Source organism: Actinomadura napierensis, assembly GCF_039529375.1.
Lineage (GTDB): Bacteria > Actinomycetota > Actinomycetes > Streptosporangiales > Streptosporangiaceae > Spirillospora > Spirillospora napierensis.
In genome coordinates this window covers 1-55970 of the sequence record NZ_BAAAMR010000062.1, presented here as the reverse complement: position 1 = coordinate 55970, position 55970 = coordinate 1, and the positions used below count along the sequence as shown (strand labels likewise).

Here is a 55970-nt window from a genome sequence, read left to right as displayed (position 1 = left end):
GGTGTCGCCGGCGCGCGGTGTTCGACCGCCGCGGCCACCAGAGCGGCCTTGCCCCGATGGCGCCGGTAGACCGTCGGCTTGCCGACCCCCGCCCGGGCCGCGACCGCGTCGATCGTCAGCTGGTCGTATCCGACCTCGGTCAGCACCAGCAGCGTCGCCTCAAGGATCGCGATGTCACGTCCGGCGTCACGAGGCCTGCCGCGCACCGGCGCGGGCCCACGCCCATCCGACACCGCCCACCTCTCTCGGTTAACGAAACGAAACTGACACGTAATGTAATCCAGGAAGGGGCGGGCGTCCAGCCAGGTGCTGGAAGATCGACCTGCTGAACGAAGTGCTACGGCAGATCGCGGCACTGGGACGCATCAGCCTCGAGGCGGCCGACGAACTAGGCGCGCGCTCGCGGCGCGCCATGGGGGCAACCAGCATCAGAACGAAAGGTCCCGTTAGGCGGTCGCTCGGTTTGACGCCGGCGTGGCTTCTTCTTCGGATGCGTCTCGGGGCCGAGCCATCGCGCGCTGCTGGTGGTGTGCGTGGCGGTGCTGGCGCAGTGTGGCCGGCTACAGCCGTAGCCAACGACCACCGCCCACGTCGTTGGGACCGTGGAGGCGCGGGAGGCCTGCCAGTCTTACGACGCCTGTCGCTGACTTCAGTCCCAAGTCAGGTAGCGGTAGTGCCGGTCGATGATTCCTGCCGTAGCACGACTGAGTCCGGCGATTTGCGAGGGGCAGGCCGTCAGTCGGTGGGCTCGGGCTTGGTTCGGATCATGACCGACTCCCAGCCGGAGAATTCCTGGAACCCGTGTCGGCCGTAGAGCTGTTGGGCATCGGCGGTCAGCAACATGATGGCGGCGACGTCTGCGACGTCGGGATGGGCCAGCGCAATCCCGATCAACCAGTCGCCGAGGCCTTGGCCGCGGTAGGCCGAGATGATGAAGACGTCGTCCAACCAGGCATAGGTGACGGTGTCGCTCACCACCCGGGCGAAGCCGACCATCGCCTCGTCGTCGGTGTAGACGCCCAGGCACAGTGATGCGGCCATTGCCCGTTGCACCACTTCGCGGGTCACGCCTGGCCGCCAGTACGACTCGCGGGTGAGAAAGCCGTGGACGACGTCGACCTGGATCAGGTCCGGGTCATCGCTGATGACGAAGCCCTCGCGCCGGGCCAGTATCCGGGACACCTTCCCCAGCATCCCCCACCGGCCACCGCGAAGCAGCGTGTTCGGGTGCATGCCAGGGCGGGACGCGCGGCTGGCCGTGCGTAATTACCAGCGGCGAGACCATCTTGCGCCACTTCCTGATGATCGGGATTCCGTGTATCGCGGGCGTATCGAAAACCGCATACGCCACCGCAACAGCTTTCCGCCTTCAGTGGAGGCATGGACCACAGCGCATCACTGTCAACGCCGGCTCGTCGTACAGGCGGGGTCGTGCTCGTCGGTGTGACGATCCTCGGTGTAGCAATCGCCGCGTTCGTGCAGTGGCCGCTCGTCGCGTCCGCTCCCTCGGATTCGTCGGCCGAAGTCGACCTGTCGAGCAGTAGACAGACCACCCTGGACGAGGGTGACGGTGTCATTCCCGGCGGGGCGGCGGTGTCGGTGTTCGACGAGGAGATTCCGGCGGTGGGCAAGCTCGACAGGGACCTCCTCGATGCCTTGCGTCGGGCGGCGATGGACGCAGAAGCCGACGGCGTCCGGTTTCGGGTCAACAGCGGTTGGCGGTCGCCCGAGTATCAGCAGCGATTGTTGCAGGACGCTGTCGTCAAGTACGGCTCGCAGAAAGAGGCCGCGCGGTGGGTGGCCACTCCGGAGACATCTGCCCATGTGTCGGGTGAGGCGGTCGACATCGGCCCGCCCCATGCCGCGGCTTGGCTTTCTGAGCACGGTGTCGCATACGGGCTGTGTCAGATCTATCGCAATGAGCCATGGCATTACGAACTGCGTCCAAATGCCGTCGACGACGGTTGCCCGCCGATGTATACGGATCCGACCGAGGACCCGAGGATGCGGCCGTGAACCGGGCCCCGGTCGCGCTTCAGCGCCGACCAAGCACCTTTCGTCCGCCGACCTTGGAGACGCTCCCGGTGGCGGTGGCTGCGAACGTGGTCGAAATTCGTGCACGGACCCGGAGCACGATCATGGCCGTGGTCAAAGCCGACGGTTACGGCCACGGCGCGGTCACGGTCGCCGAGGCCGCCGTTGCCGCCGGTGCCGGGTGGCTTGGGACGACGAGCGTCACGGAGGCTTCTGCGCTGCGCACCGCGGGGTTGGCGGTGCCGATTCTCACCTGGCTGCACCCCTTCGGGATCGACGCCGAGGCGGCGGCGGCCAACAGGGTCGATGTCGCGGTCGGGTCGGTGGACGAGATCGGCGCGCTTCTCAGCCCGCGTCGACGGTGCGGATTCATCTCCATGTCGACACCGGGATGTCCCGCGGCGGCTGCCCCCGCGGGCAGTGGGACGAACTGATCGGCATCGCTCAGCGTGGTCAACGGGCTCGGAGGATTCGCGTCGTGGGTGTCATGGGGCATCTTCCGCTGGTCGACCGGGCCGAGCCCGCGGCGAACGCGCCGGCGGTCGCTCGTATGCGCGAGGCGCGGCAGGCGGTCCGGGACGCGGGGCTCGGTTCGCCGCTTGCTCATCTTGCGGCCACGTCGGGGACGCTGACCGACCCGGCGACACATTTCGATATGGTCCGCGTCGGGGCGGGACTGGTCGGCATCGATCCCTCCGGAACCGTGAAGATGCACGGCGCGTCCCGTCTGACCGCACCGATCGTGCACACAGCGGCGGTTGAGGCCCGCACGCCGGTCGGTTACGACGGCACTTATGTCACCGATCGCGCCACCCATCTGAGCGTCCTTCCTATCGGTTATGCCGACGGGATCCCGCGAGAGTTCTCGTCCCAGGCCGGCGTCGAGATCTGCGGGCGCCGTTTCCCGGTCGTCGGACGGGTCTCGATGGACCAGATCGTGATCGATACCGGTGCCGAGTCGTTCTCCGTTGGCACGTCCGCGACCGTTTTCGGCCCGGACGGGGGTGCGGTCCCGGCCGTCCAGGACTGGGCTCGTTGGGCCGGGACCATTCCGCACACCATCGTTACCGGCATCGGGCCGCGCGTGAAAAGGAGCACCGCATGACACAGCGAATCGTTGTGATCGGCGGCGGGGAAAACGCCGAGTACGACGTCTCTCTGGCCACGGCCACAGCGGTCGCAAAGGCGCTGCGTTCCAGCGGATTCGACGTGGACGAGCTGACCATCGACCGCGACGGGATATGGAGGAGAGGAGCGGACGCGCTCGGGTCACAGGCCATCGGTTCCTTGGCCGCGGCACTGGGCGTCATTGAACGTGCCGACGTCGTCTTTCCCGCAGTACACGGCCCGTCCGGCGAGGATGGGACCCTCGCGGCCTTGTGCGCCCTCACCCACACGCCGATGGTCGGCTCAGGACTGCGCGCCGGAGCGCTCGGCATGGACAAATGGGCGACCAAGCTCGTGGCGGAGGCCCTCGGGATCCGCACCGCTCCCGGCCGGTTGGTGGCGGCGTCAGAGATCGCCGATGTCGAATTCGAGAAGGTTGCGGTGGTGAAGCCGGTCTCGGCCGGGTCGAGTTTCGGTGTTGCCCTGGCACGCGACGCCTCCGAGCTACACGACGCGCTGCGCAGTGCGGCGCGATTCGACGACCGGATCCTGGTCGAGGACGTCGTCCCGGGCCGGGAGATCGATGTGGCCGTCCTGCGGGAGGCCGACGGCCGTCGATGGGCGTCGCCACCACTGGAGATCCACACCACCGGCCTGTTCGACACTCGGTCGAAGTACGACGGTTCAGCACGGTTCGGCGTGCCCGCCGACATCGGCGACAGAGACCGGTCAGCCCTCACCGGGGCGGCGCTGCGGATGTTCGACGCGCTCGGCTGCGCCGGTGTCGCCCGCATCGACTTCTTCCTCACCGACCACGGGCCCGTCCTCAACGAGGTCAACACCATGCCGGGGATGACGGCCGAGTCCCAGGTGCCGAGAATGTTCGCCGCAGCCGGCCTGTCCTACGAGCAACTGGTCGCGCGCCTGGTCGATGCTGCCACCGTGCCCGGACCCACACCCAGGGCTCTGAGCGTGTGAAGCCATGACCCCGATCGGGCCGCCAGGTCTGCCCTTGCGAACACCTCGCCCGGCACGCCGACGAAGGAAAGCGCATGAACAACGTCAGCCACACCGCCGCTCCGTCCGCAACCACGATCTCGCGTCACGCCGTCCCGCTGTGGCGCACCGGCGGGCTCGCCGCCGCCCTGGCCACCACCGCCATCGCCGCCATCGCCCGAAGCGCGGGGTGTCCCTGGAGATCGACGGCGAACCGATCCCGCTGCTCGGCTTCACCCAACTGACGCTGGCGTGCGCCGCGATCGGCATCGTGCTGGCCGCAGCGCTGCGACGCTGGGCCGCGTCCCCCAGGCGCGTTCGTGGCGGTGACCGCCGCTCTCACGGTGCTGTCCGCCGTGCCTGACCTCGTCATCTCTGCGGCGCCGTCGACCAGGGCCGTCCTCATGGGCGCCCACCTCGTGGCCGCGGCGATCGTCGTACCGCTCGTACCCGTCTGCACCCGCTGACACCGCAGCCGTCAGCGGACGTGACTCGGCCTCAGGGCTCGCGGGCGCGAAGGTACGCGTCCAGGTCGGCGGCGCCCTTCAGCATGGCGCGGCCTCGGGCGGACAGGCGGCCCTGCCAGTCGCGCAGGGTCGACTCCAGCGGGGCGACGCCTCCGGCGGAGCGGACCTGGGCGATCAGCGGGGCGATCTGTTCCAGCAGGTAGCCGCCCCGCCTGAGCTGGTGAGCGAGCCGGACGTCCCGCACGTCGGCTGCGCTGTAGACCCGGTAGCCCGTCTGCGGGTCGCGGCGCGGCCGCACCAGCCCGGCGCTCTCCCACTTGCGCAGGGTGGCAGGGCGGATGCCGAGCCGCTTGGCCAGCGGGCCGATGAACGTGTCGCCGCGCTCCTGCGGCACGGGCGCCAGATCGCGGAGCGCGGCTTCGACGGCCTGGAGGGTGCGGCGGTCGTCGAGGAGCTGGCCGTGGCTCTCGTCGATGAGCCGCAGCGCGTCCTCGGTGGCACCGCGGTTGACCGCCTGCATGATCGACGTGGCCGTCCGGTGGCCGTGCCCGGGCACGAGTGCGAGGAACGCGCGCAGGGCCAGCGCGTGCAGCGCCGTGTAGGTGCGGTAGCCGTGGACGGTGCGTTCGGCGGCGGGCAGGATGCCGGCGTCCTCGTAGTTCCTGATCGCCTGGGTCGACAGACGGTGCTCGCGCGCCAGGTCCACTGGCCTCATGGATGCATCACCGATTGAAGGTCCATCGCGCTGAGAGAGAGGATTTCCGCGAAAAGTTTACACCGAGGGTTCAACGATAGCGTTTAAGGTATGGAAATCATGGACACGGCCCGCGCGCTCAATGGCGCGGGCGTCTCGGCGTTCCTCCGGTCGCTTCCCGCCAAGCCCCTTCTGCTCGGTTTGGGCGAGGCCCGGCACTTCGTCGGGGAGCTCGGTGAATTGCGCAACGAGATGTTCCGGCATCTGGTCGAGCACGAGGGTTACCGGTCGTTCGCCATCGAGAGCGACTGCCTCAGGGGCCTGGTGGTGGACGACTACATCGCGACGGGCACGGGCTCACTCGATGACGTCATGGAACGCGGCTTCAGCCACAACTTCGGCACCTTCCCGGCCAACCGCGAACTCGTGCGCTGGATACGCGCGTACAACGAGGAGCATCACGAAAGGCTCCGGTTCTACGGGTTCGACGGCCCGCTGGAGTATTGGGCCGAGAGCCCGCGCCAGGCGCTCACCGCCCTCTACGCCCTTCTCGACGGCCCGCTCCCCCGCACTGTCGTCACCAGCGAAACCTTGGACACGCTGCTCGGCCCGGACGGCCGCTGGTCGAACGAGGCCACGGCCATGGACCCGTCCCAGTCGATCGGCCGGTCCCCCGCCGCGCAGCGGCTGCGACTGATCGCCGACGACCTGGTGGCACTGCTCGACATGCAGGTGCCGCAACTGAGTGCGGAGGACGCGGAGCGGGCGGCACTGTACGGGCGCACGGCCGTCGGCCTGCTCCGCTACCACTACTGGATGGCCGACACGTCCCCGGCACGGTGGACCCGGCTGTCGGCCCTGCGCGACGCGATGATGGCCGACAACCTGCAGGCCATCGCCGAGCAGGGCCCCGCCCTGGTCTTCGCCTCCAATCTCCACCTGCAGCGGAACAAGAGCGTCATGCCGTTCGGCGACCAGCAGCTGGAGTGGTGGAGCGCGGGCGCGATCGCCGGAAAGTACCTGGGCGACCGGTACGCTTTCCTTGCCTCAGCTTTCGGCACGGCCGGCGACGACGTCCCTCCCCCGGACACCGTCGAGGGCGTCCTGTCCACGCTCCCGTGGGACCGCTCACTCATCGACGCCCGCCGCCTGGCCGAGGCCATCACGAAGCCCGTCCCGCGCACCTCCCGCGATTTCGCCTATTTCCCGCTGGACCCGGCCCACCTCGACACGATCGACGGCGTCGTCTTCCTCAAGCAGGCCGTCAGACTGGGAAAGCTGGGTTGACCGGCGGGTGCGCGTCAGGCTGGGCGTGACACGCACCCGCTGCCGGAGCCGAAGTGGCGGGACGGCACGCAGACTGCTGTGCCGCACCGTCAGCTCGTTGCCGCCCAGACTGTGATCACGTTGTGAGGCCGAGGACAGCCAGGGAACACACCCGGGGCGCCCGCCGCCCGCCTGCTTCTACGGGAGGTCTACTCGGGCTGTCGGGTGAGGCTGTCGAGCATCAGGTTGAGGGTGAAGTCGAACCGCTGGTGCTCGGTTCCGGAGGTCAGTTCGGCGGCGTGGCTTCTGGTGTGGGGGAACTGGTCAGCGGGCAGGGTGCCGAGGCGGTGCAGGAGTTCGTCACGGCTGAGGACCCACTCCTGATCCCGGTCGGTCTTTCGCGCGTGGACCAGGGAGATCTCCAGGGTGTAGGCGGCGACGTAGAGGGACAGGGCGTCCAGCGCCCAGGCCGCGGTCTGGGGTTCCACTCCGCCGGCGAGCAGGATCGCCAGGATCGCCTCGCTCACCCGCAGGGTCTCCAGGTTGGTGGGGACGGTGGCCAGCGCCGCGCGGGAGATGCCGGGGTAGCGCAGGTACTGGTCGCGGATCTGGCCGTACACCTGCAGGATCTGTTCGCGCCACCGGTCCGGGTCGGGTTCGGGGAGCACGAGCTCGGAGCTGAGCCGTCCGATGATCAGGTCGTCGATGTCGGCCTTGTTGACCACGTGCGCGTACAGCGAGGACGGGCTGGTGCCCAGCTCGCCGGTGATCGCGCGGATCGTCAGCGCGTCATAGCCCTGGGTCGCGACCACGTGCAGCGCCGCGTCGATGATGCGGTCGACGGTGAGCGGTGCACGGCGCGGCTGGGCCGGGGCGGTGCCGGGCTGCAGGTGCCGGGCCGCCCGGCGTGCTTTCGGATCTCGGGGCATGCCCTCATCCTACGCTTTGACATGAACTAAGTTCGCCACATAGAACTAAGTTCATGTCAACTGAACAAAGTTCTCCAGCGCGGTCTCCCGCCGCAGAGTCCCTTGTCCTGCCGCTGCGCCGAGCCTGGCTCGTCCTCGCGGTCGTGGTCATCGCCGACATCATGGACGTGCTGGACTCGACCATCGCCAACCTCGCCGGGCCCTCGATCCGCGCCGATCTGGGCGGCGCCGACACTACGGTGCAGTGGGTGCTGGCCGCCTACACCGCGGCCTTCGCCCTCGGCCTGGTGACCTCAGGCCGGCTGGGCGACCTGGTCGGCCGCCGCCGCCTGTTCCTGGCCGGCATGGCCGGGTTCACCATCGCTTCGCTGGCGTGCGGCCTCGCGCCCGGTGTCGGGTTCCTGATCGGCGCCCGCGCCCTGCAGGGCCTGTGCGGAGCGGTGATGATCCCGCAGGGATTCGCCCTGGTGAAGATCGTCTTCCCGCCCGAGCACCTGCGCCGGGCCCTCATCCCGTTCGGCCCGATCATGGGCCTGGCCACGGTGGCCGGGCCGATCCTGGCCGGCTGGCTGCTGCACCTGGACCTGTTCGGCGGCCAGTGGCGCTCGATCTTCCTGATCAACGTCCCGATCGGCGTCGCCGCCGCGGCCCTGGGCGCGTGCTTCCTGCCCCGCAATGCCGGCGAGGACGCCTCCACCCGTCTGGACCTGCGCGGCGTCGGCCTCCTCACCCTGGCCTCAGCGCTGCTGATCATCCCCCTGGTGCAGGGCCGCGAACTCGGCTGGCCGCTCTGGACCTACGCCATGATGGCCGCCTCGGTCCCGGTGCTCGCTCTGTTCGCGGTCTCCGAACGCCGCGGCGCCCACCCAGTGATCACCCCGTCGCTGCTGCGCAAGCGCAGCTTCGTCGTCGGCCTGGTCATCGTCTGCGGCTTCTACTCCGCGCTCACCGGATTCCAACTCGCCCTCAACCTGATGCTCCAACTCGGCGCGCACTGGACGCCCCTGCACACCGGCCTCACCCTGATTCCCTGGGCCCTGGGCAGCGCCATCGCCGTCGGCCTCGCCGGGGCCTTCCTCGCCGAGCGACTCGGACGCGCCACCCTGCACCTCGGCCTCGGCATCGCCGCCGCCGGCCTGACCGCACTCGGCTGGACCATCGCCCACGCCCAGGACTCGCTGACCTCCTGGACCCTCGCGCCCGCCCTGCTGATCACCGGCTTCGGCTCCGGCCTGGTCTTCATCCCCGTCTTCGACTACGTCCTCGGCGACGCCGCCACCGAGGAGGTCGGAACCGGATCAGGCATGCTCAACGCCGTCCAGCAGTTCGCCAACGCCACCGGCGCCGCCGCTCTCGGCACCGTCTTCTTCGCCCAGGCCGGGCATGGCGGCTTCTATGACGCCGGTGAACTCATCACCGCGCTCGCCGCCGCCCTCTACGTGGTCACCTTCCTCCTGGTCGGCCTCCTGCCCAAACACGCCCAGCAGGCAAACGCCTGAGAGGCCGGTGTCCTCCGGGATTCGCCGGGAACGGCGCCTAAGAGACGGCTTCCAGCGGCAGGTCGTTGCCGCGCCACGTTGCCGCCAGCTTCTCGACCGGCACGTTGAGTGCCTCGCCGAGGCAGACGATCGTGCCGAATCCGGGGGACGGCAGTCGTCCGGTCTCGATCTTGCGCAGGGTCTCCGGCGAGATTCCGGCCGCGTGCGCGACCTCCGCCGGGTCGCGTCCCGCCCGCGCTTGGCGCAGCAGGGAACCGAGACGTCTGCCGGCTTCGATCTGCTCAGGTGTGAGCGGTTGGCGGACCATGCCCCCAGGATAGGGTTGGTATTACTATACCGGCAAGTGCTAGAGTCCAGGTATAGTTATACCAACCCCCTGTGACGCGAGGTATTCGTGATCGAGCTGAAGACGCCTGCGGAGATCGAACGCATGCATGTGACCGGGCGTTTCGTCGCCGAGGTGCTCTCGGAGGTCGGCCGGCTCGCCGACGTGGGCGTCAACCTGCTGGACCTGGAGCACCACGTCCGCGGCATGATCAAACGGCGCGGGGCGGAGTCGTGCTACTGGGACTACGCGCCGTCCTTCGGACACGGCCCGTTCCGCAACGTCATCTGCCTGTCCGTCAACGACGCCGTCCTGCACGGCCTCCCCCACGACTACACGCTGCGCGACGGAGACGTGCTCAGCGCGGACCTCGCGGTCAGCATCGATGGCTGGGTGGCCGATTCGGCGCGGACGGTCGTCGTCGGCACCGCCGCCGAGGAGGACCTGCGGATCATCCGCGCCACCGAGGAGGCGTTGGAAGCGGCGATCGAGATGGCACGTCCGGGCAACCGCCTGGGTGACATCTCGGCGGCCATCTGGGCGGTGGCCCGCGACTACGGCTATCCGGTCAACACCGAGTTCGGCGGCCACGGCATCGGCCGCACCATGCACGAGGACCTCCACGTTCCCAACAAGGGCCGGGCGGGCCGCGGCCTGAAGCTCCTGCCGGGGCTGACCCTCGCGCTCGAACCCTGGTTCGCGCGTACGACCGACCGGATCGTCTACGACGCCGACGGCTGGACCATCCGGTCGGCCGACGGCTCGCGCACGGCCCACTCCGAGCACACGGTCGCCATCACCGAGGACGCCCCCATGGTGCTCACCCGGCGTGAAGCCGAGACCCTAGCGACGCAGGCGCCGTAAAGATCAACGCAGCAGGGGCCAAGAGGTGCGGTGCGGCGGCCGCGGCGGTGGAGAGGCCGAGCGGCGTCGCCACCCGGAAATCCTGAGCGTCACGCCGGCGGCCGGGCGAGTTTGGCGGCCACGGCGTCCAGGACCCAGTCCAGGCCGGTCGTGAACGACGTCTCGGCGTCCACCTCCGTGCCGTCGTACACGAACTTGGCCAGCGCCGGGAAGCGGCCCGTGTCCAGCATCCTGCTCAGATGCGGGCCGGAGGCGCGCTGCCAGTCGCGCTTGGACAGGCCGGTGGCGCGCTCGGCCCGCAGGTTCGCGATCTCGCGCCTGACCGCGCCGGTGAGGTAGGCGCTGACGGTCTCCACGGCGCGCTGGACGGTGTCGAGATCGGCGAGGCCGTCGAGGGCGGCCAGCGTGGACTCGGCCACCGCGAGGGCGTTCGGGCCCAGCGTCGGACGGCCGCCGAGCAGGTCGGCCAGCCATGGGTGACGGAGGGCGGCCTGCCTGGTGCGGTGGGCGCGAATCTGCAGCGCCTCCCGCCAGTCACCCGGCTGCTCCTCGGGAAGGATCTCGGCATACACCTCGTCCACCATGAGGTCGAACAGCTCCTCCTTGGTGGAGATGTATCCGTACAGCCGCATCGGGCCGACGTCCAGCCGGGCGGCGACCTTGCGCAACGACACCGCCTCCAGCCCGCCCTCGTCGGCCAGCGCGATGGCTGCGGCCACGATTCGCGCCCGGTCGAGCGGAGCGGGGCGCGTCGGCGGCTCCGGTCGGTCCCACACAGTCATGGTCACACCGTACTGTTGCGATACACCGTAATAGCAAAATACAGTGTATCGACATGAGACACCGTATCGCCGTGGTCGGGAGCGGCCCCGCCGGCCTGACGTTCGCCCGCGTCCTGCACCGCCACGATCACCCCGTCACCATCCTCGAACGCGATCCCTCCCCCGACGCCCGTCCCCCGGGCGGCACGCTGGACCTGCGCGAAGGGCTGGGCCAGCTCGCGCTGAGGAAGGCGGGGCTGCTGGCGGAGTTCCAGGCGCTGTCGCGTCCCGAGGGGCAGGCCATGCGCATCCTGGACGCGGACGGGACCGTCCTGCGCGACTGGCCGCCCCGTCCGGACGACCGGGCCAATCCCGAGATCGACCGCGGGCAGCTCCGTGACCTGCTGCGCGGCCCCCTGGACGTTCAGTGGGGGCGGGCCGTGACCAAGGTGGTGCCGGGGACACGGGACGGCGTGCTGGTCCATTTCGCGGACGGGCGACAGGAGACGTTCGACCTCGTGATCGGCGCGGACGGTGCCTGGTCCCGGGTCCGCCCGGCGGTCTCGTCCGCGACGCCGGACTACACCGGCGTCACCGCGGTCGAGACCTCCCTGGACGACGTCGACACCCGCCACCCCGACCTCGCCCGGCTGGTCGGCGACGGTTCCGTGGCGGTGTACGGCGTGAACCGCGCCCTCGTCGCCCAGCGCAACAGCGGCGGACACGTCAAGGTGTACGCCCAGTTCCGCGCGCCACTGGACTGGCACGCCAACCTGGACCTGGACGACGTCGAGGCCGTGCGATCAAGCCTGCTGGCCCTGTTCGACGGCTGGGCCGCTCCCGTCCTCGACCTTCTCCGCCACGGCACCGCCTTCATCCACCGCCCCCTCTACGTCCTGCCCGTGGCCCACACCTGGGCGCACGTCCCCGGGGTGACGCTATTGGGCGACGCCGCCCACCTGATGCCCCCCTTGGGAGCGGGCGCGAACCTCGCGATGCTGGAAGGCGCCGAACTCGCCGAGTCCATCGCCGCCGTCACCGGCCCCGAAGATCTGGACAAGGCCGTCCGCGCCTTCGAGGAACAGATGTGGACACGGGCCGGCAGGTGGGCGAAGATCACGACGGCCGGCCTGGAACGCCTCGTGAGCTCGGACCCCGCCGAAGCCCTCGCCCTCTTCGACGACGTCCAGCCATCCTGACGGTCGAGCAGCACTAACGGCCCGCAACGGCTTAGCGGGACAGCCCAGACGTAACGCGAACTGGACCGCCGCCACCGCTCACGGACCCGGCGCGGCGGCGACGCCGCGACTCTGAAACAGATCGATGGAGCGGGGCCACAGAGCGGGCCGGCTTCACCTCGGAACGCCGTCGCTGACCTCGCCTCGGGCGGCGGGCGCCGCGCCCTTCCGCCGGCCGCCGGCAGGCCTGGCACCGCGCAGGCCGAAGGCCGAGATCGCCGCCCCCAGCAGCACCATGACCACCGGGATGACGAGCGCGGTGCGATAGGCGTCCAGTACCGCGTCCGGTGAGCCATCGGCGCCCGCCGCGGCCATTCCGTACACCGCGGTCACCGCGGAGATCCCGACCGCCGAGCCGAACTGGGTGAACGTGTACAGCAGCCCGCCGGCCAAGCCCTGCTCCTCCTTGGCCACGCTGCCGGTCGCCGCGATGGTGAGCGGGCCGTAGGCGAGGGCGAAGGCCGTGCCCGTAATGATCAAGGTCGGGAACATCGCCGCGTACGACCAGTCCATCCCGACCGGCAGGAAGAGCACGAAGGCCACGATCGCCAGCAGGAAGCCGCCGAAGATCACCCGGCCGTTGCCGTAGCGGCTCACCAGGCGCGGAGCGAGGGTGGGCGCCAGCACGGCGTCGCAGCCCATGACGATCAGCGCGATCGCCGTCTGCAGGGAGGACCAGCCGCGCAGCTCCTGCAGGTACAGCGTGACGATGAACTGGAAGCCGAAGAACGCGCCCAGAAACAGCAACGCGCCGAGGTGGGCCCGCACCATCGCGGCCTTGCGGAAGATCCCCAGCCGGACGAGCGGCGCTTCGGCGCGCCGTTCGATCACCACGAACACCGCCACCAGCGCCAGCCCGCCGGCGAGCGCGCCGGCGGTCAGCCCGAGCCCGTCGCCGCCGTGCTCGAGCCGGACGATGCCGTAGGCGAACAGCAGCATCGCGGCGGCGGCGCTGGCCGCGCCGACCAGGTCGTAGCCGCGCCGTGCGGGCTCAGGGCGGGCCTCGGCCGGCACCAGCCTGAGCGCCGCGAGCAGGATGGCGCCGGTCAGGAACACCGGGGCGAAGAACACCCAGCGCCAGCCGAGTTCCGTCAGCAGGCCGCCGATGACGAGACCCATCGAGAAGCCCCCGGCGCCCACGCCGGCGAAGACCAGCAGAGCCTTGTCCCGCTGCGGCCCCTCCGGATACGAGGTCGTGATGATCGACATCGCGGCGGGGGTCATGAAGGCGGACGCCACACCGGTCACGAACCGGGCCACGACCAGCATCCAGCCGTCGACCGCGAAGCCGCCCAGCATGGAGAAGACCAGGAAGACGCCCAGCCAGGTGAGGAACATCCGCCGCCTGCCCAGCAGATCGGCGGCGCGACCGCCGAGCAGGGTGAAACCGGCGTACCCGAGCACGTACCCGCTCATCACCCACGCCGCGGTGCCGGTGTTCAAGCCGAGGTCGGCGCGGATGGTGGGGACGGCCACGGCCAGCATGGCGACGTCGCTGCCCTCAAGGAAGATCGTCCCGCACAGGACGAGCAGCAGGGCCCAGCCTCGTCCGCTCTTGGGGGCCGCGGGAATGGTGGACACGGATGCGCCCCTCACCCGTAGAGTCGCTCGGTCACTTCCGGTTCATCGGTAACGGACGCCGTCCGCCGCGCGAGCTGCACCAGCGCGGCCACGCCGCCCATGCCCGCACGTCGAACCGTCCATCCCGGAGTCTCCACAAGCGCCATGGCCGCGACCGTACCGAGCAGCAAGCAACCGCGGCCACACGTTTTGCCCGTACCCGAAGGGCCGGGCGGACGGCCAGCGCTTCTCCAGTTCGCTGAGTTTTGGTGCCCCGCTCGTGGCGCCGGCTAGGACGGAACCGCCTCCGGGACACGCTTGCGGACGACGTAGTGCCGCGCGGCGACGGTCATGACTGCGGCCACGGTGAGCCAGAGGGCCGCGACCATCCAGAGGTTCTCGCCCCCGATCAACGGAGAGAACAGTCCGGCGAAGAACATCCCGAGCGCCACCCGCAGGGTGGCGACCATCCCGGGCGTCGGGGCGCGCCGCACCAGCCGCCAGCCGCTCGCGATCGCCGTGAGCAGGCCGCTGGGCACCATCATCAACGCGAGGATCAGGACCCGCGTGCGCATGTCGGCCGGAGCGGCCTGTGTCCTCTGGGAGGCGCCGTTCGCCGAGATCTCGGTCAGCCGCCCACGCCACACGGTGCCGGTGACGTGGTCGCCCTTCTTCAGGTCGGTGAGGACCGGCTTGCGGTTGGCGTACTCCGTCTCCCACCTGCTCCCGTGCCCGTCGGTCAGGAACGCGCGGTCCACATCGCTCCGGCTGCTGGTCAGCCTGATATCCGACACGGTGAACGTCTGCGTCCACCGGCATTCAGCAGCCCCGGACGGAGGCGCCGCACACCGCGGCGCCGCCTGGTAGGCATGCAGATCGCGAACACCACCGGGCGCGATCCGCAGGCTGAGAAAGACCCCGAGTACCACCAGCGCGACCCCGACCACGAGCATGACCCCGGCGCCGGCCCTGCTGCGCAAGATCCCCCGGGTAGAGAGATACGACATGCCCGCATTGTCGTTGGGTGATCGCGTCGTGCGCGGACCGGGTCCCCTGTGAACAGGAGAATGAAGAGGGCCCCGCCTTCCTCGGTGGTGGAGCTTGTGGCTTTGTCATACACGGGTGCTGTCTCTGCGAACGATGGACCAAGGTGCGGTCTGGGAGTTCGGTTCGTGCCCGAGCGCGGCAAGCGCGCATGCCGCGCCCTGGTCGCGCAGTGATTGCGCGACCGTTGTCAGCCCGAGTTGTCGCGCCACTGCCGCGTCATCCCACCCGGTTACCGCCACGTCATCAGGGATGACACGGCCGGCGGCACGGGCCGCGCGGACGACTCCGGCCGCTTGCTGGTCGCTCATCGCGGCGATCGCATCGGGCGGCTCATCGAAGGCGAGCAGGGTCGCTGCGATTCGCTCGGCTTCGGCCGCGTCATTGCGTGCGCACACGGCGACGATCACGTCGTGCCAGGCGGTGCCGGTGTCCTCGGCCGCTTGCCGGTAGCCCTCCAGCCGCTCACGCGTCACCGGAAACCGAACAGCCGTGATGTCCGCACCGCCCTCGATCGTGCTGGTCCGATCTCGGGAAAGCGGAAAGCTCACCACCGCCGGACGTTGGGCGCCTGCGAACGCGAGAGAACCCACCGCGCGTGCCGCTGCGCGGTTGTCGATGCTCACCAGTCCCATCCCGTTGACCGCCGGCCCTCCGTGGACCACCGCAGGGCGCTTCATCGCCTGGACGGCCGCCAAGATCGGATCATCGTCGGACGTAGTCCAGACGATGAACCCGTCGACGGCGGCGTCGGTGACCCGCGGGACGTCAGCGGAACCCCCCGTGATCGGCAATATGGTCATGCCGTAACCGCGATCGGCGCAGACATCGGCGATCCCCGCGAGGAAGGACGTCGCCTCCGGGTCTTCGAACGCGTAACTCAGATGCTCGCCCATCACGACGCCGAGGGTTCGGGTGCTGCCGCGGCGCAACGACCGGGCACTCGGGTCGGGTCCGGGATAACCCAGTTCGGCCGCCGCGGCGAGCACCTTCGAACGGGCCTGGTCTGATACGCGGTTCGGCCGGTTGTAGGTGTAGGAGGCGGTCATCACCGACACGCCGGCCCGCTCGGCCACCTGCGCGAGAGTCACCCGCTCCGAGCCCGTCGACGATTCCATGAGGGTCAGCCTAGCGGCGTTGTGTATCGTTACACAGATGGGACGGACGTCTGTCGGCTCACCGCACCAAATGATCATTTCGACCGTCGTGGCGTTCGCTGCGTTCGGCTCGTTCTGGGGAGTGTGGGGCGCCTCCGTCCCGCGGGTTCAGCGCCAGGCCGACATAGGAGACGGCCAGTTGGGCCTTGCGCTGCTGTTCGTGGGCGCCGGCGCTCTTCCGGCGATGCTCCTCGTGGGCAGAGCGCTCGATCGATGGGGACTGACGGTCGCGGCCGTGGTCATCGCCGCTCTCGGCTGTGCCGGCGCCGGTATGGTGCTGACCGCGGTTAGCTTGGAGCGTTTGTGCGTAGGGCTGGCTTTCGTCGGGGCGACCAGCGGAGCGGCGGACGTGGCCATGAACGCAGTCGCCGGACGGGCCGAAAGGATCACCGGGCGGCCTGTCATCACCCGCGCGCACGGCGTTTTCTCCAGTCTGGTGGTCCTGGCGAGTCTTGCCACCGGGCTGGCGTCGGCCGCCTCCCTGCCTCTTGTGGTCCCGTTCGCGGGCGTCGCCGTTTTCTCTCTACTTGCCGGCGCCTCCCTGCTCAAGACGCTGCCCACGGGTGCTGCCGCTCAGAGGCACGAGCCCGTCCCGGCAGCGGATCCGGCGCCGTCGACCGGACGTGGGATCGGCCCATTCGTGCTCATCGGAGTGCTCGGCGCGCTGGGGTTCGCCAGCGAGAACGCGCACCAGAGTTGGAGCGCCGTCTTCGCCCACGACGAGCTTCATTCCGGTGCGGGGCTGAGCTCCGTCGCACCCGCTGCATTCGCCGGAACGGTCGCGATCACGCGGTTCTCCATCGGCGGCCTCAAAGCATCCCACTCTCGCACCGTTCTACTCGCCGGCGCGGCGGCCGCTGCGGCCGGAGCGGCCCTTATCGCCGCTGCACCCACGCTGCTCATCGCCGGCTTGGGCCTTACGGTGGCCGCTGCCGGGACCGCAGTGTTGTTCCCGACCCTGCTCGGGATCGTTTCGCGAAACGTCGACGAGTCCCGCCGTGGCCGCGCGACCTCGGTGGTCACGACCGTGTCCTACCTCGGGTTCCTCGTTGGTCCGGTCTACGTCGGAGTATGGGCTGATGCAGTGGGACTCCGCGGAGCCATGGTCGCGGTCGCGGCCCTCGCGGTCGCCCTGTTCGTCCTCACTCCAGCGCTGCTGCCTCTCAGCGGCTTTGGCGGTAGAGGCCGCAGCCATGCGAGCAAGGACGAAGTGGCACACCAGACTTCCCGGAGTGGATACGGAGCCGAGAAACCTGTGGACAGCCATTAGAGATACCTGCCGGCAACTTCGTCCGGGACCAGCCCACAGGCCGTACACGCTCGCCCGGCGCCCGACGACACCATCGCCTTCGCCACCAAGGGGTCCAGGCTGACGGAGTCGCGGTCGGAAAACCGTTTGAGCCTGCCTGCGCGTTCCAGTAGGTTGCCCGCGGCCCCGTCGCAGCGAGGACAGAGGACAGAACCGCGTGACCCCGCCTGCTCTTTAGACCTGACACCTTCTTCCGCTCACCTGTAGCCGACGCTCCCGTCGGCTCTGCCGGGCTGCCCATGCGCGCCCGGTCTTTCAGCGTTCGAGGCCGCGCGTAATCGGCCTCGTGTCAGGTCTAGAGGGCTCATGTCTTCACAACCTCATACCGTGCTGCCCTGGGTCGTTCGTCGGACCAGGCTGCCCCTGCTGTCGTTGCGGTGCGCGGTCTGCCGGTCGGAGTCGGCCTCCACCGGCGAGGGCAGGTTCCGCGTCAACGCCAACGGCAAGCTGCTGGACGTGTGGCTGCTGGTCCGCTGCGTATCCTGCGATCGGACGAGCAAGCTCACCGTGCACGAGCGGACGCCGGTCGGTTCCTTCGATCCGGCCGAGCTCCACGGCTACCGCGTCAACGACCCGCAACTGGTGGCGTCCAGGCTGCTGGATCCGCTGCTCGCCCGGCGCAACCGCTTCACCCTGGACTGGACGGGGGCATGGCGGCTGGACACCCCGTCGGCAGGCCTCGATGCGGCGTGGCCGATCCAGGTGGAGGTCGTCTTCGAGGACCCGGTGCCGGTGCGCCCTGATCGGCTCATCGCACGAGGGCTCGGCCTCAGCAGGAACGAGGTACTGCGCCGGATCAAGTGCGACATCCCGCTGCGCCGTCCGACGAGCGCCGGATTCACCTTCACCGTGATGGCCGACAACTAGCCGGGTGTGGTCGCGGCGGGCCACCCGGGGCCGCGACCACACCCCCCGACCCGACCGGATGGCACCACGCTGGTTGCGATCCAGGATGATCGCCTGGCGTAGAAAGCGTTCTGCATCGCCGTCTATCGCCGAGCAGCCCGCCAGTCCATCCGGCTTGCACTCGGAGGAGACACGCAGGGACGGCGGCGGTGTCGTTCAGTTCATGGTCGTGATGGCGGCCGTGGGTCATCCTCGGCGGTCAGGCGGTCAGGCACTGCTGAGGCTTCGGCGCGGGCGGCGCGTTCGCGTTGCGTGGCGGCTTCGGCGCGGGCGGCCGCCAGGTCGGTTTCGAGCCGGTCGCAGAGAGCCTGACGGGAGGCGAGCGCGCTTCGCGCGGTGGCTAGCTGCTGCGCGGTTTGCCTGGTCGCTTGGTCGGCGGTGGCCTGGAGCGCTTGCTGGCGGCGTTCGAGGGCCTCGGCGCGGGCGGCGGCCTCGCGTCCGTGCCGTATCGCCTCGTCGCGAGCCTGTTCGGCGGCCTCGGCCCTGGCCTGCTGGGTACGTGCCTCGCCGTGGGCGGCAGCCAGTGCCTCCCGGGCGGTCGCCAGTGCTGCCGTGCTGTCGGCCAGCTCATTCTGGAGGGTCTGCAATCGGTCTGCGTGGGCGCGGACGGTTGCCTCCAACCGGGCGCGTTCCTGCTCGTGGGCGTTGCGGATGTCGCGGAGTTCGGCGGCCTTGGCGTCGCGGGCGGCCTCGGCAGCGGCCTGAGCCTCGCGGGCGGCGTCGCGGGCGCTCTGGTGCGCGGCGATGGCCTCGGTGGTGTCGGCGCGGACCTGTTCCAGGTCCGCGCGGTCGCGGGCGGCGGTCTGCTCGGCGGCCCGCTGCGCGGTGCGGGCGGCTTCGGCGACGGTGACCGCTTGCTTGCGTGCCTTGTCGGCGGCCAGGGCGCGGGCTTCGGCATCGGCTTCGGCCTGTGCGGCCGCGGTCGCCTCGGCCTCGGCCCGCTGCACCCGGGACAGTGCTCCCTCTTGGGCCTTGGTGAGGAAGTCCTTCAGTTCGGTCAGCTGGTCTTGCAGGGCGCTGATGGCTGCGGGTACCTGCTGGGCGAGCGCCTCGGCCTGATGGAGCGGTTCGTCGACCGCGGCGGTGTCGGCGGCGCGACGGTCCCGGCTGGCCTGGTCGGCGTGGGCCTTGCTGCAGTACTTGGGGGGTCGGCCGCGGCCGCGCTCCGGTAGCGATTCGAAGCAGCCGGCCAAGGCGCACTCCCCCGCCGCCAGCGCCTCTGCCGCTACCTCTTCTTCCGCGGCTTCGCCGCGCGCAACCTCGGGTTCGTCCATCAGGTCGCCTTGCTGTGCGGGCGATCCGCCGACGGCCGAGGAGCCCGCCGGTGCGGCCGCGGTTGTGGCCGCCGATGCCCGCGGTGGGGTGGACGGGGCGGAGCCCGGTTCGCTGGCCGACTCTGCGGCCGCCGTGGTGGTCGCGGACTCGTCGGTGGCGTCGTTCGCGCTGCTCGTCTCGCTGCTCACTCGCCTCACTCTAGGCGAGATTCCGCTACGCGACACGCTTTATTGTTAACGCGACACGTGAAACGCGGAAGTCACGGCGGGTTGAGGCTCCGGGATAATGACGGTTATCCTGGTGTGCATGATCAACGAGGCGGGCCGGCACACGAGCGGCCTCACGCGCGACACCCGTCGAGCACACGGCGATGTGAGGTGCGGAGCGGCGGCGTCCGGCGGGGGCGCACCACACGCTGCGGCCCGGTGGACGGCGCAGGCTTCAACGGCCGCGACTGGAAGGGCCGAATCCGCTGGTGGTGGCGCTGCATCGAGTGTCATAACGCCGCACGTGAAGGTGGTACGCGCATGATCGCGGCACCGAAGTCAGCTCCGGACGCTCCGTTGGAAGCCACGACACTGCTGCCCGCCGAGGCGATGGCACCGAACCCGGCATCGGCTCCTGCAGCGACATCGGCGGCCTCGGGGCCGGCACCGGATCCGATCGGGCAGGCCGTCGCGCTGCTGCCCGCGCTGCCGCCCGACCGTCCGGGCGACCGTTACGGCCTGCAGGTGCTGACCGCCGCCTGGCTGCGCAGCCAGAGCAGCGACGCGACCCGCCGCGGCTACTACCGCGACCTGGCCGGCTGGCTGGACTACTGCGCCCGCACCGGGCTGGACCCGCGGGCGGCGCGCCGCGCGGACATCGACGACTGGTCGGCGTCCATGACCGTCACCGTCGGCGACCGATCACGCCCGCCGAGCGCCGCGACCCGGGCGCGGCGGCTGGCGGCCGTCTCCTCCTGGTACACCTACCTGCAATCCAACGACGTCACCGACCGCAACCCGACGCTGCTGGTCAAGCGGCCGACCAGCGCGCAGATCGCCGCTTCCGCATACAAGGCGCCCACCCTCAGCGTCGCCGAGACCGCGCTGCTCCTCGACACCGCGGAGGGCCGCGCCGTTGACCTGGACACCGAACCAGCCTGGCGCGACGCGGCCGTGATCGCGCTGCTGTTCTACACCGCGCTGCGAGTCTCAGCGTTCACCGGCGCGGACCTCACCGACCTGGGCACCGAGGCCGGGTACCGAGTGCTGTGGCACGCCGCCAAGGGCAAGGGCCGCGACGGCCGCGATTATGTGCGCCTGGACGGTGAACTGTGCCGCGTCCTGGACGCCTATCTCGCCGTCCGCGCCGGCCGCCACCCGGACGGCGTCGCTCGGCCCGGACCGCTGCTGGTGACCACCCCGCACCCCTACGACCCGACCAAGCCCGGCGGCAAGCGCCTAACCCAGCGCGACGTCACCAATATCCTGCGCCGACAGGCCGAACTGGCCGGATTGCCCACCGCGGCCCGGCTCAGCCCGCACAGCGGCCGCCGTACCGTCATCACCACCCTGCTCGGTAACGACGTCCCGCTCGCCAAGGTGCAGGACCTGGCCGGCCACGCCGACCCCCGCACGACGCGCGGCTACGACGACACCAACCACAAACTCGCCTCCTCCCCCGTCACCGACCTCACCCGCATCCTCGCTGGCCACCGCACCACCGGCCCGGCCCCAGCCAAGCAAGGCAATCGCCCGGCGCCTGGACATCGCTAGGAACACAGTCCGTAAGGCGTTGGCGGCGGCGGAGCCGCCGAAGTACGAGCATGCGCCTAATTATTGCCCCGGGGATATTCAAACGCTTTACGCTGCCCCCATGCCCCGCCCGGCCACCTCGATCTCGTCAGCCTCTGCTCTGGTCATAGTGTCGTCTCTGCTGCTGTCGGGCTGCGACGGCAAGCACGCCAGGCCCTCAGCGGCCACCACGCCGCCTGCGTCGGCGGCGTCCGGTGCGTCGGCCGTCCCCACGGCCCCGGGCCCGTCCGCTACGTCCCCGGAGGGTCGCAAGGCGGCCGAAGGCATGCGGCATTGGCTCCGGGCGGGCAACCCGGCCGGCCACGCGATGGTCCCCGCGGCGGCACGCCCCGTCGACACCTCGCATCCGACGCGGGTGATCGGGCACGGCGACCCGCGTGGCTGCACCGCCACGGCCGTGGTCGCCGCAGTGGCCAAGGGCGGGATCATCGCCTTCGACTGCGGCCCAGCCCCCGTCACGATCGCGATGAAGGTTACGGCCAAGATCCGCAACAGCGTCCCGCACACCGTGCTGGACGGCGGCGGCCTGGTCACCCTCAGCGGCGGCGGGGCCCGCCGCATCCTGTACATGAACACCTGCGACCAAGCCCAGGGCTGGACCACCTCGCACTGCAACGACCAGTCGACACCCCACCTGACCGTGCAGAACATCACCTTCGCCGGAGGAAACGCCACCGGGCAGAAGCAGGACGGCGGCGGCGGAGGCGCGATCTTCGTACGGGGCGGCCGGCTCACAGTGATCAACGCCCGGTTCACCGGCAACCGCTGCGACAGCACCGGCGCAGACCTCGGCGGCGCCGCCATCAGGGTCCTCGACCAGTACCACGGCCTGCCCGTCTACGTCGCCCGGAGCACGTTCGAGGGCGGGACGTGCTCCAACGGCGGCGCGCTCAGCGGCATCAGCGTGTCCTGGACGATCCTCAACAGCCTCTTCACGGGCAACCAGGCCGTCGGCCGCGGCGCCAACCCTGCCCGCGGTGGCACCCCCGGCGGTGGCAGCGGCGGGGCCGTCTACGCCGACGGCAACCGGTTCGCCATCCGCCTCGCCGGCACGGTCATCCGCGGCAGCCGCGCCAACGAGGGCGGCGGCGCCGTCTTCTTCGTCAGCAACGACAACACCGGCGAGCTCACCATCGATCACTCGCGCCTGACCGGTAACCGCAACGCCGGGTTCGAAACCGCCGGCCTGCCCGGGATCTATTTCCACAGCACCGGGCGCCCGACCATCACCGCCTCCACCCTGAGCCGCTGACGTCGGTGGGCGTCCTCTCTGGCCTCCCTGAGCTCGCGCTCCCTCCAAGCGGAACCTGGCCGACCCTGTCTACGGAACTGCGGCGGTCGGCGTAGGTCATGTCCGAGGAACTCGGGGCGCCCTGGCCGGTGGAAGGCCACTGAGCCTCCCGGCCGTCTGAAACGGTGAGGGGCGGGATCGTTCTGTTGAGCGCGGAACAGTTGGGCCCTGACTCACTCTTGGCGATCGGCTACTCAGGGTGAGACGAGCGCTAGGCAGGTGCACTCATGTTGATCGCGATTCTGCAACGGGCCGTGCTCCGAGGTGGCCGCTCGTCAACGATCTGGTGTGTCGAGCACCTGATCGTTGACGAGCGGCCGTAGACCAACCCTGCGCTCTTCACGAATCCCACCGACCCTGTGCCCTACCTGTTCGCTTGCGGATGGCCCGCGACGGGCATCTGCCGCTGCGTGACGTGCAGGTCATCCGCAGTCACGCGTACCTGAGCGCGACCGCGGAAACGTACTTGGTCGAGGGGACATCGTGATCGGTCAGAACATTCCGTGGGGGTGGAGCACATCCTCGGGGACCGGTTGAACGACGTCCCAGTGCTCGACGATCTTGCCGGTGTCGATGCGAAAGAGGTCGACGGTGGCAAGGTCGCCCTGTGGGGTGGCCACGTGGGTGTGCACGGCGACCAGGTCGCCGTCGGCGAGCATGTGCTTGGCCGCCACGGTCGCGTCCCGCAGATGCGTGCTGCCGGGTCCGCTCAAGAATTCCGCGAATGCTTGGCGCCCGGACTGTGCCGCGGGGTCATGCGCCACGCGCGGGTTATGCGATACGAAATCCTCGCCCAGCAGTTCGGTGAAGCCGACGATGTCGCCCGCGCCGAACCGGGAGACGGCCTCCAGGACGAGCAGCCGGTTCCGGTCGGTGAGTAGGGTCGATGTCATGTCACGCCTTTCAGGTCGGTGGCCGGTATCCACCTGGTGAGACGGATGCGGGTCCGTCGGCGTCACGCGTGACGTCGGCGCCCTCCAGACCGTCTTGTTGATGAGGTCTGTACGGGAGGCGCAATGGACACTGCGGCCGAACTGTTCGAGCGGCACCGAGCTTCGCTTTCGGCAGCGGCATACCGGATGCTCGGTAACCGGGCAGATGCCGACGACGTCCTTCAAGAGGCATGGCTTCGCTGGAGCCGAGTGGAACACGACTCGGTCGTAGACCCCGGCGCTTACCTGTTCCGGCTGGTCACCCGCCAGGCGATCGACGAGCTTCGCAGGATACGGGCGCGCCGGGAAGTCCAAGCCGATCAGGATCGGCCGGAGGAGCCGGCGGCCAGCTCGCCCGTCGGGCCACGGCCCGCCGACGCGGTGGCGGCGGGCCTGCTGGTCGTCCTGGAAACCCTGGCCCCGACGGAGCGCGCGGTGTTCCTGCTGCACGACGTGTTCGGCTTCTCGCACGCGGAGATCGCGGCCATCATCGGACGCACCGAACGGGCGGTCCAGCAGATGGCCTACCGGGCCCGGCGGCATGTCCGAGCGCGCCGCCCGCGATTCCGGCCCACGCCGGGCGAGCACCGGACGACCACCGAACGCTTCCTGGCCGCCGCTGCCCTCGGCGGCGACCTGGCCGGCTACGGCAGGGCCTGCGCCGCAACCTCAGCCTGAGCGCGGAGAAGCCGGACACTGGCCCACTATCGACGGTCAGCCGGTGGCGAAGGCGGCCAGGTGGGGTCATGAGGCACCGTGCGCATTTTCTCCCCCGAGGCTCGGGCCCGTGTGCGGGACGCCTCAATCGAACTATGCCGCTCCATCGCCGCAGCAGGGCCGCCACCGCGGTCGGCCACCCGCGCTGGACGGCGCCCGACGCGAGGAAGTAAAGGTGGCCCCAACTGCGCCCGCTCCAACTTCTGCGCCGTCAACCGTGATCGCCCTGGCCGCTTTCCATGCACCTCGGGCCAGGACGAGTCAGTGGCCTACGGTTACGGACGGTCAACGGCTGCGACGTCGACAGAGTGCGGTTCACTGAGACGGTCTCGGTAGTCGGCTCGGGAACCCGAATGCCACTTCGGGTGATGGGCCGCCCGCCGCGGGCTGCGCGGCGGGCGGCGGGCCGGATCAGGTGCCGGATTCGGCGGTGAGCAGCGTCGTGCCCGAGGCGTCGGTGAGCACCAGGCGGGCCTGGCCGACCGGTGCGACCTTGCCACCGAGCTTGACCGCGGCGTTCGCCTTGCCGGTGAAGGTGCTGGTGCCCAGCGCCTTGCCGGTCGAGGCGTCGACCAGGGTGGCGTGCAGCTTCTGGCCGATCGCGGGGGAGAACAGCCGGCCGGTGACGGTGCCGGAGGCGTCCACCTTGACCTCGGTGGCGCCGTTGGCGTTGACGTTGGTGACGTCGCCGAGGTCCATCGTGGGCAGGTAGGTCTCCGTCCACGACAGCGTCTGCCCGGCCTTGAGCGTGGCCGGGGAGAAGAACTTCATAGAGGCGCCAGCCCACAGATCGATGTAGGGGCGGGCGGAGTTGCCCTTGCTGAAGACGTTGGTGTCGAAGGAGTTGTTCTGGCCCCATTCCCAGAACTTCATGCCGGGGGTCTTGGCGTTGTCGCCGACGCGGACGACGCCCTCGTCGTTCTCGTGGTTGACCACGCCCCACCAGTTACCCTGCTGCATGGTGGCCAGGTCCTGGCCGTAGGTGATGCCCATGTCGCTCCAGTTGGACATCTGCTTGAGCTTGTCCAGCTTGAGCAGGCCGGACCCGGCGGGGCCGGCGGGCTTCTCGACGCCCGCCATCCACTTGTAGCCGGGGTCGCGGTCTTGACCGGCGACACGATCTGACATCGTCGGGGCGCCGGGCGCGAGCGTGGTGCAGGTCCAGTACTCGTACTTCTTGCCTTGGCCGGTCGGGTACACGTATTTGGACGGCTTGTCGGGGTAGTCGACGTCGTCGGTCTTGGTGATGGTGAGCGCGAACTTCCCCTTGCTCTGGTCGATCTTGTGGTCCCAGGGCACGTTCCAGTACTTGCCGTGCTCGGCCTCGGTGAGCGTGGGGAAGACGCCTCCGTAGACCATCAGCCAGTTCTGGTAGAACGGCGAGTTCCCGGGCTGGCCGGCGGGCGCGCTGGAGAATCCGTAGGGGGTGCCGACGGGGTTGTTGTAGAAGAGGTCGTGCCTGGTCGGCTTGTAGATCATCGACAGGAGGCGGCCGCCGTAGCCGGGCGCGAACGTCGCCTTGAGGTACTTGTTCTCGACCTCGACGGTCTTGATGGTCTGCCCGACCACCTTGTCGGCCACGCCGTCCTGACGGACCGAGACCCCGTCGCCGCTGACCTTGTAGTCGTAGCGCTGGAAGACGGTGGTGGCGTGGGTGTCGACCTTGAGGTAGTCCGGGCCGTCGGGGTTGAAGCCGGTGCCCGACGAGGTGAAGTGCCGCGGGACCTGTACGGGGACCAGCGCGGTGCTCGTGGCGGACGCGCCGGTGACGGCGCCCTTGCCGAGCGCGACCGCGCCGCGGGCGCCCGGCCGCAGCGTCTGCCCGCTGTCCAGCTTGATGACGAGGGTGGAGGCGTCGGGGAAGTAGGCGGCGTCGTCACGCAGCGCCTCGCTCACCGGCCGGCCCGACGCGGTGGTGAGGCCGGTGAAGCTCAGCAGTCCGCGGATCTGGTCGGCCGTGACGTTGGTGCCGCTGACGCCGGTCTTGGTCTCTTTGACCGCCAGGTCGCCGGCCTTGGCGATCCGGTGGTCGAAACGGATCCGGATCTGGTCGCCGGACGCCCCGACATCGGCGCCGGCGATGCCCCTCTTCACCTGGTGTGGTGGACCGTATGCGTGAGGGGCACTGCCGGACGGAAGCCGGTCCGGATCGGCACGCTGACGTGACCGCCAGGTACGGTCCGAGCGATCCATGCCGGATCGACAGTCATCGCGAGACGGCGGATGACGGTCATACAGCATGAGGGGCGACTTGCCAACGGGAGTGATCGCATCGTCGCGTATTTCGCCTGGTCAGCCGCGCGCCGGTAGATCAGTGCGGTCAGCACGTCCGGTGGGGCGCGCAACCCCCAACGGCACCAGTTGTCGGACAGCCAGAGCACCAGCATGCGGACGTCGGCGATCGCCGCCCGCACGGTCACCGTGTCGGGCCGTCAGCGCAGGCCATAGTGCAGCTGGCGGGTCGGTTCGCGTTGCGGAACCGGCACGTTTCGTGTCCTGCGTCGTACAGGCATGTGTTGAGGGCGGCGACGGGCGCGTGCACCCCACCCGTGGTGTGGGCGCTCCCGGTCGAGGAGCTTGAACTGCCAGGCCGGTCCCGACTCGCATTGGATCGCTGGGCAGAATCTCCGCGTCATCGGCGGCGCCCTTATCTGATTCCGCGTCCGGGAGGGGTGCCGGGTGAGGGCGCTATAGTCGCGTTGCCTTTTCAATGCCACACCGTCGCGGAGCGCCGATGTCCGATTGCCGTCTCATCGGGCGGTACCGGCTGGGCACGCTGCTAGGCGCCGGGGGTATGGGCGCGGTCTGGCGCGGGTACGACGAGTTGCTGGGCCGGGACGTCGCGATCAAGCGGATCATCCTGGACGGGCACGTGCCGCCGGAGGAACGCGCGGTGCTGTGCGCGCGTGCGGCCCGCGAGGCGCGAGCCGCGGCCATGCTCGACCACTCCGGGATCATCACCGTCCACGACGTCGTGGAGACGGACGGCGAGCCCTGGATCGTCATGGAGTTGGTCGAGGGCCGCTCCCTCGGCCAGACGGTGGCGGCGGATGGTCCTCTCCCGCCCGAGCGGGTCGCCGAGATCGGGGCGCGGCTGCTGGAGGCGCTGACCGCCGCGCACGGGCAGGGGATCGTGCACCGGGATGTGAAACCGGCGAACGTGCTGCTGGCGGAGGACGGAAGGATCGTCCTGACCGACTTCGGGATCGCCGCGCTCGACGGCGACCCGGCGCTCACCCGAGAGGGCGCGCTCGTCGGCTCGCCTGGGTTCATCGCGCCCGAGCGGCTGCGCGACGAGCCGGCCGGACCGGCCTCGGACCTGTGGTCGCTGGGCGCGACGCTCTACACCGCCGTCGAAGGCCGGGCGCCGTTCGACGGGCCGGCTCCGCTGGCCGCGCTCGGCGCGACCGTCACCGGTGAAGCGCCCTTTCCCGAGCGTGCGGATGCGCTGGCGCCGGTGCTCCTCTGCATGCTGGAGAAAGATCCGGCCAAGCGCATCGGCGCGGAGCAGGCCGCGACCGCGCTTTACCAGGTCGCGGCGGGCGGCGACTCCGGCTTGTATGCGACTCCCCCGGCGAGGTCCCCATCCGGCGCCCGGCCGGACGGGCGGGGAGCCTCCTCCTCGTCTGGTGCGGGTCTTGCGGGCTGGTTGCCAGGTCGCTCGACGCGTCGAGGCACGGTCGTGGCGATCGGGGTCATCGCGGTCGTGACGGTGGCCGCGACCGTGGGCGTCCTGCTCGTACACGGCCACGGCACCGATCACGGGCCCGCACGTCCGGCCACGGTGAGAGTGCCGCGCCCGGTGGCGTCGGTGGACCCGTGTGCCGTCCTGGACGACCAGCAGGCACGCGGCCTTCTCGCCGGTGCCGTCCGGCGAGGTGACACGCCGAGGACGGGTGAGTGCTCATGGCTCGCCCCGAAAGCCGCCGCCATGCTCACGGTGTACAAACCGGTCGTGGTGGCCGCCTCGTTCGAAGCGGCGCGCGACCGGATGGCGATCAAGCGAAACGAGCTGCTCGCCTACGTGCAGCAGCTCCGCACCTCCCCGTTCAACATGACCTACACCTGGCCGTACGACGGCTTCCCCAAGACGCCGATGCGGTTGAGCGAGACCACCTCGCTGACGGCGCTGCCCGGGGTGGGCGACGAGGCTGTCACCTACACCAGCCGCTACGCGCCGCCGCACGACGAGGTCAACGTCTTCCTGCGGGAGGGCAACGTCGTCCTGCAGCTCCAATGGAGCGGCCCGCGGACCGGGCCGGCCGCAGCCGCGGACGGCGCCCGGCGCGCGGGCGTGGAGGCCGCCCGAACACTCGCACGCCTGGAGAACCGCGCGTGAACGAGGTGCTGGCCGGGCGCTACCGACTGACCGGCGAGCTCGGACGCGGCGGCATGGGCGTGGTGTGGCGGGCCCGCGACGAGACACTGAACCGAGACGTCGCCGTCAAGGAGCTCCTGCTGCCGCGTGAGACGAGCGAGGCGCACCGCGAACTGGCGGCGCAGCGGGCGGTGCGGGAGGCGCGTGCGGCCGCGCGCTTGCGGCATCCCGGCATCATCACCGTCCACGACGTGGTCCTGGCCGATGGGCGGCCGTGGATCGTGATGGAGTTGCTGTCGGGACGGTCTCTGGACAAGCTCGTCAAGCAGGACGGGCCGCTCCGTCCACCCCGGGCCGCGGCCTTCGGGATCGGCGTCCTGGAGGCCTTGCACGCAGCGCATAAGCGCGGTGTGCTGCACCGCGATGTGAAACCGGCGAACGTGTTCCTGCGCGATGACGGCCGCACAGTCCTGACCGACTTCGGGATCGCCTCGCTCACCGGCGACGCTCCGCTGACCCGCCCCGGCGCACTGATCGGCTCGCCCGCCTACATGGCGCCCGAGCGGATCCGCGGCGAGCCCGCCGGACCGCCGTCCGACCTGTGGTCGCTGGGCGCCACGCTCTACGCGCTGGTGGAAGGCCGGACGCCGTTCGCCAGATCGACGTCCGCCGGGACGCTGAGCGCGGTGCTGACCGAGAGCCCGGCCTTACCGCAGCGAGCCGGTCCGCTGGCGGGGTTGCTGCTCCGCCTGCTGACCAACGACCCGGCAGAACGTCCCACCGCCGCGCAGACGCTCGACGAATTGGCCGAGCTTGCCGAGCTGAGCGACACCTCGCAGAGTGTGAAGGCCACCGGGCGCACCGGCCCACCACCCCTGACACGAGTGCGGATACCGGTCCGGACGTCGACGCGGCGACAGGGCCGGTCAGCGGGCGGCCATCCAGGCGGACCGCCGCGATCGCGCTCTCCGCTCTGGCCTTCCTGGTGATCACCTCGGTGACCGGATACACCGTCCTACATGACGACGGCTCCCCAAGACGGCCAAGTTCGACCGGCAGTCCCACGCCACCGGTCAAGGCAGGCCCCTTAACGGTGCCTCCGCTGTGCGGGCTGCTCAGCGTAACGCAGATGAACCACCTGGTCCCCCAGGCCAGCGTGATCGGCACGCCGACCACCGACCCCGACGATTACTTCGATCCTGAAACGCATCCCGGCACCGAAGCTTGCGAATGGAACGAACACAGCTACATCTCCTTCGGCCACGGCGCCACCATCAGGACCCGTCCCGTCAAAGCGGGCCAAGCGAAGGACCCGATGGGACCGGCTCACGAGGACTTCGACCGGCTCCGGCAGGCAGCCGCGGTAGCAGGGCCGCAGAACTCCCGAAGCGCCCCGTCGCCGCTGACCGGTGTCAGCGACGAAGCTTTCGTCTATGACCAGACCACCGGGGAAGCCGAGTTCCGCCAGTACGACGCCATTGTCGTCCTGCGTACCCGGAACCTGCTGACCGAGGTCCGGTATCGCTGGGCCAAGAAAGGCGTCTCACCGCCCGAAGGCATCACCGGGCTGCGCCAAGGCGCCATCCAGATAAGCCAGTGGATAGCCGCCGCCTTACTCGCAGGCAGACCGGTGACCTCCTGATCGGATGAGCGCTCGGCGCCGTACTTCGAGATTCACACCGCCGGGTGGACGCCCAGGAGGCGCTGGCTCTCGGTGGTGACGAGGTCCGGTTCGGTCAGCGGCAACTACCGGTTTTGCCGCCGGCGGGACGTGACTACCGCACCGGCTTGATCACGGAGTTGTACCCGCAATGAGGACCGGCTCCACGAAGCCGGGAAGTTACACGCAGACACGTAGCGCTGATCACTGAGCTCTTTCCAACTTCAGTTGGCGCAGCGGCGGCCGACCTCGGGCGACGCAGATGATGCCCCCGGTGATGCAGATCGGTCCGCCGAAGCCGGTCGATGGGCCTTTGGTTGGCGGTGGGGGTCAGCCGGGCGGTGGGGATGGGAGGCCAACGGGTGCATGCTCACCCGTTGGCCGGCCATCCTCGCCACAGTTGGTCTGTGCTCACTGATGGGGGTCTGATGGTGCCTTGCGGGGCATCAGGGCGACGACCGGGAGGCTGAGGGCGGTGACGGCCAGGACGACGATCAGGCTGATCTTCATCGCGTGGGCCAGTCCGGGGGTTGCGGCTTGGAAGAAGATCGACGTGACCGCGGCCGAGCCGATCGCTGAAGCGAGCTGCTGGATCGAGCTGAACGAGCCGCTGGCGCTGCCCGCCTCGTCCGGGCTCGCGTCGCCGAGAGCGACGACGGGGATCGTGGCGAAGCTGAGGCCGATGCCGACGCCGATGACGAAGAACGCCGGGGCCAGCGTCCAGAGGCCGACGTTCGTCCCGGAGTGAACGACGAGGGCCAGAACCCAGCCGCAACCGACGAGGTCGACGATGACGCCGATGAAGACGAGCCGGCGACCGAGCCCGGTGACCAGGCCGCCCATGGCGGCGAACCCGGCGGCGACGAGCCCCAGGGTGAGCGGCATCAGGCCGAACGAGGTGTCCCTCGGACTGGCGTGCAGCCCCTCCTGCAGGAACAGGGACAGCACGAAGAGCAGGCCGGTGCCGGCGGCGACGGCGACCAGGCACACGAGCAGTCCGGACGTGAAACCCCGGTTCTTCATGAGCGAGGGCTTGATGAGCGGGTGGGTCGCGGTGCGCTGACGGTAGGCGAAGGCGGCGAAGAACAGGACGCCGACGGTGATCGAGATGACGGGGACGGCGCTCCAGCCGTTGGTCGAGCCCTCGATCAGGCCGTACAGCAGCCCGAGCATGGTCACCGCGAGCAGGCCGGAGCCCCAGCCGTCGACGACCGCGGACCGGTCGCCGTCGTCGTCACGCGGCAGGATCTTGGCGGCCATGACCAGCCCGATGATGCCGAGGACGATGTTGGCGAGGAAGATCGGGCGCCAGGACAGACCGAACAGGTCGGCGCTGATGACGAATCCGGCCAGCACCGGGCCGCCGACACTGGAGAGGCCGAGAACCGGGCCGAACAGCCCGAACGCCTTGGCGAGCATGTCGCGGCTGAACGCCTTCGTCATGATCGCCATGCCTTGCGGGATGAGCAGCGCCCCGAACGCTCCCTGCGCGACCCGAGCGGCGATGAGCAGGGCCGGGGTGGGTGAGAACCCGGCGACTGCCGAGGCCAGCGTGAACCCGCTCATGCCGATCAGGAAGAGCCTGCGTTGGCCGAACTTGTCGCCCAGCCGTCCGCCGACCACGAGCAGGACGCCCATGGCGAGCATGTACGCCGGTCCCAACCACTTGATCAGGCTCTCACCGCCGTTGAGCTCTCCGGCGATGGTGGGGGCGGCGATGTTCGTGACCGTCGCATCGATCACGTCGAGGGCGTCGGCAAGCAGCACCAGCCCCAGGATCGCCCACGTCAGGCGGCTGGAGCGGCGTGTGATGACTGTGCCCGGCTCCGTCAAGGTGGTCATGAGGAACGTCCTTCTCGGCTCCGTCGGGGCGCCCCTCTTGGGCCGCCTCTCATCCCTCCTACGAACACCCCTGACCCGATCCGACACCGCCTTCGAATCTTTTTCAGAACGTCAGGCGGGAGGTCGTCCGGCACTCACGACGACACCGGCGGACTCTCACCGCGACGTACGCGGAATGCGCCGGCAGGGCGCCGCGGGGCCCGGCTGACGCTTCGCGCGCGGATTCGGAATCCCGGCTACACCAACTGGTCGCGGCGACGGGTCAGGTAGGCCGTCTCGGCGGTGTTGCCCGCCAGTTCGATGGCTTTGTCGTAGGCCGCGCGTGACTGCTGACTGCGGCCCAGCCGGCGCAGCAGGTCGGCGCGGGTGGCGTGGTAGGCGTGATAGCCGGCCAGCGTGTTCTCAAGCCGGTCGACGGCCGCCAAGGCCACGTCCGGTCCGTCGAGTTCGGCGATCGCGATGGCCCGGTTGAGGGCGACGACCGGCGAGGGGTCGAGGCGGACGAGCTGGTCGTAGAGGGCGAGGACCTGTGACCAGTCGGTGTCGCGCATGTCGCGGGCGGAGGTGTGCACGGCGTTGATCGCGGCGAGGATCTGGTAACGCCCCGGGGCCGCCCCGGCGGCGGCAGCGGCGAGGCGCTCGCGCACCAGCCGGTGGCCCTCGGCGATCAGCGCCTTGTCCCAGGCCCCGCGGTCCTGCTCGGCGAGGGCGACCAGTTCACCGCCGGCCGAGACCCGGGCGGTGCGGCGGGCCTCGGTGAGGAGCATCAGTGCCAGTAGCCCGGCCACCTCGCCGTCGTGCGGTAGGAGGGCGCGGATCAGGCGGGTGAGCCGGATCGCCTCGCCGGTCAGGTCGTGACGTACCGGATCGGTGTCGGGGCCGGTCGCCAGGTAGCCCTCGTTGAAGGCGAGGTACAGGACGGCGAGCACGCCGGAGACGCGTGCGGGGAGATCCTCCGCGGAGGGCATGCGATAGGGGATGCGGGCCGCCTTGATCTTGGCCTTCGCGCGGGTGATCCGCTGCTCCATGGCCGTCTGCCCCACCAGGAACGCGCGGGCGATCTCGGGAACGGTCAGCCCGCCGACCATGCGCAGCGTCAGCGCCAGGCGGGCCTGCATCGCCAGCGCCGGGTGGCAGCAGGTGAAGATCAGCCGGAGCCGGTCGTCGTCGATGGCGCCGAGCGGCTCGGGCGGGTCGTCGTCGTACACCATCCGAGCCTCCTTGTGCTTGGTGTCGCGTTTGCTCTCGCGCCGGATCCGGTCGATGGCCTTGCGGTTGGCGGTGGTGGTCAGCCAGCCGCCGGGGTTGGGGGGCACGCCGTCGGCCGGCCACCGCTCGACGGCGGCCGCGAACGCCTCGGCCGCCGCCTCCTCGGCGATGTCGAGGTCACCGAAGCGCCTGGTCAGGGCGGCGACCACCCGGGCCCACTCCTCGTGGTGGGCCCGGGTGACGGCCTCCCGGACGTCGAACCCGCTCACGCGTCCAGAAACGGCCGCACCTCGACCTTCCGGTTGCAGGCCTTCGACCCCTCGGCGGCGAGCTTGAGCGCCACGTCGAGGTCAGGGGCCTCGACGATCCAGAAGCCGGCGAGGTACTCCTTGGACTCCAGGAACGGCCCGTCGGTGACCAGCGCATCCTCGCCCCGGTTGTCGATGACGGTGGCCGTGTCGGGTGCGGCGAGGCCGCCGGCGAACACCCAGTTGCCCTCGGCCTGGAGCCGGTCGTTGAAGACGTCGATCGCAGCGTGCTCGTCCGGCGTGGCGAGGTCGGACCGGTCGTGGATCACGGAAAACAGGTACTGCATCTGCAGATCATCTCCTGGGGTGTCAGGACGGTGTGGTCTCCACTCGCGACTCGACCCGGTCGATCGCCTTGCGGGTCGCTGTCGTACCGGGTGCGTCTAGCCCGCGTTTCTGAGCTGCGGCCCGACGCCCTCGGGGATCTCGTCGTGAAGGTGCGGGGTGTACACGAGCTTGTGCGTCCGACCGTCGAGCACGGTCGACTCGATGAGTTCCAGGTCGAACTCCGCGCCGTCGTGGAAGAGCGCCGCTTCGCCGGCGCGCCCCGAGATGGCGGGGAACATGATGACCTCGAGCCGGTCGACGAGTCCGGCGGCGAGAAGAGCGCGGTTCAGCGAGATGCTGCCGTGCGAACGCATCGGGACGTCCGTGGTGCGCTTCAGGCGCTCGATCGCCGTCACCGCGTCCTCGTTGAGGACCGTCGAGTTCCGCCACCCGAGCGGTTCTTCGAGCGTGCCGGAGAACACGATCTTCGGCAGCTCGTTCAGGCTGTCGTAGTAGGGCTCGTCGAACAGGCCCACGAACTTCCGGAACTGCCGGAACGTCGTCGCGCCGAAGACCAGCACCTGGTCCTGGGCGAAGGTGCGCACCCGGTCCTCGATGAGCTCAGGGCCTTCCTTCCCCCAGTAGCCGGGCCAACCTCTGGCCATGCCGTAGCCGTCGAGGCTGCAGAAGAAGTCGACGGTGAAGGTGGTGCTCATGGTGCTGCTCCCTCTTCTTGCGCCACCTCTGTTGGGCGGCTTCACCACTTCCACGAACACGACTGACCCGATCCGACACCGCCTTCGAATTATTTCGAGGGCTACCGGCCGACACGCCCAGGAGCTTGGCGATCGAGGGCGAAGATCCGATCACCGTTGGCGAGCTCGAGACGGGACCTCTTACGGTCAAGGTGTCCGGAGCGCCGCGGCGGTGCGGGACGCCTGCGCAGCGACGCCCGCGATACTCGACGTGATGAACGAGCCGCCGCCGGCCAGGTCGCCGACCACGTGCACGCGCGGGTCGGCGGGGACCATCCCGCCGGACGGGTGGAGGGTGGCCAAGCCGGCGTCCATCAGTGATCGGACCAGGTGCCGGGCCGCGCCCGGGACCGCTTGCGGAGGCGCATTCACGGCGTTGACGACGACATGCGCGGTGCGTTGGCCCTCCGCGTCCCGCACCTGGAACCGCCCGTTCACCGGCTCGACCGCAGTGACGCCGGAAGAGACGGTTAGCTGGCCGGAGTCCAGGAGCCGCATCAGGACGGACGCGTTCAACGGAACCATGGGCGAGGCGACGCTCGTGGCCGTGCGGCGGTGGCGCCGCAGCCATACGCGGTCGGGTTCGCGCAACAGGCGCCAGGCGTAAGGGCCGACGGTGTGCGCCGTCTCCTGCAACACGCGGCGGCCGATCCGGGGGTCGTCGACTGCGGCGATCTGCTGCCGGAGGCGTCGGACCGGGTCTTCGGTCCGAGCGCTGCGGAGCTGGGCCGCGAGTTCGTCGAAATCCTCTCCCGCGTCGGCCATTTCAGTGCGCAGCAGGCCGACGAGGTCGTCGAGCGCGAGATACCCCTGGGCGCTGTGCAGCTTCGCCACCTGCTCGACGGTCACGTGTGCGGGACGCCGACCGTCCGGGCGCTGCCAGACGTACGGCAGCACCCCGCTGCGCGACAGGAGCGTGATCCGCCCCGGATACCCGTGCGCGGCGAGCGCCACGACGACATCGACGGCGGTCAGGCCGCTGCCGATGACCGCCACATCGTCGCCGGCGGCAATGTGGTCGAGCGTGTCGGCGAGCGGATACGGATCGGCTGTGAAGCCTGCTTCACCGGTAAGTCCGTACAGGTCCGGGGGCGTTCCCCCGCCCATGCACAGCGCCACGCGGTCTGCTTCGTACTCCTGCCCCTCGTCCGTGCGCAGAACCAGGCGCGTACCGGACCGGACGACGGCGTCCGTCACCCGCGCGGCCACGACGCGCACGGGCCGGCCCTGTTCGGCCAGAGCCGCCGCAGCCTTCTCCGCGGAGTGGACCAGGTACTCGCCGTAGAGCGCGCGCGGGACCAGCGGCTGGCCGAGGAGCGGGTCGAGGTGGTCGGCGCCGCGTTTTCCGAGCCAGGCCGCGAAGTGGCCGAAGTCGCCGGCCCGGACCGACATGAGGGCCGGTGGCGTGTTGACCAGCACCGCCTCCAGGTCCGGGCCGTACGGTCGCCCTCGCCACCGGTGCGGCGACGGCTCGAAGACGGTGATGGTGCCGGTTCCGTCCACTGCGGCGTTGTCCTCGGTGGCGGCGAGCGCGTCCAGCAGGGCGACGGCTGCCGCGCCTCCCCCGACGATCGCGATGTCCATGATGTCCCTCTCCGGTGGTCGTGTGCCACCGACCCTGCTCGTCTTCCTCAGGGCGCCCCATCCCCGGTTCCCGGGAGATCGGTGGGGAACGGCCCCCTCAAACGAGGGGTTCCGTGCTGTGAGGCGACAGGGCAGGCTGTGGGACGAGAAGGTGCATGAACCGGGGCAGGCGACGGGCGGGCTGGTCAGTTGAGGGAGACGCGCATGACCGATCGGCGCCGACCGGTGCTGGCGGCCGCCGAACAGGCCGCCGACGCCCTGGAATTGTTCAGCCGCGTCTCGTCCCGGCTGCGGCGGCTGGTGCCGTTCCACTCGGCCGTGTGGACCGCCGCCGACCCGGAGACCGGCCTGATCACCGCACCGATGCTGGTGGAGAACCTGGGCTCCGGCGAGGGCTGCGCCGCCTACTGGAAAAGCGAACTGCTGGAGGAGAACGTCCTGCCGTTCCGCGACCTGGCCCGCGCCTCCGTACCGGCGGCCGGGTTGCGCGCGACCACAGGCGATCTGCCCGCCCGCAGCGCTCGGTTCCGGCGCCTGCTGCAGGACCAGGGCGTGCACGACGAGCTGCGTGCCGTGCTCCGGATCGGCGACCGGCCGTGGGGCCTGGTGAGCCTGTTCCGCACCACCGACGCTTTCCGCCCGCAGGAGACCGCGCTGCTCGCCGACCTGTCCCGACCCCTGGCCGAGCGGCTACGGACGTTCACCCGGCCGCCCGCGTCCGCGCGCGGCACGGATTCCCCGGCGTCCGGCCTGATCCTCTTCGACGAGTCCGGCGACGTCACGTCGGCCAACGACGAGGCGCGGCACCACCTCGCGCGGCTGCCGGAGGGACCGTCGTTCCCCACACCGCTGGGGCTGGAGCTGCCGATCTGGGTGATCGGCACGGTGCTGCAGGCACGCGCCGTCGCCGACGGATGGGACCGCGGCAGCGCCCGCGTGCGCATCCGGACCACCGAAGGCCGCTGGCTGACCTGCCACGCCTCATGCCTCACCGGACCCGGCGGAAGGCCCGGCCCGGTGGCCCTCGTCATCGAGCCCGCGACACCCGCCGACCTGGCGGCGCTGGTCGCCGAGGCGTACGGCCTCACCTCGCGGGAGCTCCAGATCACCCAGCTGACCGCGCGCGGGATGACCACCGCCGAGATCGCCGCGGCGCTGTTCATCTCGCCGCACACGGTCCGCGACCACCTCAAGACGATCTTCATCAAGGCCGGCGTCTCCAGCCGGGGCGCACTGGTCGCCCGCCTGTTCACCGACCACTACTGGCCCGCGCTGCCGGAACCGACACCGGTCCGGCGCCACGGGCAACCGCCCGCCCGGGCGCGGGTCGTCTAGGGATCCGGTGGCGATCGCCCAAAGTCCACCGAATCTGTTTCTCGGGTGGTGATCGGAGCGAGCGCGGCCAGGAAGTCGTCGAAGGCCTGGTCGGCGCGCGACGCATCGCCGGTGGCCTCGATGTCCATGATGAGACCGCGGATGACCGCGAGCACGAGGGTGCCGAGTTCGGGACGGCCGATGCTTCGCATGCCGTCCTCGAGCGGTTGCAGCCAGTCCGTGGTGGACTCGCGACGAAAGCCCGGCCACAACTGCTGTTCGGCATCCTCGCGGAGCCTGCCGAACATGCTGAGGTACGGCCGGCCGGCCGGACCGGTCATGACCTGCCAAGCCCGTCGCAGAGTGCTCGGATACGGCTCGTCCGGTCGTGGGGACACCAGTTCTCCGAAGAAGTCGCGCTGACGCCGCCGCGCCCGTCCCAGGGTTTCCCGCAGCAGCGCGTCCCGGGTCCCGAAGTGGTAGATCAGCATCCGGGTCGAGGTGCCGGACGCCGCCGCCAACGGCTCGAGGCGGTCGGGCAGCCCGTGTGCGAGCGCGTGGTCGACGCAGGCGTCGAGGATCCGGTCGCGGATCTCGGGTTGCTTGTGCCGTCCCATGGCCGCACTTTTTCACGTAACTGGCGGTACGTCTAACGTGGATTCCGAGTGGTCGCGACACCTGGATCAAGGAGATAAGAGATGCGTGTTGTTTTCGTGCACGGGGCGTGCGTTCGTGACGGATCGTGGTGGTGGCACCTGGCCGCCGAGGCGCTGCGGGAGCGCGGTATCGGCAGCGTCGCCCCGGCGCTGCCGAGCTGCGGCGAGGGCGACCGGCCGGCCGGACCGCAGGGTCCCGGGCTGCGGGAGGACGTCGCCGCGGTGCGCGCCGTCCTGGCCGAGGGGGACGAGCCGACCGTGGTCGTCGCGCACAGCTACGGCGGCATCGTCGCCGCCGAGGCGGCAGTGGGCGTTGGGACGGTGCGTCACCTGGTGTTCGTGTCGAGCTACCTGCCCGAGCCCAGCGAGTCGCTGTCGACGTTCGGCTCCGACGCGCCGCCGCCATTCCTGGACTTCGACCCCGACGGCGGCACGTTCGGGGCCCGGCCGGAGCTCTTCGCCGAGACGTTCGTCCAGGACTGCCCGCCGGACATCGCCCGCGACGCAGCGGCCCTCCTGGCCCGGCAGACGCTGGCCGTGACCCAGCAGCCGGTGCGGGCGGCGGCGTGGCAGGACCTGCCCACGACGTACGTGGTGTGCACAGAGGACCGGGGCACCCCGGCGCCCGCGCAACGCGAATTCTCCCGTCGCGCTGACAAGGTCATCGAGGTGAAGGCGGGCCACCACCCGTTCCTGTCGCAGCCGCAGACCGTCGCCGACATCATCACAAGCCTGCCGTGACCGCGACCGCGGACCTGGTGCGGGCGGCCCTACGCCGCCGTCGTTGCGTGGTCCGGGCTGGGCCGGTACGTCGCCGCGACACCCCGTACTCACAGGGCGGCGAAACTGGCGTCTCGGTCGCTCTCTCCGAATATGATCATTTGTGGCGGCGTTGAGCGATGAGCGGGAGGTCCTGGTGTCCGAGCGTGCCCGGAAGGCATGGGAGGTGCCGAGCGCGGTGTCGCGGCCGGTCGCCGAAACGGCGAAGATCGACACGACGGTCGCGCACTCGGCCCGGATGTACGACTACTACCTGGGCGGCAAGGACAACTACCAGATCGACCGGGAGACCGCGGAGGTCGCCGCGCGCAGCTGGCAGGCCGTGCGGGTCGCCGTCCGGGAGAACCGGGCGTTCCTGGCCCGGGCCGTCCGGCACCTGGTCCGCGAGCAGGGCATCACCCAGTTCCTCGACATCGGTGCCGGGCTGCCCAGCGCCGGCAACGTCCACGAGATCGCCCAGGCCGAGAACCCCGCCTGCCGCGTGGTCTACGTCGACAACGACCCGATCGTGCTGGCGCACGCCCGCTCGCTGCTCGTCGGGACTCCCGAAGGCAAGACCGCCTACGTCCACTCGGACCTGCGCGAGCCGGACACGATCCTGGCCGACCCCGCCGTCCGCGGCACCCTGGATCTCGACAAGCCGGTCGCGTTGATGCTGGTGGCGATCCTGCACTTCATCGTGGACGAGCAGCATCCCGAGCAGATCGTGCGGAACCTGCTGCAGGTCCTGGCGCCGGGCAGCTTCCTGGTCGCCTCCCACGTCACCCCCGAACACGACCCGGACGGTGTGCACGGCCTGGAGCAGGCCTATCGCAACGGCGGCGTACCCGCGCAGGCCCGCACCCGAGACCGCTTCACCGCCCTGGCCTTCGACGGCCTGGACCTGGTGGACCCCGGGGTGACGCTGGTGTCGGAGTGGCGTCCCGACGACGACGGTCCCCGCCCGCCTGCCGACCAGGTCAACTGGTACGGCGGTTTGGCGCGCAAACCCTGACCGCCGCGCCCTCGCCGCGTTCACGCCGCACGGTCGGCAGAAGGCCTCAGTTCAGCCGGTCCAACTGCTGCCGCACCTCGGTGGTCAGCGGATCGTCCGGGCCCAGCGCGCGCTCGCAGCGCTCCAAGGTGACGTGGAGAAGCTCCGTCGCCGCGTCTCTGCGTCTGCGGGACGAGGCGTAGAGCCGGGCCAGCGCGTACATCGCCGCCAGCGTTTCGGGGGCCTCGGGGCCGTTCGCGTGTTCGCGGGCCCGCACCGCTGCTTGTACTTCTGCCGGTTTGCCGCGGTGCTCGGCGAAGTCGCAGGCCGCGATCAGCTCGTTCCGTACGTGGCCGGTGTCGGGGTGATCGGCGCCAAGTGCCCGCTCGGACAGGTCCAGCGTCCGGTCGAGCAACTCGAGCGCCGGTACCACGCGGGAGCCGACCAACTGCGCCATGCCCAGCGCGCACGCTGTGCGCAGGGCCTTCGGGTGGTCCGGTCCCTCAGTGCGTTCCACCTCGGCCAGCTCTGCCTCCAGAGCCTTGGCCTCGTCGCGGACCAAGCCCAGCAGCCCGCGCGCGTTGGTCAGGTCGTCGCGCGCCCGGCGGGTGGCCGGATGGTCGGGACCCAGTACCCGGGCGAGATGGGCGGTGGTCTGCGTGAGCAGCGGCAAGGCCGGCACCGGCCGCCCGACCGCCAGGTACGCCTCCGCGACCCGCTGACGCAGTTGCAACGTCGCGGTGTCGTCGGCGGGCAGCACCGCCTCGTGCGCCGCGAGCGCCTCCTCGTACAGCGGAAGGGCGTGATCGGGCATGCCGGACTCCCAGTAGCCCTCGGCCGCCTTGTAGCGCCTGCCGCGCAGTTCGGGGTGGTCGGCCAGCTGAGACGGCGGCGGTTCGGGCCGGGACGCGGCGGCCTGGTCCGCCTCGGCCTCCGCTTGCGCCACGAGCGCGGCGGTCTTGCCGTCCAGGCCGTAGGGGTTGTCGGCGCTGATGGGGAACCGGCGGCCGACATAGCGGGTGCGCGAGCCGGTCAGCGACCTGCCGAGGGTGATGATGCGGAAACGCCCCATCGGCCAGACGGGAACCCACAGGACGCAGAAGTACAGCCGCCTGACAACGGACCCGCACTGCGTGCAGGGATCGTCCGCGCCGTAGAAGCGGGTGCCGATTCCGTTGACGGTCGTGGTGTCCGGGGCCGCCCACGCGATGGTCTCGTCGGTGCACGGCCCGCAGAACGGATGCACGCCCTGCCGGACGCCTTGGTCGGTTGGCGGTTCCATGTCACCCCTTCACCGGTGCAGGCCCGATGATCGCCCGTCTGGCCGTCAACCTAGCCGCGATCGCCCGGCACCGGTCCCGGATCGGGACATTCGAGCGCCGGGACGTTTGAGGCGGCCGAACAGCCCGTGAGGCGCGCGGCGGTCACCTTCCGGTCAGTCCGACCCAGCGGTGATAGGCGTCTGCGTCGACGTTGCCGCCGCACACGATGGTGACCACGTGCCGGCCGGCGAAGCGGTCGCGGTCTTCGAGGACCGCCGCGACGCCGAGTGCGGCCGACGGCTCGACGACGAGCCCGGCGTGGTCGAGGAGCATCCGCATCCCGGCGATGATCGACGCCTCCTTGACCAGGACGGCGTCGTCGGCGACCAGGAGGAGGTCGTCCAGGACGGCCGGGATGGGACGCCGGCCGGCGACGCCGTCGGCGATGGTGTCGGTCGAGTCGGTGGTGACGACGCGCCGCCGGTGCCACGAGTGCGTCATCGCCGGGGCGCCCAGCGGCTGGACGCAGATCACCTCGGCGCCGGGCGCCGACTCCTTCAGCACGTGACCGATACCGGTGGCCAGCGCCCCGCCGCCGAGGGCGATCAGGACGGCGTCGAACGGCGGTGCGGCGTCGACCAGTTCCAGGCCGATGGTCGCGGCGCCCTCGCAGGTCTCGATGTCCAGGCTGTCTTCGACCAGCCGGATGCCGTCGTGCCGCGCGATGGCCGCGGCCCGCTCGCGGGCCATGTCGAAGTCGCCGTCCACCAGTTCCAGTCTGGCGTCCAGGGCGCGGATGCGGTCGAGCTTGGCGGCGGGTGCGAAGCGGGACGCCACGACGGTGACGTCGAGCCCCCGTCGGCGGCCGGACCAGGCGAGGGCCTGGCCCAGGTTGCCCGCGCTGGCGCACACGACGGCTCGCGGGCCGTTGCCGACGAGCCGGCTCGCGACGACCTCGGTGCCGCGGGCCTTGAAGCTGCGGACCGGGTTCGCGGTTTCGAGCTTGATGCTCACCGCGCACCCGAGGCCGGGTTCCAGCGCCTCGCAGCGGTACAGCGGAGTGTCGAGGAAGACCGGGTCGATCATCCGGCGGGCCGCCCGGATCCGGGCGGTGTCGAGGCGTGTCTCCTGCACGGCACAGGAGCGTAGTAGGTCGGGGCTCTCCATTTACTTACCGCTCGGTCAGTAATACGGTGGTGCGGGACGGCGCCCCACGCGCCCGGTCACAGCCTGAACGTCGCCGAAGGGAGGCAGCGTGAGCGCGCTGCTGGAGAGCTATGCCGCAGGACGGTGGTTCCGGGACGCCGGCGACGGCGAGCCGCTGCTGGACGCCGCGACCGGTGAGGAGGTCGCGCGCTTCTCGCGCCGGGGGCCGGACGTGGCCGCGATGGTCCGGCATGGCCGGGAGGTCGGCGGCCCGGCACTGCGGGCGCTGACCTTCCATGAACGGGCCGCTCTGCTCAAGGCGCTGGCCAAGCACCTGATGGCGGGCAAGGAGGAGCTGTACGCGCTGTCGGTGCGGACCGGCGCGACCGCGCGCGACACCGCGGTCGACGTCGACGGCGGCATCGGCACGCTGTTCAGCTACGCGAGCAAGGGCGTGCGAGAGCTGCCGAACCACACCGTGGTCCTGGACGGCGGCGTGGAACGGCTCGGCAAGGGCGGCACTTTCGTCGGCCAGCACCTGTACGCGTCCCGGCCGGGCGTCGCGGTCCAGATCAACGCGTTCAACTTCCCGGTCTGGGGGATGCTGGAGAAGCTGGCCCCGGCGTTCCTGGCCGGGCTGCCCTCGATCGTCAAGCCCGCGGGCCAGACCGCCTACCTCACCGAACTCGCCGTCCGGCAGATCGTCGAGTCGCAGATCCTGCCCGAAGGCGCCCTCCAGTTGCTCGCCGCGGGCCCCGACGGGCTGCTGGACGCGCTGACCGTCCAGGACTCCGTCGCCTTCACCGGCTCGGCGCGGACCGCCGGGATCTTGCGCCGTCATCCGAACGTGCTGGACGGCAGCGTCGCCTTGGGCGTGGAGGCCGATTCCCTCAACTGCTCGATCCTCGGCCCCGACGTGCGGCCGGACGACCCGGAGTTCGAGTTGTTCGTCAAGGGCGTCGTCACCGAGATGACGGTCAAGGCCGGGCAGAAGTGCACGGCCATCCGCCGGGTGATCGTGCCCGAGGCGATGGCCGACCAGGTGACCGAGGCGCTCGCGGCGCGGCTGGCGAAGGTGACCATCGGCGACCCCCGCAACCCCGACGTGCGGATGGGGGCGCTCGCGAGCCTCGACCAGCGCGACGAAGTCCGTAAAGCCGTCGAGGCGTTGCGGGCGGGCGCCGCGGTCGTAGTCGGCGACCCTGCGGGCGCGGGTCCGGTCATGGGCGACGCCGAGCGCGGCGCGTTCATGACCCCGCTGGTGCTGCGCGCCCGGCCCGGCACAGCCGAGCCCCATGACGTTGAGGCGTTCGGCCCGGTCAGCACCGTGCTCACCTACGGCGGCCTGGAGGAGGCGGTGGCGCTCGCCGCGCGCGGCAAGGGCAGCCTCGCCGCCTCCGTCGCCACCGGCGACCCGGACGTCGCGCGGACGGTCGTCCTCGGGCTCGCTCCCTGGCACGGCCGCGTCCTGGTACTGGACCGCGACGACGCCAAAGAGTCCACCGGGCACGGCTCGCCGCTGCCCGTGCTGGTGCACGGCGGCCCGGGACGCGCAGGGGGCGGCGAGGAACTCGGCGGGATCCGCGGGGTCCTGCACCACATGCAGCGCACCGCCGTCCAGGCGTCCCCCGACAAGCTCACCGCCGTCACCGGGCAGTGGACGGCGGGCGCCGCCCGCACCGAGTCCGGAGTCCACCCGTTCCGCAAGTCCCTGGCGGACCTGCGGATCGGCGACACCATCGCCTCCGCGCCGCGGACGGTGACGCTGGAGGACATCGGCCACTTCGCCGAGTTCACCGGCGACACCTTCTACGCCCACACCGACCCAGAGGCCGCCGCCCGCAACCCGCTGTTCGGCGGCATCGTCGCGCACGGCTACCTGGTGGTGTCCCTGGCCGCGGGCCTGTTCGTCGACCCGGCCCCCGGCCCCGTCCTTGCCAACTTCGGCGTCGACGCGCTGCGTTTCCTCACCCCGGTCAAGGCCGGCGACACCATCGAGGTGGCGCTGACCGTCAAGCAGATCACCCCGCGCGCCGGCGCCGACTACGGCGAGGTCCGCTGGGACGCCGTCGTCAGCAACCAGGACGGCCGACCGGTCGCCACCTACGACGTGCTCACCCTCGTCGCCAAGACCTGGCCCGCGCCCTCGGCAACGGAGGACTGACTCGAAAGGGGCGGCCCGGGAATCCCGGACCGCCCCTTTCAGGCGTGTCAGGCGCGGGCGAGGTCGATCGCCGTCCACGCCATCGCGGTGGCGCCGTCCAGGACCGCCTTGTCGGCGGCCGGGGTGACGCACGCCGCGGTGAACTCGGGCTGGTGGTTCACCGCGGGCAGGCAGTCCAGCCCGAGCATCGGGTGGATGGTGGGGACGACATGGGAGACGTTGCCCATGTCGGTGGCCGCGCCGGCCGGGGAGCCGCCGGACAGGTCGGGGAAGACGCGCCCGAGCGCCTCGGCGTTGGCCCGGTACAGCGCCAGCATGGCCGCGTCGGGCCGCAGGTCGGCGTAGTCGAGGGAGATCGGCGTGGTGGTCAGCTCGCATCCGGTGGCCAGCGCCCCCGCCTCGAAGCAGCGCCGCACGCGCTGCTTGAGCTCGGCGAGGGCCTCCATGGTGGACGACCGGACGATCCACCCGCCCCGGCTCGCGTCGGGAATGACGTTCGCCGCGGTGCCCGCCTCGGTGACGATCCCGGCGATGCGGTCGTCCGGGCCCGTCTGCTGGCGGAGCAGCCCGACCGCGACCTGCGCGACGGTCATCGCGTCGGCGGCGTTGACGCCGAGCTGCGGGTACGCGCCCGCGTGGGCGGGCTTGCCGCGGTAGGCGATCTCGAACTGGGAGACGGCCGAGCCCGGCATCGCGGCCATCTCGACCGCGGCGGGGTGCACCATCATCGCCGCGTCCATCCCCTCGAACGCGCCGCGCTCCAGCATGAGGATCTTGCCGCCACCGCCCTCCTCCGCCGGCGTGCCGAGGACGGTCACCGTGAGCCCCAGGTCGTCAGCCAGGCCGGCGAGCGCCGCCCCGGCTCCGACCGCGGCGGCGGCGATGATGTTGTGGCCGCAGGCGTGGCCGATCTCGGGGAGGGCGTCGTACTCGGCGCAGATGCCGATGTGCAGCGGGCCCGTCCCGGTGGTCGCGCGGACGGCGGTGGGCAGGTCGTAGCAGCCGTGCTCGACCTCGAACCCGGCGGCGGCCAGCGCCTCGGCCACCCATGCGCTCCCCCGCGTCTCCTCGAACGCCGGTTCCGGGTGGGCGTGAATGCGGTGCGACAGCTCGACGAGGCGTCCGCTCGAGGCGCCGACGACGTCCGCGGCGTGCCGCTTGGCGTCGGTCGTCATGCGCCCGTCGCCGGTGCGGTGTGGATGGAGACGGGACGGGTGGCCGCGTCGTAGGCGGCCCGGGACCCGGTGGCGCCCATGCCGCTGTCGCCCGCCGGCTCGTACAGCCGCTCGGGACCGCCGCCCTGCCACTGGTTCACCCACACGACGCCGGCGGGGATGCGGTGTGCGGCGGCCATGTGCTCCGGGTCGTTGGTGTAGACGGTGGCGGCGAGGCCGAACCGCGTCTTGGCCGCCTTCGCCAGGCCCTCCTCGAAGGAGGGCACGACCACCACCGGGGCGAGCGGGCCGAAGGTCTCCTCGGTCATGACGAGCATGGAGTCGTCCACGTCGGTGAGGACGGTGGCGGGGTAGAAGAAGCCCGTGCCCTCGGGCACCTTCCCACCGGCGCGGACGGTCGCGCCGCGCTGGACGGCGTCGGCGACGTGGCGCTCCACGATGGCGCGCTGCCGCTGGTCGACCAGCGGGCCCAGGACGGTGGTCGCGTCGCGTCCGTCCCCGAGGGTGTAGGTCCCGGCGACGTCCACGAGGGCGTCGATGAACTCCTCGGCGACGTCCTGGTGCACGTAGATCCGCTCCATGGACGTGCAGATCTGCCCGGAGTTGGCGAACGCTCCGAACGCGACCGCCGCGGCGGTGGCGGCCGGGTCGACGCCGGCGTCGACGACCACGGGGTCCTTGCCGCCGAGTTCGAGGATCGAGCGGTGCAGCAGGGCGCCGCTCTCCCGGCCGACCTGGCGGCCGGCCTCGACGGACCCGGTGAAGTGCACCAGCCCGATCCGCTCGTCGGCGACGAGCGGCACGCCGGCCCGGGAGTCGCCGTGCACGAGGTTCACCACGCCGGGCGGCAGGTCGGCCAGCTCCAGCAGCCGCACCGCCGACATCGGGGACCGCTCCGACGGCTTGAGCACGACGGTGTCGCCCGCGGCGAGCAGCGGGCCGATCGCCCCGAGCGTCATGGGCACCGGGAAGTTCCACGGCACGATGACGGCGGCGGCGCCGAGCGGCTTGCGCAGGATCGTGGTGCTGCTCCCGTCCGGGGCGGCGACGGTCTCCTCGAACGGGTAGTCCAGGGCTTCGGCGGCGGCGGCCTTGAGCAGCTGCGCGGCGCCGCCGATGAAGCCGGTGCCGAGGGCGACGGGCTTGCCCATCTCGCGGCACTCGATCTCCGCCAGCTCGCTGGCGTGCTCGGCGACCGCGTCCGCCCACCGGGTCAGCCGCGCCACGCGTTCGGCGACGGGCAGCGCCGCCCAGGCGGGCTGCGCCGCGACGGCCGCATCCACGGCCAGGCGGACGTCCTCGGGCGAGCCGCTGGGGCAGCGGGCGGCGACCTCCTCGGTCGCCGGGTCGACCACCTCGTGGAACGCGCCGCCGCGGGAGTCCTCCCAGACGCCGCCGATCAGGTTCTGCAAGGTCTTCACAGGATGGTGCTCCTTTGCCGGGTCGGCGGGCGGTCAGCCGAGGCGGTCGGCCATGAGCTCGCCGACCATGATCGATGCGAGGTTGGTGTTGGCCCGCGGGACGGACGGGAAGATCGAGGCGTCCACCACGCGCAGGCCCTCGACCCCGCGGACGCGGCAGGACGGGTCGACCACCGTGGAGTCGTCGCCGGCCGCGCCCATCCGGCAGGTGCTGGTGCCGTGCTGGGCGTCCACCGCGGTCGCCAGCAGCAGATCGTCCAGCTCGGCGTCGTCGTCGAGCACCGCGAACAGGCGCTCGTTGGCGGCCTCGACCGGCCCGCCGACGACGGTCGCGGCCTCGGGACCGCGCGCCATCTCCACCAGGGCGCGGACGCCGTCGCGCAGTCGGGCCAGGTCGCGGTCGTCCGACAGCATCCGCTCCCGGACCTCCGGCTGGACCCGCGGGTCGGCGGACGTGAGCGTCAGGACGCCGCGCGAGTGGTTCTGGTTCAGCCACACGCCGAAGCCGCCCACCGGGAACCGCGTGTCGGCGCTCTCCATCGACAGCACGTTCATGTTCAGCGACACGAACATCATGTCGTGGGGCGTGCCGCCGGGCGCCCCACTGCTCCAGCGGACGCAGACGTTGGTGTGGCGGTCGTCGGCCGTCTTGATCGCGGCCTCCGCGGTCAGCGGCAGCCCGACGACGATCATCGGGTGGTCCTGCATGCCGAGGCCGACCGGGAGGTCGGCCCGGACCGCGATGCCGAGGCGGCGCAGGTCGTCCGCCGGGCCGATCCCGGACCGCATCAGGATCGCCGGCGAGTGGATCACTCCGGCGCTGAGCACGATCTCGTCGGCGTGCTCGGTCACCTCCCTCCCGGCCGCGACGACCCGGACCCCGACGGCCCGGCCTCCCTCGAAGACGACCCGGTCGACCAGGGCGTCGCCGCGGACGGTGAGCCCGGGCAGCGACCGGGCCGGCTCCAGATAGCCGTCGTTGACGGTGACCCTGCGCCCGGCCCGGGAGTTGATCGGGTACGGCGAGACGCCGGCCGCACCGGGCGCGTTCACGTCCGGCGCCCAGGCGTGCCCGGCGGCCCGGGCCGCCGCGGACAGTGCGGCGTCCACCCCGCCCCACCGCTCCTGCGGCATCCGGAAGATCGGGGTCGGGCCGCCGCGCCCGTGGTACGGCTCGTCCCCGAACTCCTCGTCGTCCTCGAGCCTGGCGAAGTAGGGCAGGACGTCCTCGGGCGACCAGCCGGCGCACCCGGCGGCGGCCCAGTCCGCGAAGTCCTCCATCGGCGGGCGGATCGCGATCTGCCCGTTGATCGACGAACTGCCGCCGACGCCGCGGCCGCGCCAGTACGGGGCCTGCGGCTGCTTCTCCGTCCGGGCCGAGTCGACGCCCTCCCAGACCAGGCCCGCGACGGCGGCGGGGTCCATCAGGGCACGAGCGGGGTTCGGCGACCGCCACGCCTCCGGCATCTGCGCCGACCGGTAGTCGGGCCCGGCCTCCAGGAGCAGGACGCGCTTGCCGCGCTCGGCGGAACGGGCGGCGAGGGCCGCCCCCGCGGACCCCGCTCCCACCACGATGATGTCCCAGCCCGTGTCCGTCACGGCGAACCTCCTGCGTTCGGCTCGGGAGCGCGGATCCGGGGATGTCCGTTCCGCTGCTGGCCGGTAGACTGCCTTCACCAGTGAAGTTCAGTCAAGAGTGAACTTTCATTTTAATCTGATCGATTGGAGTCCGGTGGTGCCCAGCCGTGTCGGCGACGATCCCTCCGGCGATGCGAACTCCCTGATCGACGACTTCGGCCTGCACATCGGCCGCGCGATGGGATGGCCCCCGATGGCCGGGCGCGCCGCCGGCGTCCTGATGCTCAGCGAGAACCCCCTGACGATGGCGCAGCTTCAGAGCGCCCTGAACGCGAGCAAGGGTTCGATGTCGGAGATGACGCGCCTGCTCGTGCTGAGCGGGACCGTCCGGCGGTTCAAGCAGCCGGGTTCCCGCCAGTTCGTGTACGAGTGGCGCGACGACGCCTGGATCGGCTGCCTGCAGCACCAGCTCGAGGGGACGACCGACCTGCTGGCGCTCGCCGAAAGCGCGCAGGCGCGCGGCACGGACCTCCCCGACCGGCAACGCGCACGCCTCCGCGAAATGCACGAGTTCTACACCTTCATGGTGGAGCGCTTCGAAACGCTCCTCGGCGAATACAAGGGATCCCGCCAAGCCGACTGAACACAACCCTCCGGCACCTCTCATCCGGGGGCAAAGCCATCCGGTGAGGCCGGCGCCGGCGACAGCTTCCGGCGGGCGCGGCCCACGCTGAACGTGCGGGTGACCGGCCTGGCCGTCCTCACCGCTAACGCCGCCGAAACCGCCGACCAGGCCTTCTGATCAGCAATAATATGAGTTCTGATATTGGTAGTGCAGTAATATCAATATTGGACACATTGCCGTCCGACCTGATCTGCTCTGCGGCATGCCGACCTCACAGCATTTGCGCAGGATCACTGTGATCGCCCTTTCCGCCGCCTCGGTTCTGGCCGGCGTCACCGCTTGCGGGTCCGACGGAGGCGGCGGAGAGCGCGTTGCTCCGCGGAGCAACGTCGCCTCGCTCGGCGAGCAGTCCGGCCTGCGGCCCGCCGCGTCGCAGGCGACCGTCGACAAGCAGCTGAGTGCGCTCGAACGGTCCCGGCAAGACCGCATCGGCGCCTACGCGGTGAACACCGGGACCGGACGCTTCGTCGCCTACCGGCCCGACGAACGATTCCCCTTCGCCTCCACGTTCAAGGCCATGGTGTGCGGCGGAATCCTGCAGGAGGCGCACCGGTCCGACCCGGGGCTGCTGCATCGGGTCATCCGCTACAGCAAGAGCGACCTGGTGGACAACTCGCCCGTCACCGAGAAGCACGTGAAGGGCGGCATGACCGTTTCGGCCTTGTGCAAGGCGGCGATCACCCAGAGCGACAACACGGCCGGCAACCTGCTGCTCAAGCAGCTCGGCGGTCCGGCGGGCGACACCGCCTTCCTCCGCTCGCTCGGCGACCGGGTCACCCGGCACGACCGCTGGGAGACCGACCTCAACCTGTGGAAGCCGGGGTCCGTCCTCGACACCACCTCCCCGCGCGCCTGGGCCGGCGACCTGCGCTCCCTCACCGCAGGCGGCGCGCTCGTCCGCGCGGACCGCGACCGCCTGACCGGCTGGATGAAGCAGACGCGAACCGGCGGCAACCGCATCCGCGCCGGGCTCCCGAAGAACTGGACGGTCGGCGACAAGACCGGCACGGGGACCGGGTACGGTACCGCCAACGACATCGCGATCGCCTGGCCCCCGTCCGGAGCGCCGCTGATCATCGTGATCACGACGAACCGCCTCAGCGCGGACGGCGAGGCCGACGAGCCCGCCATCGCCGAGACCGCCGGCATCCTCGCCAAGGCCGTCGGCTAGGCGACGGACGGCGGTGTGTGCGCGGGCGCTATGCGCGTTGCGCCGCCTTGGGGCGGGCGCGCAGGTGGGCGCGCTCGCCCTGGCTGCCGAAGAGGACGAGGAACTCGACGGGTTCGGCGTCGACGGCGCCGAACCAGTGCGGCAGGCGCGTGTCGAACTCGGCCGCCTCGCCCGGTGCCAACTCCAGGTCGTGCTCGCCGAGGACGACGCGCAGCCGCCCGTTGAGGACGTAGAGCCATTCGTAGCCCTCGTGGGTCTGCGGGGTGGGCTCCCGGCGGTCGCTGCCGGCCGGGATGACGAGCTTGTAGGCCTGGATGCCGCCGGCGCGGCGGGTCAGCGGCAGCATGGTCATGCCGTTGCGGACGACCGGGCGAAGGTGGACCCGCGGGTCGCCGGTGGGCGGGGCGTCCACCAGCTCGTCGAGGGTGACGCCGTAGGCCTTGGCCAGCGGCAGCAGCAGTTCGAGGGTCGGGCGGCGGGCGCCGGACTCCAGCCGCGAAAGCGTGCTCACCGAGATGCCGGTCGCCGCCGACAGGTCGGTCAGCGTGATCTCCCGCTGGTTGCGCAGGGCGCGCAGCCGCGGGCCGACCGCGTCGAGTGCCTGGTCCAGATCGTCGTCCATGCCCGCCAGTTTGCCACATCGGCAAAGACATTTGCGGATCCGAGTGGCGCCTTCGCATAGTGGCGGCGGAGGTGGTCGAGATGACCGAGCAGCTGAGGGACCGCTACGACGTGGTGGTGATCGGGGGCGGCGCCGCGGGATTGAACGGGGCGCTGATGCTCGCGCGATCGCGGCGGTCGGTCGTGGTGCTGGACGCCGGGTCGCCGCGCAACGCGCCCGCCGAGGGCGTGCACGGGCTGCTGGCCCGGGACGGGATGCCGCCGGCCGAGTTGCTGGAGCGCGGGCGGGGCGAGGTCCGCCGCTATGGCGGGCAGGTGGTGACCGGGACGGTCACCGGCGCGGCACGGGAGGCCGGGAGCTTCACCGTCGCCCTGGAAGGCGGGCAGACCGTCCGGGCGCGCCGGCTGCTGGTGACCACCGGGCTGGTCGACGAGCTGCCGGACGTGCAGGGTCTGCGGGAACGGTGGGGGCGGGACGTGGTGCACTGCCCGTACTGCCACGGCTGGGAAGTGCGCGACCAGGCCATCGGGATCCTGTCCGGCGGCCCGACGTCGGTGCACCAGGCGCTGCTGTTCCGGCAGCTGAGCGCCGATGTCGTGTTCTTCGCCCACACCGCTCCCCCGCCTGCGGGCGAGCAGGCCGAGCAGCTCGCCGCCCGCGGCGTCCGGGTGGTGGAGGGCAAGGTGACGGCCCTGGAGATCGTCGGCGACCGGATCGCGGGCGTGCGGCTGGTCGACGGCTCGGTCGTCGCGCGCGACGCGCTGGCGGTGGCGCCGCGGATGGTCGCCCGCGCGGACTTCCTCGCGGGCCTCGGTCTGCGGCCGGCCGAGCACCCGTCCGGGGCCGGCGAGCACGTCCCGTCCGACGCGGCGGGCCGCACCGACGTGCCCGGGGTGTGGGTCGCCGGCAACGTCACCGATCTGGCCGCGCAGGTCGGCGCCGCCGCGGCGGCGGGTGCGATGGCGGGGGCCCAGATCAACGCCGACCTGGTCGCCGAGGAGGCCCGGCGGGCGGTCGAGGCCCGCCGGGACCCGTTCTCGGCCGAGGCCGAGGCGCGCGTCTGCGAGGCGGTGATGGGCGACCGCCGCCACGGCCTGTGACCCGAGCCGGGTTGCACCCGAGGGCCTCCCCGTGCAATCTTGGAATGGTTGTTCCAAGATTGCACGGGGAGGCGTGAGCGGATGCCCGACGTCAAGCACTTCGACCCCGACGCGGTGCTGGACCAGGTGGTGCGCCTGTTCTGGCGGCGCGGCGCCGCGTCCACCGGCATCGCCGAGGTGGTCGCGGAGACGGGGATCAGCCGGTCCAGCCTGTACGCGACGTTCGGCGGCAAGCGGGATCTGTACCTGGCGGCGCTGCGCGGCTACGTGGAACGCCATTCGCGTCCGGTGTTCGACCGGCTCGCGGCGGACGAGCGGGGCCTGCCCGCGATCGCCGGCTTCTTCGGCGGGCTCATCGCGGCCCGGTGCACGGGCGAGCACGCGCGCTGGGGATGCATGGTGTCCAACGCGCACGCGAGCCTGGACGGCGCCGAGGACGACGACGTCAAGCAGGTCCTGGACGCCCACCACGACGGGCTGTGCACGGCGATGCGCGCCGCCCTGCGGGCCGCCGGCCGGCGCGGGCAGCTGCGTCCCGGCCTTGCCCTGGAAGGCGCCGCGCAGACGCTCGCGCTGCTGGCCTACGGCGTGAACCTGCGGTCGCGGGCGGGTGCGTCCCCGGCCGCGCTCACCGCGGCGGTGGAAGCCGCCCTCGCCTCCCTGACCCCCGATGAGGAGAACCGATGACCGAGTTCGCCGTGTACGACGAGACCGACGCCCCCGAGGCCGCGCGCCCGCATCTGGAGGCGGCCAAGAAGCGGATGGGGTTCGTCACCACCCTGAACGGGGTGATGGCCGAGTCACCCGAGCTGCTGGCGGGGTACAACGCGCTGTCGGAGCTGTTCGGCAGGTCGTCGCTGCCGAGGAACGCCAAGCACGTCGTGTGGATCACCGCCAGCGTGCTGAACGGCTGCGAGTACTGCGTGGCCGCCCATTCCACGCTCGCGTTGCGCTCGCGCGTCCCGGCGGAGGTCGTCGAGGCGCTGCGCGAGGGCCGGGTGCTGGACGACCCGGCGCTGGAGGCCGCCCGCGTGTTCACCGCCGCGATGGTCGACCAGCGCGGGTGGGTCGGCGACAAGCAGGTCGAGGCGTTCCTGGCCGCCGGCTACACCCGCCGCCACGTCCTGGACCTCGTGCTCGGGATCGGCATGAAGACGCTGTCGAACTACACCAACCACATCGCCCACACTCCGCTCGACCCCGCCTGGAAGGACCAGGAGTGGACGGCGCCCGCCACCACGTGACGCCCGCGCGGCACCGCCTCAGTGCACCGAGGCGCTGCGGTGCGTGGTGGCCAGGAGCCGGAGCGCGGCGTGCGACGGGGAGCCCTGCTCGACGGTGTGGGCGATCAGCGCCTGGTCGGGGTCGTCGGGCAGCCGCAGCGTCTCGAACCCGAGGTCGAGGGCGCCGACGGCGGGGTGCCGGTAGACGTACCGGCCGTAGGTCTTGTCCTTGAGGCCGTGCTCGGCCCAGATCTCGCGGAACTCGGGGCCGGCCGCCGACAGCTCCTCGACCAGCGCGGCGGCCGCGGGGTCGCCGGGATGCCGCCCGATGTCCAGCCGCAGGTAGCCGACGATGTCGGCGGCCTTGGCGCGCCAGTCGGCGTACAGCTCGCGCATGCCCTCGTCCAGGAAGACCAGCCGGGCGAAGTTGCGCTCTTCGGGCGGCAGCGCGCCGAAGTCGGTGATCAGCGCGGCGGCCAGGTCGTTCCACGCCAGCACGTTGGTGTAGCGGCCGACGATGTAGACCGGCACGTCGGGCGTCGACTCCAGCAGGCGGCGCAGTCCGGGCCGGACCTGCTGGGGCTCGTGCGCGGGGGCGCCCGCGGGTTCGGTGTAGGGCCGCGCCAGGCGGTACAGGTGGCCGCGCTCGACCTCGTCGAGCTGCAGCGCGCGGGCGACCGCGTCCAGGACGGCCTCGGAGAAGTGCAGGGTGCGGCCCTGCTCGAGGCGCACGTAGTGGTCGACGCTGACGCCCGCGAGCCGGGCGAGCTCCTCGCGGCGCAGGCCGGGGACGCGGCGCCGGCCCCCGTAGTCGGGCAGCCCCAGTTCCTCCGGCTTCAGCCGGGCCCTGCGGGAGCGCAGGAACTCCCCGAGTTCCGCTCGCCTGTCGAGTGCCATGCACCGATTATCCCGTCCCGCCCGTCATGCCGGGCGGCGGAGGCTGGTCACGCGATGCCTAGGCAGCGGCCGCCACTGGGTACGGCCGCGCCGGCCGACGACAGTGATCATCACGAACTTCCCCCCCACCGGAGGAGCAAGGAAATGATCACAAGGCGTCCGCTGGGAAGCACCGGCATGGACATCACGGCCGTCGGGTTCGGTTCCTGGGCGGTGTCGGGGCCGGGCTGGCGGTTCGGCTGGGGCGCCACCGACGACGCCGAGTCGGTCGCGGCGATCCGGCACGCGGTCGGCTCCGGCGTCAACTGGATCGACACCGCCGCGGTGTACGGGCTGGGCCACTCCGAGGAGCTGGTCGGCAAGGCCGTCGCGGACCTGCCGGAGGCCGACCGGCCCTTCGTCTTCACCAAGGCGGGCCTGGTCTGGGATCCGGCCGACCCGCAGGCCGCGCCGCGCCGCGTCATGCGGCCGGACAGCGTCCGCCGCGAGGTCGAGGACTCGCTGCGCCGCCTCGGCGTCGAGCGCATCGACCTGTACCAGGTGCACTACCCCGACACCGGCGAGTCGCTGGAGTACGCCGGCGGCGGCTTCGGCGCGGTGTCGCCGAACGCGACGCCGCTGGAGGAGTACTGGCAGGTGATGGCGGACCTGAAGGCCGAGGGGAAGGTCCGGGCGATCGGGCTGTCGAACCACTCCCCCGACCTGCTGGAGCGCGCGGAGAGGGTCGCGCACGTCGACGCGGTCCAGCCGCCGTTCTCGGCGATCAACCGGTCGGCGGCCCGGGAGATCGCCTGGGCCCGCGAGCACGGCACCGGCGTGATCGTCTACTCGCCGCTGCAGTCGGGGCTGCTGACCGGCGCGTTCTCGGCCGAACGGGCCGCCGCGCTGCCCGCCGACGACTGGCGCGCCGCCCACAGCGACTTCACCACGGGGCTGCCGGCGAACCTGCGGCTGGCGGACGCGCTGCGCCCGATCGCCGAGCGGCGCGGTGTGACGGTCGCGGAGGTCGCGATCGCCTGGACGCTGGCATGGCCCGGCGTCACCGGCGCGATCGTCGGCGCCCGCAAGGCCGAGCAGGTGGACGGCTGGATCGGCGCCGGTTCGGTCGAGCTGTCGCCCGCCTACCTGGAGGAGATCGCCGGCGCGATCACCGCGTCCGGCGCCGGCAGCGGCCCCGCCCGCCCGTGAACCCGCCACCATCCGAGAAGGAGAACACATCATGTCGCTGACCGTCGTCGCCGAATGCCTCGCCGCGCCCGGCCGGGAGGACCGGCTCCGCACCGCCCTGGAGGCGATGATCGAGCCGTCCCTGGAGGAGCCGGGGTGCCTGGCCTACCGCCCCTACGCCGACCCGAACCGGCCGGCCCGGATGGTGGTCGTCGAGGAGTGGGCGGGCCCCGGCGCGCTGGAGGAGCACTTCGCCACGCCGCACTTCCGGCACGTCGAGCAGGTGCTCGGGGAGATCCTCGCCGAGCCGATGACGATCCGGCGGCTCGTCCCGGCCGGCTGATCCCGCCCGCACCCGCTGCGCCCGCGCCGGTCAGGTCACGAGAAGGCCGGCGCGGGCGGCGGCGCAGGCCGCCGAGGCCGCCCGCCGGGCCGCCGCCGCGTCGACCGGCTCGCCGCTGACGAACAGCCGGTAGTACAGCGGCGCGACGGCGAGCCGGACGACCTCGGCGGGGTCGGTGCC

The 55970-nt window shown here is 71.1% G+C and carries 54 protein-coding genes and 2 pseudogenes (1 of these 56 running past the window's edge); 28 read left to right on the top strand and 28 right to left on the bottom strand.

Going from position 1 to position 55970, the window contains the following annotated elements; translation table 11 throughout:
* Positions 1–233, bottom strand: partial view of a TetR/AcrR family transcriptional regulator gene (locus ABD296_RS30020; protein ID WP_344274542.1) — the 5' end (the start) only. Its footprint begins 367 nt before the window's first position; 233 of the gene's 600 nt are visible here — the first part of the coding sequence; the start codon lies at positions 231–233; the stop codon falls past the left edge of the window.
* A gap of 502 nt (positions 234–735) precedes the next feature.
* Positions 736–1182 (bottom strand): GNAT family N-acetyltransferase, encoded by a 447-nt coding sequence (locus tag ABD296_RS30015; protein ID WP_344274540.1) that lies wholly within the window; start codon positions 1180–1182, stop codon positions 736–738.
* Positions 1183–1431: 249 nt separating this feature from the next.
* On the opposite strand from ABD296_RS30015, the gene ABD296_RS30010 reads away from it, so the two are divergent.
* The 5 genes and pseudogenes from ABD296_RS30010 (at position 1432) to ABD296_RS50690 (ending at position 4604) form a co-directional block, all read left to right on the top strand.
* Complete coding sequence (locus tag ABD296_RS30010; RefSeq protein WP_344274538.1) at positions 1432–2016, top strand: M15 family metallopeptidase; 585 nt, start codon at positions 1432–1434, stop codon at positions 2014–2016.
* A pseudogene (locus ABD296_RS30005) lies at positions 1926–2668 on the top strand (alanine racemase); the annotation flags it as partial. The gene ABD296_RS30010 and the pseudogene ABD296_RS30005, both read left to right, overlap by 91 nt.
* 21 nt (positions 2669–2689) lie before the next feature.
* Entirely contained in the window at positions 2690–3139 is a 450-nt protein-coding gene (locus tag ABD296_RS30000) for an alanine racemase C-terminal domain-containing protein (protein WP_344274580.1), read from the top strand.
* A complete protein-coding gene (locus ABD296_RS29995; protein ID WP_344274536.1) occupies positions 3136–4119 on the top strand; it encodes a D-alanine--D-alanine ligase family protein in 984 nt (327 codons plus the stop codon). The genes ABD296_RS30000 and ABD296_RS29995 overlap by 4 nt, the downstream gene beginning before the upstream one ends.
* Before the next feature lie 4 nt (positions 4120–4123).
* Positions 4124–4604 (top strand): annotated as a pseudogene (locus ABD296_RS50690) (DUF6069 family protein).
* Positions 4605–4635: 31 nt separating this feature from the next.
* Here ABD296_RS50690 and ABD296_RS29985 read toward each other — a convergent pair.
* The gene (locus ABD296_RS29985) at positions 4636–5319 is read right to left on the bottom strand and encodes a TioE family transcriptional regulator (protein WP_344274532.1); all 684 of its coding nucleotides are present in this window, start codon (positions 5317–5319) and stop codon (positions 4636–4638) included.
* Between the two features lie 90 nt (positions 5320–5409).
* Between ABD296_RS29985 and ABD296_RS29980 the strand changes: the two genes are divergently transcribed.
* Entirely contained in the window at positions 5410–6585 is a 1176-nt protein-coding gene (locus tag ABD296_RS29980) for an erythromycin esterase family protein (protein ID WP_344274530.1), read from the top strand.
* 188 nt (positions 6586–6773) lie between these two features.
* Here ABD296_RS29980 and ABD296_RS29975 read toward each other — a convergent pair whose 3' ends face one another.
* Positions 6774–7493: a TetR/AcrR family transcriptional regulator gene (locus ABD296_RS29975; protein WP_344274528.1), complete on the bottom strand. Its 720-nt coding sequence runs from the start codon at positions 7491–7493 to the stop codon at positions 6774–6776.
* A 53-nt stretch (positions 7494–7546) separates the two neighbouring features.
* Between ABD296_RS29975 and ABD296_RS29970 the strand changes: the two genes are divergently transcribed.
* Positions 7547–8992: a DHA2 family efflux MFS transporter permease subunit gene (locus ABD296_RS29970; RefSeq protein ID WP_344274526.1), complete on the top strand. Its 1446-nt coding sequence runs from the start codon at positions 7547–7549 to the stop codon at positions 8990–8992.
* Positions 8993–9029: 37 nt separating this feature from the next.
* On the opposite strand, the gene ABD296_RS29965 is transcribed toward ABD296_RS29970, so the two are convergent.
* On the bottom strand, positions 9030–9299 hold the full coding sequence (locus ABD296_RS29965; protein ID WP_344274523.1) for a helix-turn-helix domain-containing protein: 270 nt from the start codon (positions 9297–9299) through the stop codon (positions 9030–9032).
* 87 nt (positions 9300–9386) lie between these two features.
* Between ABD296_RS29965 and map the strand changes: the two genes are divergently transcribed.
* Positions 9387–10181, top strand: coding sequence for a type I methionyl aminopeptidase (gene map / locus ABD296_RS29960; RefSeq protein WP_344274520.1), 795 nt, complete (start codon positions 9387–9389; stop codon positions 10179–10181).
* Positions 10182–10270: 89 nt separating this feature from the next.
* On the opposite strand, the gene ABD296_RS29955 is transcribed toward map, so the two are convergent.
* Positions 10271–10963: a TetR/AcrR family transcriptional regulator C-terminal domain-containing protein gene (locus ABD296_RS29955; protein ID WP_344274517.1), complete on the bottom strand. Its 693-nt coding sequence runs from the start codon at positions 10961–10963 to the stop codon at positions 10271–10273.
* A gap of 53 nt (positions 10964–11016) precedes the next feature.
* On the opposite strand from ABD296_RS29955, the gene ABD296_RS29950 reads away from it, so the two are divergent.
* Positions 11017–12141, top strand: coding sequence for an FAD-dependent oxidoreductase (locus ABD296_RS29950; protein WP_344274515.1), 1125 nt, complete (start codon positions 11017–11019; stop codon positions 12139–12141).
* A 153-nt stretch (positions 12142–12294) separates the two neighbouring features.
* Here ABD296_RS29950 and ABD296_RS29945 read toward each other — a convergent pair whose 3' ends face one another.
* The 4 genes from ABD296_RS29945 to ABD296_RS29930 all read right to left on the bottom strand — a co-directional run bounded on the left by ABD296_RS29945 (position 12295) and on the right by ABD296_RS29930 (position 15902).
* Positions 12295–13761, bottom strand: a complete 1467-nt coding sequence (locus tag ABD296_RS29945) for an MFS transporter (protein ID WP_344274512.1) — start codon at positions 13759–13761, stop codon at positions 12295–12297.
* A gap of 11 nt (positions 13762–13772) precedes the next feature.
* A complete protein-coding gene (locus ABD296_RS29940) occupies positions 13773–13907 on the bottom strand; it encodes a hypothetical protein (protein ID WP_344274509.1) in 135 nt (44 codons plus the stop codon).
* 123 nt (positions 13908–14030) lie between these two features.
* Positions 14031–14534 (bottom strand): hypothetical protein, encoded by a 504-nt coding sequence (locus ABD296_RS29935; protein WP_344274506.1) that lies wholly within the window; start codon positions 14532–14534, stop codon positions 14031–14033.
* 318 nt (positions 14535–14852) lie between these two features.
* The gene (locus ABD296_RS29930; RefSeq protein WP_344274503.1) at positions 14853–15902 is read right to left on the bottom strand and encodes a LacI family DNA-binding transcriptional regulator; all 1050 of its coding nucleotides are present in this window, start codon (positions 15900–15902) and stop codon (positions 14853–14855) included.
* A gap of 70 nt (positions 15903–15972) precedes the next feature.
* Here ABD296_RS29930 and ABD296_RS29925 point away from each other — a divergent pair, with 70 nt between their 5' ends.
* Entirely contained in the window at positions 15973–17211 is a 1239-nt protein-coding gene (locus ABD296_RS29925) for an MFS transporter (protein WP_344274500.1), read from the top strand.
* Between the two features lie 366 nt (positions 17212–17577).
* Complete coding sequence (locus ABD296_RS29920; protein WP_344274497.1) at positions 17578–18117, top strand: DUF1062 domain-containing protein; 540 nt, start codon at positions 17578–17580, stop codon at positions 18115–18117.
* Positions 18118–18317: 200 nt separating this feature from the next.
* Here the strand turns inward: ABD296_RS29920 and ABD296_RS29915 are convergent, their stop codons facing one another.
* Positions 18318–19619 (bottom strand): coiled-coil domain-containing protein, encoded by a 1302-nt coding sequence (locus ABD296_RS29915; protein WP_344274494.1) that lies wholly within the window; start codon positions 19617–19619, stop codon positions 18318–18320.
* A 375-nt stretch (positions 19620–19994) separates the two neighbouring features.
* Here ABD296_RS29915 and ABD296_RS29910 point away from each other — a divergent pair, with 375 nt between their 5' ends.
* Both ABD296_RS29910 and ABD296_RS29905 read left to right on the top strand, forming a co-directional pair.
* Positions 19995–21191, top strand: coding sequence for a tyrosine-type recombinase/integrase (locus tag ABD296_RS29910; RefSeq protein ID WP_407061526.1), 1197 nt, complete (start codon positions 19995–19997; stop codon positions 21189–21191).
* Between the two features lie 304 nt (positions 21192–21495).
* A complete protein-coding gene (locus ABD296_RS29905; protein ID WP_344274488.1) occupies positions 21496–22482 on the top strand; it encodes a hypothetical protein in 987 nt (328 codons plus the stop codon).
* A gap of 530 nt (positions 22483–23012) precedes the next feature.
* On the opposite strand, the gene ABD296_RS29900 is transcribed toward ABD296_RS29905, so the two are convergent.
* Positions 23013–23639, bottom strand: coding sequence for a nuclear transport factor 2 family protein (locus ABD296_RS29900; protein ID WP_344274485.1), 627 nt, complete (start codon positions 23637–23639; stop codon positions 23013–23015).
* On the opposite strand from ABD296_RS29900, the gene ABD296_RS29895 reads away from it, so the two are divergent.
* Positions 23538–24131 carry a sigma-70 family RNA polymerase sigma factor gene (locus ABD296_RS29895; protein ID WP_344274482.1) on the top strand — a complete coding sequence of 198 codons (594 nt, stop codon included), beginning with the start codon at positions 23538–23540 and terminating at the stop codon, positions 24129–24131. The two genes, ABD296_RS29900 and ABD296_RS29895, sit on opposite strands and share 102 nt — an antisense overlap.
* Before the next feature lie 450 nt (positions 24132–24581).
* Here ABD296_RS29895 and ABD296_RS29890 read toward each other — a convergent pair whose 3' ends face one another.
* Positions 24582–26264, bottom strand: a complete 1683-nt coding sequence (locus tag ABD296_RS29890; protein ID WP_344274479.1) for a hypothetical protein — start codon at positions 26262–26264, stop codon at positions 24582–24584.
* Positions 26261–26584, bottom strand: a complete 324-nt coding sequence (locus tag ABD296_RS29885; RefSeq protein ID WP_344274476.1) for a hypothetical protein — start codon at positions 26582–26584, stop codon at positions 26261–26263. The genes ABD296_RS29890 and ABD296_RS29885 overlap by 4 nt, the downstream gene beginning before the upstream one ends.
* 320 nt (positions 26585–26904) lie before the next feature.
* On the opposite strand from ABD296_RS29885, the gene ABD296_RS29880 reads away from it, so the two are divergent.
* The 3 genes from ABD296_RS29880 (at position 26905) to ABD296_RS29870 (ending at position 30130) form a co-directional block, all read left to right on the top strand.
* Positions 26905–28509, top strand: coding sequence for a serine/threonine-protein kinase (locus ABD296_RS29880; RefSeq protein WP_344274473.1), 1605 nt, complete (start codon positions 26905–26907; stop codon positions 28507–28509).
* Positions 28506–29477, top strand: a complete 972-nt coding sequence (locus ABD296_RS29875) for a serine/threonine-protein kinase (protein WP_344274470.1) — start codon at positions 28506–28508, stop codon at positions 29475–29477. The genes ABD296_RS29880 and ABD296_RS29875 overlap by 4 nt, the downstream gene beginning before the upstream one ends.
* Before the next feature lie 140 nt (positions 29478–29617).
* Entirely contained in the window at positions 29618–30130 is a 513-nt protein-coding gene (locus ABD296_RS29870) for a hypothetical protein (RefSeq protein WP_344274467.1), read from the top strand.
* 429 nt (positions 30131–30559) lie between these two features.
* Here ABD296_RS29870 and ABD296_RS29865 read toward each other — a convergent pair whose 3' ends face one another.
* The 5 genes from ABD296_RS29865 to ABD296_RS29845 form a co-directional block, all read right to left on the bottom strand.
* Positions 30560–31990, bottom strand: a complete 1431-nt coding sequence (locus tag ABD296_RS29865) for an MFS transporter (RefSeq protein WP_344274464.1) — start codon at positions 31988–31990, stop codon at positions 30560–30562.
* Positions 31991–32226: 236 nt separating this feature from the next.
* Positions 32227–33468 (bottom strand): RNA polymerase sigma factor, encoded by a 1242-nt coding sequence (locus tag ABD296_RS29860; RefSeq protein WP_344274461.1) that lies wholly within the window; start codon positions 33466–33468, stop codon positions 32227–32229.
* A complete protein-coding gene (locus ABD296_RS29855; protein WP_344274457.1) occupies positions 33465–33794 on the bottom strand; it encodes a YciI family protein in 330 nt (109 codons plus the stop codon). Before ABD296_RS29855 ends, ABD296_RS29860 begins: the two co-directional genes overlap by 4 nt.
* 96 nt (positions 33795–33890) lie before the next feature.
* On the bottom strand, positions 33891–34490 hold the full coding sequence (locus ABD296_RS29850) for a dihydrofolate reductase family protein (RefSeq protein ID WP_344274454.1): 600 nt from the start codon (positions 34488–34490) through the stop codon (positions 33891–33893).
* 186 nt (positions 34491–34676) lie between these two features.
* Positions 34677–36113 carry an FAD/NAD(P)-binding protein gene (locus ABD296_RS29845; RefSeq protein WP_344274451.1) on the bottom strand — a complete coding sequence of 479 codons (1437 nt, stop codon included), beginning with the start codon at positions 36111–36113 and terminating at the stop codon, positions 34677–34679.
* A gap of 204 nt (positions 36114–36317) precedes the next feature.
* Between ABD296_RS29845 and ABD296_RS29840 the strand changes: the two genes are divergently transcribed.
* A complete protein-coding gene (locus ABD296_RS29840; protein WP_344274448.1) occupies positions 36318–37448 on the top strand; it encodes a helix-turn-helix transcriptional regulator in 1131 nt (376 codons plus the stop codon).
* Here the strand turns inward: ABD296_RS29840 and ABD296_RS29835 are convergent.
* Positions 37445–38044 carry a TetR/AcrR family transcriptional regulator gene (locus ABD296_RS29835; RefSeq protein ID WP_344274445.1) on the bottom strand — a complete coding sequence of 200 codons (600 nt, stop codon included), beginning with the start codon at positions 38042–38044 and terminating at the stop codon, positions 37445–37447. The genes ABD296_RS29840 and ABD296_RS29835 overlap by 4 nt on opposite strands.
* Positions 38045–38125: 81 nt before the next feature.
* On the opposite strand from ABD296_RS29835, the gene ABD296_RS29830 reads away from it, so the two are divergent.
* A complete protein-coding gene (locus tag ABD296_RS29830) occupies positions 38126–38824 on the top strand; it encodes an alpha/beta hydrolase (protein ID WP_344274442.1) in 699 nt (232 codons plus the stop codon).
* A gap of 151 nt (positions 38825–38975) precedes the next feature.
* Positions 38976–39857: an SAM-dependent methyltransferase gene (locus tag ABD296_RS29825; RefSeq protein WP_344274439.1), complete on the top strand. Its 882-nt coding sequence runs from the start codon at positions 38976–38978 to the stop codon at positions 39855–39857.
* A gap of 46 nt (positions 39858–39903) precedes the next feature.
* Here ABD296_RS29825 and ABD296_RS29820 read toward each other — a convergent pair whose 3' ends face one another.
* A complete protein-coding gene (locus ABD296_RS29820; protein ID WP_344274436.1) occupies positions 39904–41118 on the bottom strand; it encodes a tetratricopeptide repeat protein in 1215 nt (404 codons plus the stop codon).
* A gap of 142 nt (positions 41119–41260) precedes the next feature.
* On the bottom strand, positions 41261–42232 hold the full coding sequence (locus ABD296_RS29815; protein WP_344274434.1) for a threonine ammonia-lyase: 972 nt from the start codon (positions 42230–42232) through the stop codon (positions 41261–41263).
* Positions 42233–42353: 121 nt separating this feature from the next.
* Here ABD296_RS29815 and paaZ point away from each other — a divergent pair, with 121 nt between their 5' ends.
* On the top strand, positions 42354–44408 hold the full coding sequence (gene paaZ, locus ABD296_RS29810) for a phenylacetic acid degradation bifunctional protein PaaZ (RefSeq protein ID WP_344274431.1): 2055 nt from the start codon (positions 42354–42356) through the stop codon (positions 44406–44408).
* A 47-nt stretch (positions 44409–44455) separates the two neighbouring features.
* Here paaZ and ABD296_RS29805 read toward each other — a convergent pair whose 3' ends face one another.
* The 3 genes from ABD296_RS29805 to ABD296_RS29795 are packed head-to-tail and all read right to left on the bottom strand — an operon-like array spanning position 44456 to position 48603.
* Positions 44456–45583, bottom strand: a complete 1128-nt coding sequence (locus tag ABD296_RS29805; protein WP_344274429.1) for an amidohydrolase — start codon at positions 45581–45583, stop codon at positions 44456–44458.
* Complete coding sequence (locus tag ABD296_RS29800; protein ID WP_344274426.1) at positions 45580–47004, bottom strand: aldehyde dehydrogenase family protein; 1425 nt, start codon at positions 47002–47004, stop codon at positions 45580–45582. The genes ABD296_RS29805 and ABD296_RS29800 overlap by 4 nt, the downstream gene beginning before the upstream one ends.
* Before the next feature lie 33 nt (positions 47005–47037).
* Positions 47038–48603 (bottom strand): GMC family oxidoreductase, encoded by a 1566-nt coding sequence (locus ABD296_RS29795; protein ID WP_344274423.1) that lies wholly within the window; start codon positions 48601–48603, stop codon positions 47038–47040.
* 136 nt (positions 48604–48739) lie between these two features.
* Between ABD296_RS29795 and ABD296_RS29790 the strand changes: the two genes are divergently transcribed.
* Together ABD296_RS29790 and bla are read left to right on the top strand one after the other, a co-directional pair.
* Positions 48740–49225 carry a GbsR/MarR family transcriptional regulator gene (locus tag ABD296_RS29790; protein WP_344274420.1) on the top strand — a complete coding sequence of 162 codons (486 nt, stop codon included), beginning with the start codon at positions 48740–48742 and terminating at the stop codon, positions 49223–49225.
* Between the two features lie 277 nt (positions 49226–49502).
* Positions 49503–50438, top strand: coding sequence for a class A beta-lactamase (gene bla, locus ABD296_RS29785; protein WP_344274415.1), 936 nt, complete (start codon positions 49503–49505; stop codon positions 50436–50438).
* Between the two features lie 28 nt (positions 50439–50466).
* Here bla and ABD296_RS29780 read toward each other — a convergent pair whose 3' ends face one another.
* Complete coding sequence (locus ABD296_RS29780) at positions 50467–51060, bottom strand: helix-turn-helix domain-containing protein (RefSeq protein ID WP_344274412.1); 594 nt, start codon at positions 51058–51060, stop codon at positions 50467–50469.
* A gap of 80 nt (positions 51061–51140) precedes the next feature.
* Here ABD296_RS29780 and ABD296_RS29775 point away from each other — a divergent pair, with 80 nt between their 5' ends.
* From ABD296_RS29775 to ABD296_RS29765, 3 genes are all read left to right on the top strand, one after another.
* Positions 51141–52160, top strand: a complete 1020-nt coding sequence (locus ABD296_RS29775; protein ID WP_344274409.1) for an NAD(P)/FAD-dependent oxidoreductase — start codon at positions 51141–51143, stop codon at positions 52158–52160.
* A gap of 81 nt (positions 52161–52241) precedes the next feature.
* The gene (locus ABD296_RS29770; protein WP_344274406.1) at positions 52242–52847 is read left to right on the top strand and encodes a TetR/AcrR family transcriptional regulator; all 606 of its coding nucleotides are present in this window, start codon (positions 52242–52244) and stop codon (positions 52845–52847) included.
* On the top strand, positions 52844–53404 hold the full coding sequence (locus ABD296_RS29765; protein WP_344274403.1) for a carboxymuconolactone decarboxylase family protein: 561 nt from the start codon (positions 52844–52846) through the stop codon (positions 53402–53404). The genes ABD296_RS29770 and ABD296_RS29765 overlap by 4 nt, the downstream gene beginning before the upstream one ends.
* 18 nt (positions 53405–53422) lie before the next feature.
* Here the strand turns inward: ABD296_RS29765 and ABD296_RS29760 are convergent, their stop codons facing one another.
* A complete protein-coding gene (locus ABD296_RS29760) occupies positions 53423–54280 on the bottom strand; it encodes a helix-turn-helix transcriptional regulator (RefSeq protein WP_344274400.1) in 858 nt (285 codons plus the stop codon).
* 144 nt (positions 54281–54424) lie between these two features.
* Here ABD296_RS29760 and ABD296_RS29755 point away from each other — a divergent pair, with 144 nt between their 5' ends.
* Positions 54425–55468, top strand: coding sequence for an aldo/keto reductase (locus tag ABD296_RS29755; protein ID WP_344274397.1), 1044 nt, complete (start codon positions 54425–54427; stop codon positions 55466–55468).
* Between the two features lie 31 nt (positions 55469–55499).
* The gene (locus ABD296_RS29750; protein ID WP_344274394.1) at positions 55500–55790 is read left to right on the top strand and encodes a putative quinol monooxygenase; all 291 of its coding nucleotides are present in this window, start codon (positions 55500–55502) and stop codon (positions 55788–55790) included.
* A gap of 30 nt (positions 55791–55820) precedes the next feature.
* Here the strand turns inward: ABD296_RS29750 and ABD296_RS29745 are convergent.
* A partial coding sequence (locus ABD296_RS29745) for a TetR/AcrR family transcriptional regulator C-terminal ligand-binding domain-containing protein (RefSeq protein ID WP_344274577.1) occupies positions 55821–55970 on the bottom strand: 150 nt, incomplete at its 5' end.

Coding starts and splice junctions, on each gene's coding strand:
- ABD296_RS29775 (WP_344274409.1), top strand. CDS start 51,141: ATGACCGAGCAGCTGAGGGACCGCTACGACGTGGTGGTGATCGGGGGC.
- ABD296_RS29930 (WP_344274503.1), bottom strand. CDS start 15,902: ATGGAATCGTCGACGGGCTCGGAGCGGGTGACTCTCGCGCAGGTGGCC.
- ABD296_RS29980 (WP_344274530.1), top strand. CDS start 5,410: ATGGAAATCATGGACACGGCCCGCGCGCTCAATGGCGCGGGCGTCTCG.
- ABD296_RS29970 (WP_344274526.1), top strand. CDS start 7,547: ATGTCAACTGAACAAAGTTCTCCAGCGCGGTCTCCCGCCGCAGAGTCC.
- ABD296_RS29925 (WP_344274500.1), top strand. CDS start 15,973: ATGATCATTTCGACCGTCGTGGCGTTCGCTGCGTTCGGCTCGTTCTGG.
- ABD296_RS29765 (WP_344274403.1), top strand. CDS start 52,844: ATGACCGAGTTCGCCGTGTACGACGAGACCGACGCCCCCGAGGCCGCG.
- ABD296_RS29955 (WP_344274517.1), bottom strand. CDS start 10,963: ATGACTGTGTGGGACCGACCGGAGCCGCCGACGCGCCCCGCTCCGCTC.
- ABD296_RS29805 (WP_344274429.1), bottom strand. CDS start 45,583: ATGACGACCGACGCCAAGCGGCACGCCGCGGACGTCGTCGGCGCCTCG.
- ABD296_RS29835 (WP_344274445.1), bottom strand. CDS start 38,044: ATGGGACGGCACAAGCAACCCGAGATCCGCGACCGGATCCTCGACGCC.
- ABD296_RS29880 (WP_344274473.1), top strand. CDS start 26,905: ATGTCCGATTGCCGTCTCATCGGGCGGTACCGGCTGGGCACGCTGCTA.
- ABD296_RS29780 (WP_344274412.1), bottom strand. CDS start 51,060: ATGGACGACGATCTGGACCAGGCACTCGACGCGGTCGGCCCGCGGCTG.
- ABD296_RS29755 (WP_344274397.1), top strand. CDS start 54,425: ATGATCACAAGGCGTCCGCTGGGAAGCACCGGCATGGACATCACGGCC.
- ABD296_RS29895 (WP_344274482.1), top strand. CDS start 23,538: ATGGACACTGCGGCCGAACTGTTCGAGCGGCACCGAGCTTCGCTTTCG.
- ABD296_RS29770 (WP_344274406.1), top strand. CDS start 52,242: ATGCCCGACGTCAAGCACTTCGACCCCGACGCGGTGCTGGACCAGGTG.
- ABD296_RS29760 (WP_344274400.1), bottom strand. CDS start 54,280: ATGGCACTCGACAGGCGAGCGGAACTCGGGGAGTTCCTGCGCTCCCGC.
- ABD296_RS29750 (WP_344274394.1), top strand. CDS start 55,500: ATGTCGCTGACCGTCGTCGCCGAATGCCTCGCCGCGCCCGGCCGGGAG.
- ABD296_RS29995 (WP_344274536.1), top strand. CDS start 3,136: ATGACACAGCGAATCGTTGTGATCGGCGGCGGGGAAAACGCCGAGTAC.
- ABD296_RS29905 (WP_344274488.1), top strand. CDS start 21,496: ATGCGGCATTGGCTCCGGGCGGGCAACCCGGCCGGCCACGCGATGGTC.
- ABD296_RS29845 (WP_344274451.1), bottom strand. CDS start 36,113: ATGGACATCGCGATCGTCGGGGGAGGCGCGGCAGCCGTCGCCCTGCTG.
- ABD296_RS29940 (WP_344274509.1), bottom strand. CDS start 13,907: ATGGCGCTTGTGGAGACTCCGGGATGGACGGTTCGACGTGCGGGCATG.
- ABD296_RS29830 (WP_344274442.1), top strand. CDS start 38,126: ATGCGTGTTGTTTTCGTGCACGGGGCGTGCGTTCGTGACGGATCGTGG.
- ABD296_RS29975 (WP_344274528.1), bottom strand. CDS start 7,493: ATGCCCCGAGATCCGAAAGCACGCCGGGCGGCCCGGCACCTGCAGCCC.
- ABD296_RS29985 (WP_344274532.1), bottom strand. CDS start 5,319: ATGAGGCCAGTGGACCTGGCGCGCGAGCACCGTCTGTCGACCCAGGCG.
- ABD296_RS29850 (WP_344274454.1), bottom strand. CDS start 34,490: ATGAGCACCACCTTCACCGTCGACTTCTTCTGCAGCCTCGACGGCTAC.
- ABD296_RS29840 (WP_344274448.1), top strand. CDS start 36,318: ATGACCGATCGGCGCCGACCGGTGCTGGCGGCCGCCGAACAGGCCGCC.
- ABD296_RS29965 (WP_344274523.1), bottom strand. CDS start 9,299: ATGGTCCGCCAACCGCTCACACCTGAGCAGATCGAAGCCGGCAGACGT.
- ABD296_RS29865 (WP_344274464.1), bottom strand. CDS start 31,990: ATGACCACCTTGACGGAGCCGGGCACAGTCATCACACGCCGCTCCAGC.
- ABD296_RS29870 (WP_344274467.1), top strand. CDS start 29,618: ATGAACCACCTGGTCCCCCAGGCCAGCGTGATCGGCACGCCGACCACC.
- ABD296_RS30000 (WP_344274580.1), top strand. CDS start 2,690: ATGGTCCGCGTCGGGGCGGGACTGGTCGGCATCGATCCCTCCGGAACC.
- ABD296_RS29950 (WP_344274515.1), top strand. CDS start 11,017: ATGAGACACCGTATCGCCGTGGTCGGGAGCGGCCCCGCCGGCCTGACG.
- ABD296_RS29820 (WP_344274436.1), bottom strand. CDS start 41,118: ATGGAACCGCCAACCGACCAAGGCGTCCGGCAGGGCGTGCATCCGTTC.
- ABD296_RS29855 (WP_344274457.1), bottom strand. CDS start 33,794: ATGCAGTACCTGTTTTCCGTGATCCACGACCGGTCCGACCTCGCCACG.